A 55,203-nucleotide genomic window follows, 5' to 3' on the forward strand; every position below is an offset into this window, starting at 1 on the left:
TGGTCCGCCGGGAGTCCCTGGTTCATCCGGCGCAGGCTGTGCCGGACCGCCTCACGGCCGAGCCAGTAGCCGCTGCCTTCATCCCCAAGCAGGTAGCCCCAGCCGCCGGCCCGGGCTTCGTCGCCGGCGGCATTCCTTCCCCAGGCTGCAGAGCCGGTTCCCGCGATCACGGCCACGCCGGTACTGGCGCCGCCCGCGGCCAGCAGCAGCCGTGAGTCGTGGACTACCGTGACTTTGGCTCCCGGAACATGGGGTTCGATCAGCGCGGCAAGGGCTGCGGCGTCATCGTCGGTGTCTATGCCACCGGCCCCGGCATACACCTGGGCCACCTGGCCGCCGCCGATCCGGGAGAAGAGATCCGCGAGGTTCATCGCCGCCTGTTCGCGGCTGACGTTCTGGACGTTGGAGCTGCCGGCGGACTCGTCGGCCACGGCAACGCCGTCCTCAAACCTGACGCCGCGGGTCTTTGTACCTCCGATGTCCAGGCCGATGATGACCCCCGCGAGGGGACCCGGGGCGGCCGCGGACGTGGCGCCGCCCAGCGGGTGGTGTCCGGAAGTTGTGGTCTGGGGGTGCTCGCTATCAGTCACGTCCCCCAGCCTACTGAAACGCTGGCGGCGAAGCGCTGCCGGGCGGCGGGAGGCCGTCGTGTCTCAGCACCGCGCCGCCTATCCCCTGCCTGAACGGGCGACGACGAGGCCCGCCAGCAAATGCGGGCCCTCCTGCAGGACCATCTCCCGGAAGAAGCGGACAGGATCGGGCTCGGCGTCGGGGCCGGGTTTCCGCCGGCGCCAGCCCAGCCCGATTTCGCGGTAGGCAAGGCCGGATTCCAAGGTAAGTTCAACCCAGCCCAGGTTGCCCGTTTCCGGACTGAGGTGGCGCCCCGGCGCACTGCCCCCGGGCGGCAGGATGCTGACGCCGAGTCCCGCGGCGACCAAACCACGGGCGGTGTGGGTGTCCTGGCTTTCGAAGGCGATCCGCGGCCGGAAGCCTGCCTCGCGGAACAAGGCATCCGTCAGTGACCGCATGCCGTACCCCGGCTCCAGCGCGACGAAGGGGTCCCTGCGGATGTCCTGCATCCTGACGGCGTCCCGTCCGGCCAGCGGGTGGCCGTGGTGAACCACCAGCCGGAGGGGCTCACGGTAGAGCGACGCCGAAGAGATGGTGCTGCTTGCCGCCGGAACAGGGGCGGTCAGTGCCAGGTCCGCCTGACCCGAGGCCAGCCCCGCCAGGCAGGTGTCCCGCGCCCCCTGGCTGAGGATGAAGCCGGCCTCCGGGTGGCGGCTGCGGAAGGCACTGATGAGCAGGGGCAAGGTGGCCTCCCCGAACGTGTGCTGAAAGGACAGCGACACCTTCCCCCGCACCACGTCCGACTCGTGCCGGACCAGGTCCAGTCCGGCCTGGAACTCGGTCAGGGCCGACTCGATGTACGGCAGCAGCGTCCGGGCGGCCGCTGTCAGGCGGATGCCCCGTCCGTCCCGGATCAGCAGTTCTGTTCCGACGACGGCGCTGGCCCGGGACAGCGCCCGGCTCACCGTTGACTGGGGTACTCCCAGGAGCTCGGCCGTTTCAGTGACGTGCTGGGTCCGGCCCAGTTCAGCCAGGATGGGGAGCAGCGGCAGGAGCTTCACCAGCTGTTTGTGGTCCGAGTGCATCGGCTCCACCTTTCAAACGTTCCACTCTGGATATGAAATGTGCCCAAAAGATGCATTGGAAGCATACATTGCGGAAGCCTACCCTTGAGCTATGCCACTGAATACCGCAGCCCCAGGAACTTTCAGTCCAGCGCAGGATCCCTGGGCGGGACATCCCAAAGGCTCCGCTGCCTACAACAAGATTCTGGCCGGCCTGGCCTTCGCGGGCGTGGCAACGTTCGCCCAGCTCTACTCCACCCAGGCGGTCTTGCCGCTCCTGGCGGCAGACCTGAAGGTGACCGCGGCAGAGGCCGCGCTGACCATTTCGCTGGCCACGGTGGGCCTGGCTATCACCGTCATTCCGTGGTCCTTCCTCGCGGACAGGATCGGCAGGGTCAAGGCCATGGCATGGGGCATCTCCGCCGCCACTATCCTGGGCTTGCTGGTACCGCTCGCCCCCACTTTCGGCGCCCTGCTTGCCTTGCGGCTGCTGGAAGGCATGGCGCTGGGCGGGATCCCGGCCATCGCCATCGCCTACCTGAACGAGGAAGTGAACAGGGCCCATGCGGCCATGGCCGCAGGCAGCTACGTTGCCGGCACAACGCTGGGCGGGCTGGCCGGCCGGCTCGTGGCAGGCCCGGTAGGTGAGCTCTGGGGCTGGCGCACTGCCGCCCTGGCTGTGTCCCTGCTGGCAACAGTGGCCGCGGTGCTCTTCCTGGGTCTGGTACCGCAGGCGAAGGGATTCACCGCCGCCAAGGCCGCCGGGCTGCGCGGTGCCATGGCGACGCTCGGCGGGCATGTGCGCAATCCCCGGCTGCTGGCGCTCTACACGCAGGCCTTCCTGATGATGGGCGGGTTTGTGGCCGTCTACAACTACCTCGGCTTCCGGCTGACCGCTGAGCCTTTCACGCTGCCTGCCACCCTGATCAGCCTGATCTTCCTTGCGTACCTTTCCGGAACGTTCTCTTCCCGCTGGGCCGGCGGGTTGACGGCCAGGTTTGGCCGCAGGAATGTACTGCTGGCTGGCATCGTCCTGATGGTGGCCGGGCTGGCGCTGACGCTTACGCAGCTGCTCGCCCTGATCCTTGCTGGCCTGGTGATCTTCACGGGCGGCTTCTTCGCGGCGCACAGCATCGGCGCAGGCTGGACCGGAAACATCGCCACCACCGGCCGCGCCCAGGCATCGTCGCTCTACAACCTGGCCTATTACCTGGGCTCGAGCGTCATCGGCTGGGCGGGCGGACTGGTGTTCCAGTCCCTGGGCTGGACGGCGCTTGCCGTGGCAATCATGGCCCTGGCATGCATCACAGCGGTGACAGTCGCCGTCGTACATCCCCGGGGGAACGACGAAACCGCACGGGCCGCCACGCAAGGGCAGGCGGACGCCGCGCGGCCGTAGAACTATCCGCCATTAAATGGCACGTGTGTCTGGCGGTTGTTCGGCAGGGATGGTTGCGTTCCGGGGTGATCAACAGGAATCCGGCGTCTAGGATGAACTGACGGACATTCAAGGAGATTCCATGAGCAGCAACCCAAAAAGCATCCGGCCGGCCAGCCACGTTGAGCCGCTGGATGCCATCGATGAACGGCTTCTGGCCGCCTTGGTGGACGATGCCCGGATCTCCAACAAGCAGTTGGCAGAACTGGTGGGCATTGCACCGTCCACCGCGCTCATGCGGACCCGCGCATTGTCCGAACGTGGCATTGTCCAGGGATTTGAGGCGAAGCTCAGACTCTCGGCCATCGGCAGGTCCGTCCAGGCGCTTGTGGCCGTCCGGCTGCGGGCCCACGACAGGGACCAGATCGACCGCTTTACAGCCCGCGTTCCGCACCTGCCCGCGGTCCTCTCCACCTTCCACACGTCAGGCTCCGTGGATTACCTGCTGCACATCGCCGTTGCCAGCACCGAGGACCTACGGGACTGGGTCCTGGACAATCTCGCCACCGACCCCGTGGTGGGCCACACCGAGACCACCCTCGTCTTTGAGCACATCCAGGGGAACCACGGCCCGCTGCCGGACTAGCCTGTCCGCTGCAGCGCCGTCCGAAGCGTGACGGCGGACAGCGCCAGTGCGGCGGCGCTGCACAGCACCACGAAGCCCGCGACCGCCGTCGGCAGCCCGAACACCGCGATTGCCCAGCCCAGCCCGATGACCGGTACGGCGCTGCCCAGGTACGTGATGACATAAACCGTGCTGATGACCTGGGCGTGCTGTGACGATTCCACCTTGGCAGCCACATCATTGAAGACCGTCCGGAAGGCGACCCCCTGGCCCAGCCCCGCGCAGACGCTGGCAACGGCCAGCAGCAGCGGACTGCTCCAGGCGGCCGCTGCAGCCAGGAGCAGCACCGAGGCTCCCAGGACCGCCAGCCCCACGGGCACTACAAAGCGGCCCCGCACGGACAGCACCTGGCTCAGGGCGGAGGCGGCCAGCGTCAACCCGGCCAAGGCGCCGATCAACGGCCGTGAATCGGTCTGAATGATCGGGGCGAAATACGCCGGTGCCAGCGAGAGGCAAAATCCAAAGACGGAGAAGCTGAGGAAGCCGACGGCGGCCGCAAGCCAGAAAGCGCCCCTCGCCTCGGTGAATACCGAAGGCCGGCGGGGAGCCAGGACCAGGACCGGCCGACGGCCGACCGGAGGCTTGATGGCCGGCCGGGCCTGAAGCAGGTACAGCGGCACCAGCATTGCCGCCAGGACGAGCGAGTGAACATAGTACGGGGCCGTGGTGGGCCCGGGCAGCAGCGACAGCAGGCCGCCGATGACCGGACCGGCCGCCACGCCTCCCGCCGTCGCCAGCAGTGTGAAACGGGTGGCCCACTCCGGCCGGGTCGGGAGCAGTTCCCGCAGTGCGGCTGCGCTGGCACCCGTGGCCAGGGCAACGGCCACACCCTGAAGGGCCCGTCCGGCAGAGAGCGCCACCAGGTTTTCGGCCTGCGAGAAGACCCAACTGCCCGCCAGTCCGGCGAGTACAGCCAGGATGAGCGCCGCCCGCCGGCCGATGTGGTCCGACCAGTGCCCGGCCAGCATCAGCGTTGCCACCAGGGCCAGGACATAGCTGGCAAAGGCCGCCGTGACGCCGAGTGCCGAGAGGCCAAGGTTTGCCTGGAGCAGCGGATACAGGGGCGTGGCCAGGTTCGCACCGACCAGCAAGGTGAAGATGACGGCGCAGGCCATCGCCAGCCGTGCGGTGGTGGATGCATCCCAGCCCTGACGCCCGGCGGTAGCCGGACGCATGCGGAGTTCATTAAAGACTGTCATTGGCGCTGCCTTGGCGTCGACCGGGGAGGGAGGTCCTTGTGGGAGGCCGCCCCCGGGGGAAATTGATACCTATAGAATGCTTCAGAGGTGACGGTTTGGGCGCTTGTCCGTGAAACAATTGAGCAAAATACGCAATTCTTTACGGCGCCAATAACTGAAAGTGACAGTTTGCCTACCCTTGATCCCACTGACCTGAAGATCCTCCTGGAACTCATCCACGATCCCCGCATCCAGATCGGCGAGTTAGCCGAGGCGCTGGGGATTGCGCGCAACACAGCGCAGTCGCGGGTCCGGCGCCTGCTCCGGGCCGGAGTGCTGCACGACGGCGGCCGCGAGATCGACCTCGAGGCCGTGGGGTACGACGTCGTCGCCTTCGTTACGATCGAAGTGACGCACCGGGAACTGGACGGAGTCGTGGGCGCCCTCCGGCTGCTCCCCCAGGTCCTGGAGGTCCATGAGATCTCGGGGCGGGGTGACGTGTGGTGCCGTGTGGTGGCCACCGATACGCACAACCTGCAGTCCGCCCTCCGCCAGATCCTCCGCATCAAGGGCGTCATCCGGACCGAAACTGTCCTGGCTCTCCACACCCATATTCCTTACCGGACCGAACCCCTGATCAGGCGCCTCGCACAGGCCGTGCCCGGCACCCCAACACGGCCCAAGCAATTGACCGAGCGCGGCGGCGGGCCCGCCGAAGGCAGTTAGGATTCCAGCATGGATTGGCTTTCGCATATTTCACAGATCAACTGGCTCGCCGTGGCGCTGGCCTTCATCTCGAGCATGGCCATCGGCTTTTTCTGGTACATGCCGGCCGTGCTGGGCAAGCGGTGGATGGCCGCCATCGGAAAGACTGAAGAGGACCTCAAGAACATCAGCGGCGGCGCGGGGATCTGGGTTCCCATGATGGTCACCGCCGCCCTGACCGCCGTCCTGCTGGCTGTCCTGATCAGCAAGCTGGGCCTGGACAACGCTGTGGCGGGCGGCGGGTTCGCCCTGGTGCTCGCGCTGGTGTTCCGCGCCGGCGGGCACGTCATCCATAACGGGTTCGCCGGCCGCCGGACAACGGTCACCCTGATCGATTCCGGACACGACCTGCTCGCCATGACGGTGGCCGGCGCGATCATCGGGGCAATGTCCTGACGTGACCATCATCGACAATGCCGTCTACGTGGACGGCGTCCGCAGCGCGGAACCGGAGAGCCTGGAACAGACCTTCGAAACGCTCGCCGAGCACGGGGGCATGGCCTGGATCGGGCTATACCGGCCCACGGCGGCGGAAATGACGTCCGTTGCCACCGAATTCGGGCTGCACGCCCTGGCTGTGGAGGACGCCATCTCGGCGCACCAGCGGCCCAAGCTTGAGCGCTACGAGGACAACCTCTTTACGGTGCTCCGCCCGGCGCGGTACCTGGACGCCACCGAGACCGTGGAGTTCGGCGAGCTGCACATCTTCACGGGCCGGAATTTCGTGGTCACCATCCGCCACGCCGAAATGGCCGGCGTCGCCCGGGTGAGGCGCCGCTTGGAGGGCCGACCCGACCTGCTCCGACACGGCCCGGAAGCCGTTCTCTACGCGCTGCTGGACCTGGTGGTGGACGACTACGCACCGGTGGTGGCCGGGCTGGAAAACGACATTGACGAGATCGAGGACCAGCTCTTCAGCGGGGACACCACCGTCTCCCGCCGCATCTATGAACTGGCCCGCGAAGTGATCCAGTTCCAGCGCGCCATCCATCCCCTGCCGGACATGATGCAGCAGCTCAAGCGTGGCTTTGAAAAGTACGGCGTGGACTCTGAACTGCAGCACAGCCTGCGGGACGTCGAGGACCATGTGGAGAGAGTCATCTCGCGCGCCGATTCATTCCGTGATCTGTTGCAGAACGCCCTCACGCTGGACGGAACGCTGACCGCCAACCGGCAGAACCAGGCCAGCGCCGAACAGAACGAACAGGTGAAGAAGATCTCCTCCTGGGCGGCGATCTTCTTTGCACCGTCCTTCGTGGCCGGCGTCTACGGAATGAACTTCGACCACATGCCCGAACTCCACTGGGCCATTGGCTACCCGATGGCCATCGCGCTGATGGCCGGCACCGCAGGCCTGATGTACGCCATTTTCAAGAGGAAAGGCTGGCTGTAGGGCTGGCGGCTCCGGGGCCCCCGGGCTCCGCCGAACCTCAGGCGACGTGGAGTTCCACACTCCCGTGGCCTGAGTCTGCAGCGCTGAATACCAGCCGGCGGTTGGCAATCTTGTCGGTGAAGAAGCGGTCGTGGCTGACCACAACCACTGCTCCCGGGAAATGCAGCAGGGCGCGTTCCATAACTTGGGTACTGGAGAGGTCCAGGTGGTTGGTCGGCTCATCCAGCAGCAGCACCGAAGCACCCGAGAGCAGGCATTGGGCCATGGCCACACGGGCGCGCTGGCCGCCTGAGAGGTTGCCGATCTTTTGCTTGAGATCAGCTTCGGAGAACTGGAACATGGCAAGGAACCTGTTCACCGACTTCTTCGTCGCAGTCAGGGCCAGGCTGTCAGGCATCGCGTTGACCGCATGGGTGACCGTGTCGTCGTCGTCCAGTTCTTCCAGGACCTGGTTGTAGGAGACCATTCCGGCGCCCTTGGCCCAGGCCACGCTGCCTGAATCGGCTGGCTCTTCGCCGGTGAGTGCCCGGAGCAGCGTGGTCTTGCCACTGCCGTTGGATCCGATGACGGCGATGCGGTTGCCGCGCCCGATCTCGAAACTGAGGCCGCTGAACAGCGTACGGCCGCCGTAGGCCTTGCTCAGGGATTCCACCCGGCACAGGACATCCTTGACGTACAGGCCGCCGTAAATCTCCGTGATGATCTGGTCCACGGGCCGTGGCGCCCGGGACTTCTTGATCCTGGCCAGCTGGTTTGCCAGTCCCTTGCCGGCCGCCTTGGCCGCTTCCCGCCGGTCGGAGATGCCTTCGGCCTCGAAGGCCAGCAGCTCGGACTCGTGAACGAACTGGCTCTCCAGGCTCTTGAGCTTGAACTGCTTCGCCACCACGTATTCGGCGAAGTTTCCCGGGTATTCGTGGAGGTGGAAGTTCTCCACTTCGATGATCCGGGTGACAACGGAGTCCAGGAACTTCCGGTCGTGCGAGACGATGATCGCAGCGCCTTTGAAGGTCCGGAACCAGCCTTCGAGCCATTCGACGCCGGCCACGTCAAGGTAGTTGGTGGGTTCATCAAGCAGGAGGACGTCCGGGGCTTCCAGCAGGATCTTTGCCAGCGCTGCCCGGTTCCGCCAGCCGCCGGAGAGTTCATCGATGGCGCAGGTGCGGTGGTGGTCGCTGAAGCCGAGGGTGGTGAGCACTTTATCGATGCTGCGCTGATAGTCCCAGCCATCCAAACGGTCCATCGCCTCAAAGAGTTCCGACTGGCGGTGGATCAGCTCATCCAGCCGCGCTGCGTCGGAGGAGTCGGCGGCGATGGCCGCGTCGATGCCGGCAAGTTCGGCTTCGATCTCCTTGACGTGGGCGAACAGGCCGTCCAGGACCTCCGCTATGGTGGATTCGCCGTTCAGCTCCGAGAACTGGGAGAAGTAGGCGGCCTTGGTTCCGAGCTCGACGGCTACGGTCCCGGAATCGGGAGCCACCTGGCCTTGGATCAGCTTCAGGATGGTGGACTTGCCCGAACCGTTCTTGCCGATCAGGCCAACCCTGTCCCCGGCTTCAAGCTTGAAAAATGCTTCGCGGAGAACCTGGGTTTTGTCAAAGCTCACGTTGACGTCGTTCAGCCGGATCAAACTCATTGATGGTGTCCAATCCAGTGCTAGCTAACTGCGGGCCTGGGAAACACGGTTCTGGCCAGACAGATGATGTGTGGAGCTAAGGAGATTCGAACTCCTGACCTCTTCGATGCGAACGAAGCGCTCTACCAACTGAGCTATAGCCCCGGAACAGTCCGTGTCCCCGGGAAGGAACGGCGGTACCGGTGACCTTAGGCTACAAATTTTCGTCCCGCATTGCGAATTGACACTCCGCGCCCGCACTGACGACCGGGGCTCGTGCTGCTTGGGCGAACCTCGCGAGGTATCAGGCGCGGCGGCGCTGCAGGACGTCGTCGAGGTTGCTCAGGGCGCTCTGCGCCTTGGTGAGGGGCTTGGCGGCAGGCGCGGCGGGCGTGGCTGCGGTAACGCCCTGCTTCAGGGACGGCTTACCGACGGCTTTGGGCGCCTCGGGAAGGTCAAGCGGCTGGGGCGCCGGACGTTCGGCCTTGGCGGCCTCAACGTACACCGGCTTTGGCACGTCCACCGGTTCCCAGGTTGTGTCGGCCGGCGCCAGCGAAGCGGCGGCGGCGCTGGCATCTCCGGCGGCAACGGCGACGGCCAGTGCGGCTTCCCGGAGTTCCATCGCTGTCAGCGGCTTTGGCTTCGGCTTGGGCTGGTGGGCCTCTGCGTCAAAGAGCCGGCTTTCCGGCCGGGCTGCCGGACGCGCCGCGGTGTCCGTGGCGATAGATCCCTGACGCCGCACGGGGGCACTCATCGCTGAGCGGAACGCTGCGTTCACTTTGGCTTTGCGGTCACGCACAGCCAGGAAACGCAGCACGAAGACGGCTGCAATGGTGGTGGCAAGGCCGGCGACCGGCAGCAGGGCGCTTCCGATTCCGAACGGCAGAAGAACACCCGAAACAAACGCGGTCAGCAACGCCAGGACACCAATGAGGGCGATCCCCGTCCTGCCATAGCGGATCCGGAACGCGCCGCCCGTCGTAAAACTGCCGGACGTTTCCGTTGCGGTCTCGGGGCTCTTCCTGATCTCCATGGCTTTCTCCTGCTGGGCGGTGATGTTCAGTACCGTCCCGGCTCTCGGGTCCGATGATTCAATGGCTGGTACTTCCGCCAGGAAGTCGCCAGCGGCCTGGGCCTGGTGCCGGCGGTTCCGCAGAACGTAGGGCGCAACCCATACGATCCAGAGCACAACGGCAACCACAAGGATCACTGAGCTGCTTAGGGGGAAGTCCACAATCAAAACCGTATGAGCATTAGGGCAGCCGCCCCCGCATTAGCCACGGTGTGTCGCCGGCAACGTGGCAATTCATTGGATTTATGACCTTGGAAGTACCCATGCCGGGTTCAGGTCCGGCGGGTCAGGACCGGGACGCGAGCCACGGGGCGAGCAGCCCCTCCGGGACCTCGTCAGCGGTCAGCGCGAAGGACCGGTGGTCCGCCCACTCGCCGTTGATGTGAAGGAAGCGTGGACGGTAGCCTTCGTCGCGGAAGCCCAGCTTCTCAACCACGCGCAGGCTGGGGCCATTCTCGGGCCGGATGTTGATCTCCATCCGGTGCAGGCCCATTGCTTGGAAACAATGGTCAGTGGCCATGGCCACCGCCGTGGGTGCGATGCCGTGACCGGCGCGCGCCTGGTCAACCCAGTACCCCAGAGTCGCCATCATGGCCGAACCCCACACAATCGAGGAAACAGTCAGCTGGCCAACGATGACCGGGGCGGCCAACCTGGGTGTGCGCTCAGTGATCAGGAACGGCAAGGCCGTCCCCTGGGCGGCCTGGATTTTCAAGGACCGCACCATCTGCCGGTAGTCAGGCAGGGCACCGCCAGGTGCCGGATTGGATGCTTCCCAGGGCGCCAGCCACTCGCTGTTGCGCCCACGGACCTGGGTCCATTCCTTCTTGTCCCGGTACCGGATGGGGCGCAGGATCAGGTCGCCGCATTCGAGTGTCACGGGCCAGATGGGTCCGGGGCGCACGGCAGTTATTTAGCGAGGCCGGCCGTGAAGCCCGGCAGCCACTCCCGCAGACCGGGGCCAAGGTCGTCGCTGTCAATGGCGAGCTGGACGCAGGCCTTGAGGTAGCTGAGCTTGTCACCGGTGTCGTAGCGGCGGCCGCGGAAGACCACGCCGTAAACTCCGTAGCCGTCACCTTCGCCGGCTGCCAGTTCCTGCAGGGCGTCGGTCAGTTGGATTTCCCCGCCCCGGCCGGGGCCAGTGTGCTCGAGTACGTCAAAAACTGCGGGGTGGAGGACGTAGCGGCCAATGACGGCCAGGTTTGAGGGCGCCTCGTCCACGCTGGGCTTTTCGACGAGCTTGTTGATCCTGACGTAGCCTTCACCGTCGATCTCCTGCACGTCGGCACATCCGTAGGCACTGATCTGGGAGGGCTCCACCTCGATGAGGGCCACCACCGATCCGCCGGTCTTGGACTGGACTTCGATCATGGTGCTGAGGAGTTCGTCCCGCGCATCGATCAGGTCGTCGCCCAGGAGGACTGCAAACGGTTCGTTGCCGACGTGCTGCTTTGCACGCAGTACTGCGTGGCCCAGGCCGTTGGGGTCACCCTGGCGGACGTAGTGGATGTCACCGAGGTTGCTGGCTGCCTGGATGGACTCAAGCTTCGCCAGGTCGCCCTTGGCTTCCAGGGTGTCCTCCAACGAAGGAACCCTGTCGAAGTGGTCCTCCAGGGCACGCTTGTTGCGTCCCGTGATCATCAGGATGTCGTTAAGGCCAACATTGACAGCCTCTTCAACCACGTACTGGATGGCCGGCTTGTCCACCACCGGGAGCATTTCCTTGGGCATGGCTTTTGTGGCCGGCAGGAACCTGGTGCCGAGTCCGGCAGCGGGAATAACGGCCTTGCGTACTGTCTGCTGAGTGGTAGTCACTGGACTAATCTAACGGAGGGGCTGACCATTCAGTAATTATTGGTGGCTCCTGAGCCGGCGCGGCGCAGACGCTGCAACGGCCACCCTAACGGCAGAGAAGGAGCGGCATGTCCCAAGGAAGTAGCGAAGCCAAGGCGGACATCCGCGCACGCCATCGTGCGCGCCGCGCCGCGACGGACGCCACCCAGCGCGACGCGGCCGGTGCCGCCCTGGCCGTCCACGGCGCCGCATGGGCCGAACAACTGACCGGTGGGACGCCGTCGACTTTTTGTGCCTACCTGGGCGTGGCCCCAGAGCCGCCCACGCTGCCCCTGATCAGCGAACTCCACCGCCGCGGCCACACCATCCTGCTCCCTGTCTGTGAACCCGGCCGCAGGCTGAGCTGGACGTACTGGACCCCCGGCGTCGAGTTTGTCCGCAGCCGCTATGCACCGGTGCTGGAACCTGCTGGACCTCGCCTTGACCTCGGCATCATGGCGTCCGTTGCTGCCCTCTTCATCCCCGCCACGGCCGTGGACAGGGACGGCAACCGCATCGGCCAGGGCGGCGGCTACTATGACGTGCTGCTGGCCGCCCTGGCCGGGGACGGCCTCGAGATCCCGTTTGCGGCCGTCGTCTTCGAATCCGAGCTGCTTCCGGCCGGAAGCATTCCCGCCGAAGACTTCGACCGGAGGGTTCCGGCCGCGCTCACGCCCTCAGGTTTGATCCGGCTGCCGGACCCGGCCTGAGGCAGGGCTACTTTCCGGGGTGATAGAATTGGCACTCAGGCCCTGCGACTGCTAATGGACAGTTTCCGCTCAACGCAGTACAGGACCTCTCGTTTGCCCCCGAGGAGGATCACCAGTGCCCACTTATGCTTACGCCTGCAAGGATTGCGGCCACGCCTTCGACGTTTTCCAGTCGTTTACCGACAGCACCCTGACTTCATGCCCGGAGTGCCAGGGCGCCTTGCGCAAGAAGTTCAACAGCGTGGGCGTGGTCTTCAAGGGCTCCGGTTTCTACCGGACCGACTCCCGGGATGCAAAGGGAAGCACCGTTTCGGCTGCCCCCTCCGCCCCCGCGGCCGCACCGGCGCCGGCACCTGCCACCGCCGCTGCGGCCAGCTGACCTCCGGTTAAAAAGACGTACGACGCCGGCGGCACAGTTGTCCACATAGGCACCTTCGCTCCTGTCGGACGTGGTTGCCGGTACGTAGCGTGGTTCGCATGCCCGCTACCCTCTTTCGTTCCAGCCGCGGATCCGCCCCGCCGGGACTCCCGGTCCGCCGCCCGCTCCCGTCAGCACGCTCGCGGGGCGCGGGTGGCCACAGGCTGTTGTCCTTGCTGGGCCGGAACCGGCGCCTCGCAATAGCGCTCCTGCTCTGCCTTGCTGCCGGGATAACGGTCCATCAGCTCACTCCCCCGCCCGCCGATACGGTCTCGGTGTTGGCGGCGGCGCGGGATCTCCCCGCAGGCACGGCCTTGACAGCCACGGACCTGACGGCAACGAAGATCCCGCCGGGGATGCTCACTGCCGGGTCTATGTCCGACACCGGTGACGCCGCGGGAAAGCAACTGGCAGCCCCGTTGCGGAAGGGCCAACTGGTGACGGACTCCCTGCTGCTGGGTCCCGGTCTCCTGACCGGAACGCCACCGGGCTCCGCTGCCGTGCCCTTGAGGATGGCCGATGCTTCCTCCATCCAGCTCGTATCGCCCGGGCAACTGGTCAACGTGGTGCTGACCGGGGCGAACGGCTACGACCAGCAATCCCCCTCAGAGGTGCTGGCTTCCTCCGTTCCCGTCCTGTGGACGTCAGGACAAGGCGGCAAGACGGGTCAGTGGTTGGGCACCGGCGAAACCGACGGGCTGATCGTCGTGGCAGCAGCCCCGGAGCAGGCTGCCCGGCTGGCGGGGGCCTCCACACAGGGTAAGCTGTTTTTCGTCCTGGTGGGACCCGAGGGCGGGGCCGGGTGACGCCGCTGCAGACTGGAGGTCAGCCCCAGTGCGGCGGCTTGTTTTCCTTCAGCCATGCGTCGTGATCGTTGTCGGGGCCATCGCCCCAGCGCTTCGGATCATCCTCCGCAGCCTTGTTGGGCAGGATGCCCGCGGCCCCAGGCAGCTGGCGCTCCGGCACAGCCGCGTTCCCGTTTCGTGCGTCGTCCGCCTGGTCGTTACCGTGTGTATCTGCCTGATCGGCGTTCCGTGGGGTCACAACAACCGCCTCCTCACTGGCCAGGCGTCCGGCCTGGTCGTCGTTCCCTTCGTTTCCTTCGCTCGCAAGCGCGAGCGGGTCCATGTCCTCGTCAAAGAACCCGCCCGAGGCCGTGCCCCGTCCGGGCGGCAGAACATTCTCAAGGCCCAGGTAACCCGCGATCCGGTCCGCGCAGGCGGACGGGTCCGTGAAGACTTCGATGGTCCACAGCGGCATGTACCGCCAGCCCATCCGTTCCAGCAGCTGCGGACGGAGCCGGCTTCGCTCACGGACACTCATGGTGCGGTATTGCTCCGTGCCGTCCGATTCTATGGCCACCGGCCGCGGAATCTCGGCGTCGTCCTGACCCATGGTGCTGAGCGGGTCTGCTGCGGTCACCACGTCAATCACGCCGTCGTACTGGTGCCAGACGCGGGCGCCGCGGGCACGCAGCCGGTCACCAAGATCGGCGACGAGGGGATCGGCCCCAAGCGCCTGCTCACTGGCGGCGGCACGCGAGGCCGGAGTTCCGAGATCAGTCTTTCCCGCAATCTCACGGTTGAGGAGCTCGTAGAAGTCCACCGCGCCGTAGGACAGCCGCGTGTGATCGAGGTCTTCGGGCTGGAAACACGTCAGGACGTGGAGTGAACGCCGTGCACGCGTCATCGCCAAAGCGAATTTTTCCCGCCCGCCCTCAGCGGACAGGGGTCCGAAGTTGTGCAGCGCCCGGCCGTGCGGAGTGCGGCCAAAACCGGGTGAGAAGATCACGTGGTCACGGACCAGGCCCTGCGCCCGCTCAAGGTCAACCACCCGGAACGACTCGGATCCTGCGCTGAAGAAGCTGGCCAGGCCCGGGTGGTTCGGGAGCTGAAGACGAATGGACTCACCGATCCGGGCAGCATGGCGAAGGCTGGCGGTGACCACTGCCAGCGATGTGCGCGGCCGTGTCCGGGCGTGCTCAAAGACCAGCTGCACCACCCGGTTGACCTCGGCCACCACGGATTCGACGCCTTCGTGGTCGGCACTGGGCAGTCCGGTGCCGTCGGGAAGGTACTCCACCAGGAGCGCCCTATCCAAGCCCGTGGCGGACTGTCCCTCGGGGAGCCTGCGGAGGGCGCCGTCGTAAGAGTTCTTGCTCAGCTGCAGGACCAGGTCCTCGTCAACCGCGCGGTAGACAAAATTCAACCGCCAGACAGGCAGGATGGCAGACAGCGCCGAGAACGCGCTTTCGACGCGCTGGTGGGCCGCTTCACCGGCGGCCAGCCGCTCAACACCCACAGTGAACGTCCGGGGGCTGGCAATCTTGTCATCACCGAAAGCAATGACCTGCCTGGCGCGGGCGATGGCGGGCAGGACGGCCTGCAGCGACGTCGCTTCGGCGTCCAGGATGACCACGGCGTCGAAGCGCTGTTCGGCCGGCAGGAGCCCGGTCATGAGGTACGGGCTGACCGACCAGACCGGCACCAGCATGGGGACCAGCTCGGCGGCCTGGGCCGTCAGCGCGGCGAGGGTAACCCGGCCGTCCTTAAGCAGGCTCCTGAGGAGTTGGGCCTGGCGCGGGTGTTCCGCAAGCGCGGCCCGCCACCGGTCGGACAGGTCCCAGCGCAGGCGCGCCGCGCCGCTGGCAATATGGGCGTTGTCCGCGAGCCGGTATTCGGCCTCAAGCTGCCGGAGTGCGTCCCCGTCAGACATGGCCAGGTAATCGTCGCCGCTGATCATCGCTTCCAGCGCGGACTGCCACCAGGCCAGCTCAAGCTCGGCTGCGACGGACTCTGCGGGAACCTCCCGCTCCGCAAGATCGGCGAGGAGCTCCCCCAGGCCGTGCTCGCGCATGTTTTCCACAAGCAGCGTGCGCTCGGGCAGCGTTTTCAGCGTGTGGGTGTCGGCCACGAGCCGCTCCAGCCGCTCCATGAGTTCCTCATAGCGGGCCGTTGCCAGCGACCCGCCGGCCTGGGTGTGCCGGAGGGCTTCACCCAGCTGGGTCAGCTCCCGGTCCAGCGACCGGTACATCACGTTCATTTCGGCAAGGCCCGAGGGGACGGCCGGATGGCGCTGCGAGGTGGCGTAGCCGGACCAGAGGGCACGCTGGTCCTGCACCAGCACCAGCGAGCTGTGGAGATCGGTGATGTGGACGCCCGGACGGACGTACTCCTTCGCGACGCGGCGAAGGCGGGAACGCTGCATGGAGGCCATGTCGACATTCCGCTCCCGGCGCCAGGCGGAGGACGCCGTGGCGGAGATGAGATCGTTGACCGGCCTGTCGAAGATGTCCGGTGTGAACTTGTCGAGGCTTTCGCGGACAGCCACGAGGAGTTCGAGCTGCTCCCCCCACTCCGAGAAGGACGTGCCAAGCCGGATTTCGGCATGTTCGGCCACGCTGTTCATCCGGTCGCGCAGGACAGGCAGGTTCCTGGCCACTGACCGGGCGAGTTCCTGGGCCTCCTCGGTCTCCTTGCGGGTGAGCAGCCGGGCGCCGTGCCACGGGCTGGTAGTGGAGGCGCGGCTGAAGCTGCCAAGCTCGGCAGCGCGGCGAAGCCTGCCGGCGAGCTCGTTGCGGTCGCGGATGCTGTCCAGCACACTGCGCTTGAGCCGCACCGTGGTGGCGGGGGCGGGGTGGATGGAGGTCAGCTCGGCCAGTGACTGCATGGCCTGATACGGCGAGCAGCCCCAGCGCTGGCGCACGTTATGCAGGGACGCCACGTGGTCCATCAGGGCGTGCCGGTGCTCGGTGAGGGTCCGGTGGAGGTTCCCCAGCTGCGGTTCGAGTGACTTTTCGTTCCGTACGATGGCCCGCACCAGCTGGGCCTTGAGCTGCTGTGGTGTGGCTGTGCCGGAGAGCTGGAACAGGATGGATTCAAGTCCCAGCGATTCCAGTTGTGCCGATACTTCATTCAGGCTGGCCCGGCGGTCACCCACCACCAGGACTGACCGCCCAGCGTCCACCAGTGCACCGATGGTGTTGATGGCCGTCTGGGTCTGTCCCGTGCCCGGCGGGCTGCTGACCACCAGCGAGTCTCCTGCGCGGGCGGCATCAATGACGTACTGCTGGTCCGGATCGGCATCGAGAAGGAGGAGTTCGTCGTCCGGGTGGCGCGCGTCCACGCTCGGGAAGCGGGAGGGGTCCGGCGCGGGTACATCAATGACTTCACCGCTGGCCGCCTTGGCCAGGGCGGTGACCAGCGGGTTGCCCTCATTGATCCAGGGGTCGTCCAGGTTGCCGGAGAGGTCCGCAAAAGTGGACACCAGCAGATTGTGCTGGGCCTCGGCGCCATGGATGGGCCGGATGAGGGTTGCAAGCTTATCCAGGACAGGCTGGGGATCGAAGCGTGCGGTGCTGTACGCGAGGCGAGTCACGGCGTTGACGTCAAAAACAATGCCATGGATGGTCTTCAGGTGCCGGACAAGGGCCGGGTTGATGTTGGCCTGCTCGGTGAGCTGCAGTTCGTAGTCGTCCTCACCCGGGCGGACCGTGAGCGAGATTGCGGTGAGCATCACCGGCGCGGAAACCCGCTGGGGTTTGCCACCAACAGCGGAGGTCCACACAACGGTGCCTGCGGAAAGGTAACCGGCATCTATGCCACGGTCATTACCGAGTTCGAAGATTTTCGAGCGGATGTTCCGCGATGCCCGGGCCGCGACGACGTACTGCTGGTGGTCGCGGATGAGTGTGGACAACCGTGTGCGGCGGCCGGCCATGAGCTGGGCCAGACCTGACGGGTGCGCATGGGTCAGGTCAATGGAACCTTCGGGGGTCTTGGTGAAACGCAGCATGGAGTCTGCCCCGGTGACGGGTTTAAGCCCGGACAGCCATTTTCCGAGCTCCTCAGAACCCTCCGCGTGGCCTTGACCAACTGACACTACTGCCTTCTTTTCTGCGTTTGCACGTGACGCCCTGGACCATACCGGCATACTTTCGAGCGTAGCCGCAAAGGAGCCGGGATGAGAGACCGCAACACTGGATCAGGCCAAATTGCGGCGGATTTCAACGGATGACAGCAATGGCCGGCCTCCGCTGACGGAGACCGGCCACTCACACTGTTATTCCCACTCGATGGTTCCCGGCGGCTTGCTGGTCACGTCCAGCACCACGCGGTTGACGCCTTCCACCTCGTTGGTGATCCGGTTCGAAATCCGGGCCAGGAGATCGTACGGCAGGCGGGACCAGTCCGCCGTCATGGCGTCCTCGGACGAAACGGGGCGGAGCACAATCGGGTGGCCGTAGGTGCGGCCGTCACCCATGACGCCCACACTGCGGACGTCGGCCAGCAGGACCACAGGCATCTGCCACACCTCGTTGTCCAGCCCGGCGGCGGTCAGCTCGGCACGCGCGATGGCGTCCGCCTTGCGGAGCAGATCCAGTCGCTCCTGCGTGATGTCGCCGACGATGCGGATTCCCAGGCCGGGGCCGGGGAACGGCTGGCGGCCGACGATTTCCTGCGGCAGGCCCAGCTGGGCGCCGACGGCGCGGACCTCGTCCTTGAACAGTGCCCGGAGCGGTTCCACCAGTTCGAACTGCAGGTCCTCGGGAAGGCCACCGACATTGTGGTGGCTCTTGATGTTCGCAGCACCTTCCCCGCCGCCGGATTCGACGACGTCCGGGTACAGCGTGCCCTGGACCAGGAACTTGATCTTCTCGCCATGGGCCGCGGCCTCGGCGATGATGGCCAGCTCGGCCTCTTCGAACGCGCGGATGAACTCGCGGCCGATGATCTTGCGCTTGGTTTCCGGATCGCTGACGCCGGCCAGGGCGGACAGGAAGCGCTCCTGCTCGTTGGCTACATACAGCTTGACGCCCGTGGCGGCAACGAAGTCGCGTTCCACCTGCTCGGCTTCGCCTTCGCGCAGCAGGCCGTGGTCCACGAACACACAGGTCAGCTGGTCACCGACGGCCCGCTGGACGAGTGCCGCTGCAACGGCGGAGTCAACGCCGCCGGAGAGCCCGCAGATAACCCGGGCGTCGCCGATCTGCTTACGGATCCGGTCCACCTGCTCCTCGAGGATGTTCCCCGTGGTCCAGTTGGGCTCCAGCTTTGCGCCCTTGAACAGGAAGTTTTCCAGCACCTGCTGGCCATAGGCCGAGTGCTTGACCTCGGGGTGCCACTGCACGCCGTAGAGGGCCTTCTCTTCGTTGGCGAAGGCAGCCACTTCAGCGCCGGCCGTCGTCGCCAGCACTTCGAAGCCTTCGGGCGCCTCGTGCACGGAGTCGCCGTGGCTCATCCAGGTGTTCTGGTGCTGCGGCATCCCCTCGAGGACGGAGCGGCCCTCGCCGAGGATGGTGGTCTGGGTGGAGCCGTACTCGCGCAGGCCCGTCTTGTCGACCTTCCCGCCCAGGGCGTTGGCCATGGCCTGGAAGCCATAGCAGATGCCGAAGACCGGGATTCCGGCCTCAAAGAGGTCGGCGCCGACGGAGGGTGCCCCGTCCGCGTAAACGCTGGAGGGGCCACCGGAAAGGATGATGGCGGCGGGGTCCTTGGCCAGGAGCTGCTCGGTGGTGAAGGTATGCGGAACCACTTCCGAATACACATTCGCTTCCCGGACGCGGCGGGCAATCAGCTGCGCGTACTGGGCACCGTAGTCAACAACCAGCACCGGCTTCTGGGAAGTCTGGGATGCAGTGGGAGTAGTCACCGTACTAGCCTACTTTGCGCGGTTGCCCCGCCGCACATTCAGGACCGTGGGTGTGACGCAGTGAACGTCCGACGGCGGGACTCCCCCACCGCTGCAGCGTTCAGTACCGCTGTGCGGCCTGCGGGTTCGCGGCCAGTTCGGCTTCCACCTCGGCGTGCAACTTCTTCTCCACCACGAAGGACAGGAACGGCACCACGCCGCCCAGGGCCAGAAGGACGAGCTTCGTGAACGGCCACCGCATCAGAGTCCAGAGGCGGAAGTTGGAGATCAGGTACACCACGTACATCCAGCCGTGGACGATCAGCACGGCGACGGAGATGTTCGCACCGCCCACCACGCCCTTGGGCTCGGCGTCGGCGAAACCCAAGCCGAACGGTTGGCCCGTGACGGCGTTGGTGCCACCGGCAAACAGGTACTGGCCAAAGGCGTAACGTGCGATGAGTTCGGCGCAGAGCAGCAGCAGCATGGCGCCGGTGAGGTACGCCAGCACCTTGTAGAACTTCAGGGCGGAACGGATCTGCCGCTCGGTACCGCCGAAGCGGCGCTTCTTGCCCTTGCCCTGCGGAGAATCCTGCTGGACGGCCGGTTTCGGTTCGATCATGGCTTTACCTTTTGTTGGAGCTGTTCAGAAGTTGCTGGGGTGGGCGCTGTACCCAGGTGAGGATCGTCGTCGTGTTCCTCTTCGAGGTCCCGCCGATAGTCGTCCTTGACCAGGCGCCACCAGATAAACAGGGCGAAGCCGGCGAACACCACCCATTCGAGCGAGTAGAAGAGATTGAGCCAGTTGACCTGCTGCGCGGGCGGCTGGGGGCCGATTTCCAAGGGCTTCAGGGCACCATCAACCGCCGCGGCGGACAGGTCGGACCCGGACGCCAGTTCGGAAGCTGCGGCCACGAATCCCGGGTACATGCTGACGTCCCAGTAGTTGATGAGTTCGGCAACAGACACGGCGGAGGCGCGGCCGGCTTCCGGTGCGGTGGCCGGCAGCGGTGATTCTGACGGCAGCAGCCGTCCGGTCAGGTTCACAACGCCCGACGGCGGTGCGCCGGCGTCGTCGGGATCCGCCACCCAGCCGCGGGCTACTGGAATCCAGGTCTGGGGTGAAGCAGCGACGCCGGTGAGCGCGGGCGCTCCGGTCACGGCGAAGGCGGAAACCACCCAGTAGCCGTTCGCACCATTCTTCAGGCGGCCTGGCACCAGGACCTGTTTTGCGGGGTCGTAGGTTCCCTCGGCGGAGACCATCTGGTCTGACACTGAACCGGGGAAGAAGACTCCGGGCTCAAGCGTCTCCGTCAGCATCCTGACGTCCTCGGTGGCGGGACTGACCACAACTTCGGGCTGCGTGGACCGACCGAACTGCCACTGGCTGAGCAGGACAAACACCCCTGAGACCGCGATCGCGAAGACCAGGCCTGCGATCCATCGGGGCTTAAGGGCTGTTTTCCACACGTGTTAACCGTACTTCGTTCCTCTGTAGAACAACTAAACGACCAGGTACGTCCCGGCCTTGGAGTGGGGCAGCAGGGTCCCTACGTGGCGACGGAGTCGACACGAAAGGGCCTGCCCCACTCAATGGTCGAAGAACACCAGGCTGGAGTTGATGAGCTCGGCGATGACTTCGGCATCGTAGGCCCGCCGCAGCGACTCCCGGAAGGACTCCTTGGACAGGGAGCGAGCCAGGGTGGCCAGGACTTCCAGATGATCGGAAAACGAGCTTGCAGGGGTGGCGATCAGCAGAATAACCGTGGCCGGACCGTCGGCGGCACCGAAGTCCAGGGAGTGGCCGTACTTGGTGATGCCCACGGCGATGGACGTCCGCGAGACGAACTCGCTGCGGGCGTGCGGGAGCCCGATCCCGCCCGGCAGGCCGGTGGCGAGCTGGTGTTCGCGGGCGTTGACGTGCTCCAGGAACCGCGGCAAGTCCGTGACCCGCCCGGCGGCGAAGAGGCGTTCTGCCAGTTGCGCCGCGGCGTCCGACTTGTCCGTTGCCTCCAACTCCAGAATCACCAAATCGGAGGTGGTGAGATCGGCATCGTACCGGTCAAGTGGTTCCGCCAAGGCGTGTCCCTTCAGTCAGGAGAATTGCTGGTGTGCGGTGCCGCCTCAGCGCAAAGGGACGATGTCCTCCACGCCCAGCCGTGCGGCGTCGGCGGATTCGTCATCCGGCTGCTGCTGGCTCAGCCGTTCAGCTTCAACGCGTGCTATGTAGTGCTTTATTTCGCTTTCGCGCTGCACATCGCTCCAGCCAAGGACTTCGCCCATCAGTTTAGCGACAACCGGCACCGCCGACACGCCACGGTCCCAGGCCTCGATGGAGATGCGGGTCCGCCGGGTCAGGACGTCATGGACGTGCCGGGCGCCCTCGTGGGTTGCGGCGTAGACGGCTTCGGCCTGCAGGTAGTCGTCAGCACCGGGCAACGGCTCCGCCAATTCAGGATTCCGGGCGATGATGTCCAGCACCTCCGGAGTCATGGACCCGTAACGGTTGAGCAGGTGCTCTACCCGGGCCACGTGCACGCCGGACTCTTCAGCGGTCCTGCTCCTGCGGTTCCATGCAGCCTTGAAGCCGCTGGCACCGAGCAGCGGGATGGTTTCGGTACAGCTCGCCGGGACCCGCTCATCCATGGTGCGGGTGGCCTCGTCCACGGCGTCCTTGGCCATAACCCGGTAGGTGGTCCATTTGCCGCCGGCCACCACCACCAGGCCCGGTACGGGGTGGGCCACGATGTGTTCACGGGACAGTTTCGCCGTGGAATCGTTCTCCCCCGCCAGGAGCGGGCGCAGTCCGGCGTAGACGCCTTCAACATCCTCCCTGGTCAGCGGGCGTTTCAGGACCCGGTTGACGTGCTCGAGGATGTAGTCGATGTCCTTGCTGGAGGCCGCCGGGTGGGCCTTGTCGAGGTTCCAGTCGGTGTCCGTGGTGCCGATGATCCAGTGCCGGCCCCACGGAATAACGAACAGCACGGACTTTTCGGTGCGGAGAATCAGCCCCACCGTGGACTGGAACCGGTCGCGGGGCACTACGAGGTGGATGCCCTTGGACGCCCGGACCTTCAGCTGCCCGCGGTCGGTGACCATGGCCTGGGTTTCATCGGTCCACACCCCGGTGGCGTTGATGACCTGCTTGGCTTTGATGTTGAATTTCGAACCGTCTTCGTGGTTGACCACTTTGGCCCCCACCACGCGCTCACCTTCACGCAGGAAGTCCACCACCGCCATCTGGTTCACCGCATGGGCGCCGTAGTGCACCGCCGTCCGGACGAGGTTTGCCACGTACTTGGCGTCATCCACCTGGCCGTCGTAGTAGCGGATGGAGCCCACAAAGGCGTCTTTTTTCAGGCTGGGGGCGGCCCTCAGCGTGCCCCGCCTGCTGAGGTGTTTGTGGAACGGCACGCCGCGGCTGTGCCCGCCCGTAATGGACATGGCGTCATACAGGGCGATCCCGGCCCCCACATAGGGCCGTTCGAAGAACGGTTTGGTCAGCGGATACAGGAACGGCACCGGCCGGGCCAGGTGCGGGGCCAGGACCGAAAGAATCAGGCCACGTTCGTGCAGCGCTTCCTTAACCAGCCCAAAATCCAGCATCTCCAAGTAGCGCAGGCCGCCGTGGATCAGCTTGGATGACCGTGACGACGTGCCGGCGGCCCAGTCGCTGGCCTCCACGATCCCCACGGTGAGGCCGCGGGTCACGGCATCCAGCGCCGCACCGGCGCCCACGATGCCGCCGCCGACGATTAGGATGTCCAGTTCGTTGCCGGGTTCCGAGGTGGCCCTGAGCCTGGCGATCGATGCTTCCCTGGCCGCAGGCCCCAGGACCCCGCCTTCGTTTGGAACAGTGTTCACGGAACGCCTCCCTTGCCGCTGCTGCCGGTGGTAAAACCACAGTACTTCCTTGCCGCACAGTTGGGCAGGGCAGGTTCCACGAGGGAGGCGCTCCGGACGACGTCAGCGGCGTCGGCCGCCCGTCAGTTAGAGGCCGTCAGTTACCCGTGTACGGAGAAACTACGACGTCGACGCGCTGGAATTCCTTCAGGTCCGAATAGCCGGTGGTCGCCATCGAACGGCGGAGTGCGCCGATCAGGTTGGATGTGCCGTTGGTGTGGTGGCCGGGCCCGAAGAGCACCTCTTCGAGAGGTCCGACGGTGCCGACGTTGGCGCGGTCTCCGCGGGGCAGTTCGAGGTGGTGGGCCTCCTGGCCCCAGTGCCAGCCCTTGCCGGGTGCCTCTTCGGCCCGGGCGAGGGCGCTGCCCAGCATCACGGCGTCGGCGCCCATGGCAATTGCCTTGACGATGTCACCCGAGGTGCCCATGCCGCCGTCGGCAATTACGTGGACGTACCGTCCGCCGGATTCATCCATGTAGTCACGGCGGGCGGCCGCGACGTCGGAGATGGCGGAGGCCATGGGCGAGTGGATCCCCAGGGCGCGCCGCGTGGTGGCGGTGGCTCCGCCGCCGAAGCCGACCAGGACGCCGGCGGCTCCGGTGCGCATCAGGTGCAGGGCGGGCGTGTAGCCGGCCGCGCCGCCCACAATCACGGGGACGTCCAATTCGTAGATGAACTGCTTGAGGTTCAGGGGTTCATGGTCTTTCGAGACGTGCTCGGCTGACACGGTGGTCCCGCGGATCACAAAGATGTCGACGCCGGCAGCCACCACGGTCTTGTAGTGTTCCTGCGTGCGTTGCGGGGTCAGCGAGCCGGCCACCGTCACGCCGGCGGCGCGGATCTCCGCCAGGCGGGACGTGATCAGTTCCGGCTGGATGGGAGCGCGGTAGAGCTCCTGCATACGGCCGGTCACGGCGGGGCTGTTGACCTCGTCTTCGAGGGCGCCGATCTCGTCAAGGATGGGCTGCGGGTCCTCGTAGCGGGTCCAGAGGCCCTCAAGGTCCAGCACGCCGAGCCCGCCGAGCCGGCCCAAGGAGATGGCCGTCTCCGGGGACATGGCCGAGTCCATCGGGGCTGCAATCACGGGCATGTCGAACTTGTAGGCATCGATCTGCCAGGAGACCGACACGTCCTTGGGGTCGCGGGTACGACGGTTAGGGACAATCGCAATGTCATCCAGGGAGTAGGCACGACGCCCACGCTTGCCACGGCCAATCTCGATCTCGTAAGTCACGTGACCACTTTACTTGACCACGTGGGATGCGGTGGGGCGCCTCCTCTTAGGTTCATCCTGAAACTGATAGTCCACACTTTATTGACATGTTTTGTCAACCATTTACAAGTTTTGAAAATACCTTTATGTTTACTCTCGGTTACCACCTGATCCACCACGTGACCACCCATCACTCCCCTTCATACGGGCCACACCTGTGCCCGTTCCGAGAAAGAAGCTCCTATGGGACGTTCATCAATCAGGCGCCACCGCATCCTGGCCCTGTCGCTCGCCGCAGCAGTCGGCACCCTGGCCTTCGCCGGTTCGCCGGTCTTCGCCACCCCCGAAGACGGTGACCGCACTGCAGCCGGGCCGGCCGCCGTCCAAGGCACTGCGGTGCACGACGTGGCCGCCGGAGAGGCCTACACGAAGTTCATCGTCGAATTCAAGGAGACCACGGCGAACGCCACCCCGAACGGCCGCGCCAATGCCTGGGGCAAAGCAGCCAAGTCACAGGGCGTGAAGGTGCAGGAACTCCGCACCCTGGCCACCGGCGGAACGCTGATCGAGGCGGACAGGGCCCTGTCCGGGCAGGCTGCCGAAGACTTCATGGCCGAGATTGCGGCGTCCGGATCGGTCGACTACGTCGAACCTGACGCCCGCATGACGGTGGCTCTCACGCCCAACGACCCACGCTATGGCGAGCAATGGGATTTCACTGGCACCAACGGCATGCGGGTCCCCGGGGCTTGGGACGTTGCTACCGGCACCGGCGTGACGGTGGCCGTGATCGACACCGGAATCACGGCCCATCCGGACCTCGACGTGAATGTGCTGCCGGGCTACGACTTCGTCTCCGACGCCACGGCAGCGCGTGACGGCAACGGACGGGACGCGAATGCGCAGGACCAGGGCGACTGGTACGCCGCCGGCGAGTGCGGCCAGTCGACAGCCGGCAACAGCTCTTGGCACGGCACGCACGTCGCCGGCACCGTTGCAGCCGTGACCGGCAATGCCGCCGGCGTGGCGGGCGTCGCACCCAACGCCAAAGTGGTGCCGGTACGCGTCCTGGCCAAGTGCGGCGGGTCACTGTCCGACATTGCCGATGCGATTATCTGGTCAGCCGGCGGCACCGTCCCGGGCATCCCGGCCAACGCCAATCCCGCCACGGTCATCAACATGAGCCTGGGCGGGTCCGGTGCCTGCGGCAGCACGTACCAGGCAGCCATCAACTCCGCAGTTTCGCGGGGAGCCACCGTGGTGGTGGCGGCCGGCAACAGCAACCAGGATGCTTCCGGATTCCGCCCGGCCAACTGCAACAGCGTTGTGAGCGTGGCCGCCAGCAACCCGAGCGGCAGCCTCTCCTACTACTCCAACTACGGCTCCACGGTTGACCTGACCGCACCCGGCGGAGACGTCCGTGTAGCGGGCGGCGGAATCCTCTCCACTATCAACACCGGTACCTCCACACCGGGCTCCGCCGGCTACGCCAGCTACCAGGGAACGTCCATGGCAGCTCCGCACGTGGCCGGGCTGGCCGCACTCATGAAGTCCAAATCGTCCACGCTTACCCCGGCCCAGGTGGAGTCCACGCTCAAGCAGGGAACCCGGGCAATGCCGGGCGGCTGCACCACGGGCTGCGGCACAGGGCTTTCGGACGCCACCAAGACCATGGGCCTGCTGGGCGGGGTCACTCCCCCGCCGTCCGGCAACCTGCTGCTGAACCCGGGCTTCGAATCGGGCGCAGCCTCCTGGACCTCTGACCACGCCGACACGTTCGAGACCGGAACGAATGCCAGGACCGGTTCCGGCTTCGCCGGCCTCAACGGCTGGGGCCAGGCAACGTCCTACATCCTCGACCAGGCGTTTGCAGTCCCGTCCACGGTGGCCACCGCGTCACTGTCCTTCTACCTGAAGGTGCAGTCGGACGAGACCACATCCAGCGCGGCCTATGACACCCTGAGGGTTCAGGCGGTCAGCAACGGTGTGACCACCACGCTGGCCACTTACTCCAATCTCAACGAGTCCGCCGGCTATCTGCAGAAGCAGCTGGACCTCTCCGCCTACAAGGGCAAGAGCGTGACCCTGCGCTTCCTGGGTGTTGAGGACTCGTCGCTGGGGACGTACTTCTACCTCGACGACACAGCGGTGACCACCTCTTAGCCTCGGGGCCACACGAATCCGGGACCGCCGGCCACGCCTTGCAGCGCGGCCGGCGGTTCCTGCGTGGAGTGCGTGACCCTAAGCCCTGCCGTCGTCAGACGCCCTCGGCCTCCTCCACCGTCAGCTGGGATTCGAACATCCTGAAGTAGCGGCCCCGCAGCGCCACCAGTTCCTTGTGGGTGCCCTGTTCCACAATCCGCCCGTCCTCGAGCATGTAGACAATGTCGGCCTTCTCAATGGTGGCAAGCCGGTGGCTGATGGCAATGATGGTGCTGCTGCGGTCCGCGAAAAGCCGGGTGAAGATCCGGTGCTCGGCCAGTGCGTCGATAGCGGACGTCGGCTCGTCCATGACCATGAAGGTGGCGTTGCGGTAGAAATTCCGGGCCATCGCGAGCCGCTGCCACTGGCCGCCGGAGAGCCCGCTCCCCTTCCGGCCGCGCGGATCCTCCATCCAGTTGCTGACATAGTTGTCCAGGCCGTTGGGCAGCTTGTTGATGAACTCCAACGCTTCGGCGTCGCTGGCTGCCTGGCGGATCCGTTCGTCGTCACGGGGCGGGTCCACGTCGCCAAAGCGGATGTTGTCGGCAGCCGTGGCGAATTCGTACTTGAGGAATTCCTGGCTCAGGACGGCCAGGTGGCGGTGCCAGGACTTAACGTCGACGGCGGCGAGGTCGACGCCGTCGAGCATTACCTGCCCGGAATCCGGGCGGTAGAGTCCGGCGAGGATCCGGATCAGTGTGGACTTCCCCGCCCCGTTCTCACCCACGACGGCGATGTGCTGGCCTTCGCGGATGGTCATGCTGATGCCGCGGATCACCTCGGTGTCGCCGCCCGTGTAGGTGAAGCGGATGTCCCGCAGTTCCACAGTTTTGGGCGCCTGGAGCAGCGGCGGTGAATGGTCCGAATGAACCGGCATTGCCATGAACAGCTCGTAGTCCTTGAGGTTGGCGAGATCCTCGTCGATCGAACTGAGGGAGGACACCAGGCTGTTGGCTGTGGACAGTGCGCGGCTGACGATCTGCTGGACATAGAGGAACTGGCCAACGGGCTGGGCACGGGCGATGATCTGGCCCACCACCCAGATCAGGGAGATCACCTCGGCGCCGTACTGCAGGGCATCGGCGGCGAGCTGCTTGGGGATGTAGCGCTTCTGGAAGTCCAGGCGGCGCCGCTCGTCAGCATCGCGCAGCTGGGAACGAAGGTCCATCAGGTAGCCCACGATCCCGTAGAGCCGCATTTCGGCGATGTGCTGGGGGCGGAGCAGGTTGGTTTCGATCATCCGGCGTTGCCGGCGGGAGTCCACCTGGGTGTTCCAGTGGGCGATCTGTTCGCGCGAGAGCTTGAACTGCAGGTAGACGCTGGGCACAATCGCCACCAGGACAATCACGGCGATCCACCAGCTGACCAGCAGCAGGGCGCCCACGGCCAGGATCACGGAGACCAACTGGGTGAAGATAGCCGCGATCCTGTCCAGCACGCGGGCATAGGAATCGGAAAACCGTTTGGCCCGGTCGTAGAGGTCCACGGTTTGCTTATCGTCATAGCGCCAGAACTCCAGCGCCAGGAAGCGCTCGTACATCTGGTCGCCCACGATGGCGCCCACCTTGAAGCTCATAAGCTGCTGGATGTAGCGGTCCACGCTGCTGAAGCCGCCCCACAAGAGCCCCAAGGCAGCCGTGATGATGACGTACACAATGGCCTGTTGGCCTGCTGCGGAATCACCGGCGTAGGCGGCCGCCAGGGCCGTGGTGGTCAGCGCTGCGAAGTACGTGGTCACCAAAGGCAGCGTCGCCGAAATGAGCGAACCGACTACTTTCATTACGACGGCGGCTGGCGAAGCCTGGAAGCTGACCCGCAGCACCTGCGCCACGGCCCGGGCGTAAGGCCGCAGCGCCAACCGCCGCTGAGGGTCCTTTTTTGGGTTCAGTTCGGCGGGATGGCGTGGTCGGGACATGGCTCCAACCGCCGGGGACTAGCGCGAACCGTAGTTCGGGGCCTCCACGGTCATCTGGATGTCGTGCGGGTGCGATTCCTTGAGGCCGGCCGGCGTGATGCGGACGAACTTGCCGCGGACCTTGAGCTCCGGAATGGTGGGGGCGCCGGTGTAGAACATGGTCTGGCGGAGGCCGCCCACCAGCTGGTACGCCACCGAGGCGAGCGGGCCGCGGTAGGCGACGCGGCCTTCGATGCCCTCGGGGATGAGCTTGTCATCACCGGAGACATCTGCCTGGAAGTAACGGTCCTTTGAGTAGGAGGTGTTCTTGCCGCGGGACTGCATGGCGCCCAGCGAGCCCATGCCGCGGTAGCTCTTGAACTGCTTGCCGTTCACGAAGATGAGCTCGCCCGGGGACTCGTCGCAACCGGCCAGGAGGGAACCCAGCATGACGGTGTCGGCGCCGGCAACCAGCGCCTTGCCGATGTCGCCCGAGTACTGCAGGCCGCCGTCGGCGATCAACGGAACGCCGGCCGGGATGGCTGCCTTGGCGGACTCGTAAATGGCGGTGATCTGCGGGACGCCCACGCCGGCCACCACGCGGGTGGTGCAGATGGAGCCGGGGCCCACGCCCACCTTGATGCCGTCGGCACCGGCGTCGATCAGGGCCTGGGCACCTTCGCGGGTGGCAGCCTGGCCGCCGATGATGTCCACGTGCGCTGCTACGGGATCGGACTTCAGGCGGCGGATCATGTCCAGCACACCCTGGGAGTGGCCGTTGGCCGTGTCAACGAACAGTGCATCGACTCCGGCGTCGACCAGTGCCATGGCGCGTTCCCAGCCGTCACCGAAGAAGCCGATGGCGGCACCGACGCGGAGCCGGCCCTCATCGTCCTTGGTGGCCAGCGGGTACTGCTCGGCCTTGGTGAAGTCCTTGGTGGTGATGAGGCCCTTGAGCCGGCCCTGCTCGTCAACGAGCGGAAGCTTTTCGATCTTGTTCGTGGCCAGCTTGTGGGAGGCTTCCTCACGGCTGATGCCTACGTGCCCGGTGATCAGCGGCATCTTGGTCATCACGTCGCTGACCAGCCGCAGCGGGAAGTCGGCTTCGGGCACAAAGCGGGTGTCGCGGTTGGTGACAATACCGAGGAGCCGCATGCCCTCGTCCACCACGGGGAGGCCGGAGACCCGGTACTGCGAGCAGATCTCGTCCAGTTCGGCCAGCGTGGCCTCGGGGCCGATGGTCAGCGGGTTGGTGATCATCCCGGATTCGCTGCGCTTCACGCGGTCCACCTGGTCGGCCTGGTCCTGGATGGACAGGTTGCGGTGGATGACGCCCAGGCCGCCCTGGCGAGCCATGGCAATGGCCATCCGGGATTCGGTAACCGTGTCCATGGCGGCGGACAGCAGCGGTGTGTGAACGGTGATCCGCTTGGAAATCCGCGAAGACGTGTCAGCCTCGGACGGGATGACGTCCGTGTGGCCCGGGAGGAGCAGGACGTCGTCGTAGGTCAGGCCGATGAAGCCGAAAGGATTGTGCTCGGGCTGGGTCATGAGTGCGCCTCTTACCTTGGTTACGGGTTCACGGGTAGGGGTTGCAGCTAATGACCAGCCCGTCATTACGGGACTGGTCCGTGCAGGGCCTTAGTACATTCGAGTGCCTCATGCACGGGAACCATGCAGAAAGCTTTGAGTAAATATTAGAACCTCGACGCGGATCCCCCTATTCCGGGAGCACATTGTGAGCAACGGCACCCAATAACCGAAGGCCGCGTGTCAGTTCCAGCCCGTCGCCGCCAGCAGCCGCTCCTCAAACATGGGAATCATGCTTTCCACATACGTCCGGCTCAGGTGGTTGTCGTCCTTGTACACGTAGACGTTGCCTACCACGGCCGGGCAGATGCCGCCGGCGCAGATGAAATCGCTCAGGTCCATCAGGTGCAGCCCGTCCACCTTCCCGCGGTAGCTCTCCAGCGGTGACGGCTCCACCAGGGATTCGTTCAGCGGCGGGTTGCACGCCGGGGCGTCCGCACTGTGGCGCTGGACGCACTCGGGCATGTTGATGGTGAAGCGCGGGTTGTCCCGGATGCCGACGATCTCGATGCCGGCATCCGCGATAGGCTGGATGCCTTCGAGGTACGCCGGCACCTCGGTCTCGAACGGGGCTTCCTCATGGGTCAGGGTGGCCACGGTAAAGACGGCATCCGGCCGGTGCTCCAGCACGTACGCTGCGCTGGCCCGGTTGTAGGCGTTGCACTCGGCGTTCCGGGTCTCGGATTCGGCCCCGAAACGGCATGCCGGCATCAGCAGGGTGACCAGCTCCCAGCCGCGGGCTTCCGCGATGGGAGCCAGTGCGGCCAGATACTGCTGGGCATGGGAGTCACCCAGGACAACGATCCGTTTGGTGGGTTCGCCTTCGGGGAGCGCCTGCCGGCAGCCTTCAAGAACAGGGTCCCCCGTGGCATTCGCTCCCGTACAGGCCTGGTGGATTCCGGCCCAGTCGTTGTCCAGGGCGGTGGGCCCAGGAATGATCCTGCCCTGCGGTGCCGGTGCTCCGGCGTTACCGGGGGTCAGCAGGGCCGCTCCCGGCGTCAGCTCGCGGGGCTGGGCGGCGGTGGCGGCTTCCTCCGCGGTGAGGCTCGTCTGCCAGACCGCCACGGGTCCGGCCAGCAGGACACAGCAGGAAACCACGACGACGGCGGTGCGCCAGGTGCGCACCTGCGGCCAGCGCCACTCCCGGAGGGGTTTTTCCACAAAGCGGGTGGTGAGGACGGCCAGGACCACCGAGGCGGCGATGATCGCGGCGCCCTGGATGAGGTTGGGGGCCTCAACGCCGGTAGCGGCCAGCGCAAGCACTAGGACGGGCCAGTGCCACAAATAGAGGGCGTAGGAGTTGTCACCCAGGGAAACCAGCGGCTTCCAGCCCAGGAGGCGGTCCACACCAAACCGGCTCCCGCTCTGCCCGGCCACAATGATCGCGGCTGCGGCCAGCGTGGGCCACAGTGCCACGAATCCGGGGAACGCCCGGTCCACGGTCAGCAGCAAACCACAGGAGACCATGGCCACCAGGCCGGCCCAGCCGAGCACGACACGCAGGAGTTTTCCGGGTTTCAGGTACGGCAGGGCAAGGGCCAGCAGCGAGCCCAGCGCAAATTCCCAGAGCCGCGTCCGGGTGTCGAAGTAGGCGTAGGCCTGGTTTGTGGCCGTCTGGTCAATCGAGAACGCGAGCGAGGCAACGAGGACGCCGGCGAACGCGGCTGCCACCACGGCGCGGTAGCTGGCGTTGTACCGGTGCCGGAGGAGCCGCCACACAACAGCGGAAGCGGCGAAGACGAGAGGCCACAGGATAAAGACCTGTCCTTGGATGGACAGGGACCAGAAGTGCTGCAGGGGGCTGGCCGCGGCATGCTGCTGGGCGTAGTAATCCACGGCGGTATCCGCCAGCAGCCAGTTCTGCCGGTACAGCAATGCCGCCCAGGCCTGGTCCAGGATGACGGGCCAGCGGCCTTGCGGGAGGACCAGCCAGGTGCCTGCCAGGACCCCGAGGATCACCACGACGGCGGCCGGCAGCAGCCGCTTGAAGAGGTGCAGCCAGTGCCGGAGGAGATTGAGGGAGGTGCCGGCCTCCACCTTCCGGACGAAGGACAGCGTCAGCAGGAAGGCCGAGATCAGGAGGAAGATATCCACCCCGCCGGACACCCGGCCAAGCCACACATGGTAGGTCACCACCATCAGGACGGCGAGCGCGCGGAGGCCTTGGACTTCGGGACGGAAGGTCGGTTTCCGGGCAGGCTTCCGCTCGCCGGTTTTTGCGTCCAGCGCAGTGCGCGGAGCAGCCTCGGCTGGTGCACTGGACACAGAGGACCTCTCCAAGCGGGTAAGCAAAGCATCAAGCCTACGGAGCCGCGCGGCCGATGGCCAATCAACGGCCGCCTTCGAGCCCCTCGGAGAGCGCCACAAACTATGCTGGCCACAGGCCAGCGAAGGGAGACCAAGTGATTGTGCAGCTGCGGATCTGTGTGCCCAGTGAACTGTCGGCAGTGACGCTGGACGCTTGCAAGGAGCACACGGGAACCGCCGAGGTAGCGCTCTTTCCGGGAGCATCCGTGTCGCCGCAGGGCGATGTCATCGACGTCCAGGTTGCCAGGGAAGCGGTGGAGGAACTGCTTGAAAAACTCCACGTCCTGAAGGCGCAGGAGGTGGGATCCATTGCCATCTCCATGCCGGAACTCGTCCTGTCCCGGCGCGCGGACAAAGCGGAGGCGTCTGCCCCCGGAGACGGCGCAGACGCCTTGATCTGGGACGAGGTCACCCGCCAGACGGGCGAGGACTCCCGGCTCACGTGGAGCTACCTTGCCTTCCTGATACTGGCCACGCAGCTCGCCGCCATCGGCATCGTGACGAATTCCACCATTGCCATCGTGGGGGCGATGGCCGTGGGGCCGGAGTTCGGCCCCCTGGCGGCGCTGGCAGTGGCCTTGGCCCGGCGCCAGTGGGCACTCGGCCGGCGTGCTGCCCTGGCGCTTGGTGTGGGATTCCCGCTGGCCATGCTGCTGGCGGCCTTGACCACGTGGGTCTCCGCGGCACTGGGCCTCTTCGCGGACAACACCCTGGACACAGGGTCTGCGGTGGAGTTCATTTACCACCCGGGACCCTATTCCCTGATCGTGGCCGTTCTGGCCGGCACGGCGGGCATGCTGTCCGTCATCAGCCGGCGGTCAGCGGCACTCATCGGTGTCTTCATCTCCGTGACCACAGTTCCTGCTGCCGGGTTTGTGGCCGTAGCACTCGTGCTGGGCGAGTTTGAGAAAGCAACGGGGTCGGCCCTGCAGCTGGCGCTCAACCTGATGGGCATCGTGGCGGCGGCAGTTCTGGTGCTGTTCTTCTACCGGCTGGTTTCCCGGCGCTTGCCCGAAGCCGCCGCCCGGCGCCTCAGATGGCAGCTGACGCGGACTCGCGGGTGACCGGAACCGGGATCCGGCCCGCCAGATAGCGCGCATCACGGCATGCCCCGGGCAGCGTTGCCGACGCCGCCGCGTACATAAATTCCTGGCCCAGGAAGAACAGCCCAGGGGTATCCAGTGCCACGCCGCGCCGCTGCCTGGGCAGCGCGCCGCCGTCGAGCATTACCGGATCCATCCAGCCGAAGTCATCCCGGAACCCGGTGCACCAGATTACGTTTGAAACCTCCAGCCGGGTCCCGTCCGCGAGCACCGGCAGCCCATTCTCCACCCCGGCAATCCGCGGCACGCGCCTGACGCCAGCGGCGGCCAGGTCTTTGGACTTTGTCCTGATCAGGGGCGCCGCGTGGGCCGTGAAGGCCGGTGCAGCTTTGCGGCCGATCGGGTTGTTGAGGGTGAGGACGTGGAGTCCGACGAACCGCACCACGGGCAGGAAGTACCGTGCCGCCGTCGGGCCGTGCTTGACGGGAATCTCACCGCCGGGCTTGCCGGCCACGATGGTGGGATGCGTCCGGGACACTTCAAGGCCAATCTCCGCTCCCGAGTTCCCCAGCCCTACTACCAGGACGGGGCCCTCCTGCAGCTGCCCCAGGTTGCGGTATTCACTGGAATGAAACTGGACGACGGCGGCGTTCAGTTCCGCAGCGAAGTCCGGTAGCTTCGGCGCTTGGCTGCAGCCGGTGGCCACCACCACGTTGTGCGCCTCCCAGCGCCGGCCGTTGGAAGCGGCGACAAACCGGTTCCCGTCCCGCCACAGGTGTTCGATCGGCACACTGTTGAGGACGGGCAGGCCGAACTTTTCGGCGTAGCCCTCAAGGTATCCGGCAACGTCATCCTTGCTGGGGAAGGACAGCGGGTCCGCCGGGAACGGCATTCCCGGCAGTCCGTCGTATTTTGCGGGCGTAAAAACCCGCAGCGAATCCCACCGCTGGCGCCAGGCGTCGCCGGTTCTTGGATGTGCGTCCAGGATGAGGAACGTGCGGTTTTGCTGTTTCAGGTAGTGGCCAAGGGCTAGGCCTGCTTGCCCGCCACCGATGATCAGGGTGTCCAGCGTGCCGGTCACGCCGTTGTTGTTCATGGCTGCTCTCCTTTGGTATCCGAGGTGATGGTGATGGCTGAACCTTCCGGGGGCTGGTCCGCCCGGCTGTCCTGTCCGTCGTCCCGGTACCGGAGCCACCATGCCAGCATCAGCGCGGATGCCAGGAGGTAGGCCAGGTGCAGGGCCCAGATGGGTCCGGCAGGGAGGTTGAAAACGTACACGGTGTGGACCGCGTTGGCCACGTTGGTTAGCATCAGGTTGCTGAGGCTGTAGGAAGCCAGGTCCTTGGTCCGTGCCGCTTTGACCAGCATCGGCAGCATTCCCACGGCGAACAGCACGGTGGAAAGTGTGCCGGCAAGTACTGGAAGGTTCATGCTTTGAGGCTATGGCCGTGCCCTTGCCGGCCGCGTCCGCCAAAATATGCAACTTTCATGCACGATGGGGCTGGGTATTTCTATGTAGTCAGTCCGTGTTCATAGGCATAGCTGGTGGCGGCTGCCCGGGACGTCAGGCCCAGTTTCAGGAAGATGTTGCTGATATGCCGCGCCACGGTCTTTTCGCTCAGGTACAGCTCGCCGGCGATGGCCCGGTTGCCCTTTCCGGTTGCCACCAGCTGAAGGACTTCAAGCTCGCGGCGGGTGAGGAGACCAGCCGTGCCTGGCGTGGCCCCGCTACCCAACATGCCTTCGTGCAGCAGGGATGCCGCCCACGTTGCCGCCGGCGCCGCGCCCAGGTCCAGGAGCGAAGCCTGGGCCGCCTCCAGGTACATCAGCGCCGAGGCTTCATCGCCAAGTGCGCGGCAGGCGCTGCCGGCCAACGCCTCGCAGCGCGCCGCTTCGTACGGGACACCGAGCTCCTGCCACAGTCTCCACGCCTCCCGGAGCGGTTTCAGGGCAGCGGAGGGATCGCCGTCGGCCAGTCGGACCGCGCCGTCCGCTTGGCCGGCAACGGCCCGGATCATGGGCATAGGGTATTCGTGGGCCAGGGCTTCCAGCTCCTGAAAACCTCGCCGCGCCGCTGCCACGTCGGAGGCGGCCAGCTCGATCTCCACCAGTGCCGGCAACATGTTCCGGCGGGTAGCGAGGTCTGCCGCGCCAGCTGCCCTCCGGATCATCGCTTGTGCCTGCTGCGCATCACCGCGGGCCAGCCAGACCAGAGCGAGGCCAGGCTGTGGCTCATAGCCGGATCGGGCCGCCTGCCGGTAGGAAGCTTCGGCGTCGTCCAGTTTTCCACCCAGCCGTTCCACCTCCCCCTGCTGGTAGTAGCCTCCGTAAAGCGCCTGGGGATCACCCCTTACGGCAAGTCCCTGGGCAGCCGCAGCCGCCATCAGTGCCTCGGCCCAGGCCCCATGGAGCATGAAGAGTTCGGCGCGGTGCGACTGGCACTGGCCGCTGAAGGACACCATGTCAGGGCGTGCACGGCACCAGCGATCCAGGGCAGCCGTCCATTCCAAGGCCCTCTCCAGATCGAAGACCAGGTGGCAGTTGCCGATGACTGCGCAGTAGATAATCCCCGACGGGATCGGGGAGAGTTCACCTGCCGTGACGGCCACCATGACCTCGTCGAACATCTTGAGTCCCTTCTCAGGGTGACCAAGCATCAGCGTGGCCTGGCCTGTGCCGAGGAGGCCCAGCGCGGACAGGTCCTTGTCGTGGAACCGCTGGCCGAATTCGGCAACGCGGGAGAAAACCTGCAAGGCGCCCGCCGGATCACCGCCGTAAAGTTTGCCCAGGCCCATCGGCACAAGCAGCAGGCCCTGGACTGCGCTGGGCTCGGCCAGTTCATCCACGAGCCGCTGGCCGCGGGCAAACCACCCTCCGGCCCGAGCCTGCTCCCCAAGGAACATCAGTTGCATGCCCATCCAGCCCGCGCACCGTGCGGCACTCTCGGCGTCGCCCATCCCAAGGTACTCCTCGTGAGAACGGGTGAGGGTCTCCAGTCCTGTGGTGCTTTCCCCGGTCAGGATCTCGGCCGTAGCCAGCCGTTCGAGGTCGGCAGCCGGCAACCCGCCACGCTTATCGGCTTCACGGAAAGTCTGATATGCCTCGGTCCAGCGATGTTTCTGGAAGGCTGACCTGCCCTGGTCAATGCCTGTTTCAGCTGACATCTGGCCCCTTTCGGACACCAACCGCCCAACCTGTTGGCCCGCGCACGCTGGGTGCGGCGGTACTTAAGCGCCACGGTACGCCCGGTGGAGAAGCGGCACAACTACGAACGCAGCAGCGCGCGCAGCGTCTGAATGGTGTCGGCCTCCGCCGCCGTCTTATCGTCGCGGTAGCGCTTGACGCGTGCGAATCGCAGCGCGATTCCGCCCGGATAGCGCGAGGAACGCTGCACGCCATCGATCGCGACCTCGACCACGGTGACTGGCTCGATCCAGACTGTGCCCGCCGTGCGCCGCACCTCGAGCTCCTGGAAGATCTCGGTCTGCCAGCGCAGCATCGCGTCGGTTAGGCCCTTGAATGTCTTGCCCACCATCACGTAGCCGCCGGGTTCGCCGAACTCGCCGGCCGGGTCGAGGGCTCCGAGGTGCAGGTTCGACAGCAGCCCTGTCCGCCGGCCTGACCCCCACTCGCAGGCGAGCACCACCAGGTCGTACGTGAGCACCGGCTTCACCTTGATCCAGTTGGAGCCACGCCGCCCGGCCGCGTAGGCCGATCCGACCGCCTTCACCACCACGCCCTCGTGGCCCGCGGCGAGCGCATCACGCGACACTCTCTCGGCAACGGCCGCGTCCGCCGTGATCTCCCCCGGGATCCGGTGCTCAGGGGCGATGCGCTCCAGCACGCCGAGGCGCGTCGCCAGCGGTTCGTCGAGCAGGTCGCGCCCGTCGATGTGCAACACGTCGAAGAACCAGGGATGCAGCACCGTGGCGCGCGCCGCATCCGCCCCGAACCGCGACATGGTCTCCTGGAACGGTCGCGGGCCGCCGGCCTCGTCGAGGGCGAGGGTCTCGCCGTCGAGGATCACATCGCGCACCGGCAGCCCTCGCACCACCTCCACCACCTCGGGCAGCCGGTGGGTCACGTCGGCCAGGGTGCGGGTGTAGATGCGAACTTCGTCGCCGACGCGATGCACCTGGATGCGCGCTCCGTCGAGCTTGTATTCCACGGATGCTTCCCCCGTCACCTCCAGCGCCACGCTGGCACTGGCCGCGGTTGCGGCGAGCATGGGCTGCACGGGACGGCCGACGACGAGGCCGACGGCGTCGAGCTCGGCCGCCGTTCCCGTGATCGCAAGCAGGGCGGTCCCGCCGAGATCGCCGGAGAGCATCGCCGCGCGGCGTACGGCGTCGACGGGCCGGTCGGCGGCGCGGGCAACGGCATCCGTCAGCACCCCCTCGAGCGCGCCGGTTCGCAGTTCGCCGAGCAGCACGCCGGCGATGAAGGCCTGCTCGCGCTCGGTGGCTGCCGCTGTGAGCATCCGGAGGGTCGCGGCGCGCTCCGCGGCTGATCCAGCGCCTGCGGTGACAAGCAGCCGGTCCAGCGCAGCGTCGAGGTCGGCGACGGTCAGGCTCGGTTCGGCGGCCGGCTCCCCCATGGCTGCTGTCATACCGCGCCAGCCGATCCCAACACGGCCCTGCCGCGGCTTGGCGATGAGCAAGCCGACGGCGGCCGCGATGTCCACGGGCTCGAGCCGGCGCAGCAGGTCGGCCAGTGCGTCGATCTTCGCGAGTCGGGAGCGGGTCGACGCGACGGCATCCGTGGTTTTCACGAGCTCGTCTAGCAGCATGGCATCAGTCTGCCACGCCCGCCGACGCCGGGCGCGTAGGCGGGAAAAGCGGGCCGCGAGTGGTTTGTGGCACAAAAAACCGGCCCAGCCGAAGCTGGACCGGTTCTTGTGCGGAGACGGTGAGTGGGCCCACGCCGTCAGGGTTCCCTGACCGAGCGAAGCGAGGTGAGGGAGACTGTGGGGATTAGTGGCTGTGGCCTGCGTGCTCGTCTTCGTTAGCGGGCTTCTCCACTACGAGGGTCTCGGTGGTGAGAACCAGCGCAGCGATGGATGCCGCGTTGCGCAGGGCTGCACGGGTGACCTTGACCGGGTCGATGACACCGGCGGCGATCAAGTCCTCGTACTCGCCCGTCTTGGCGTTGAAGCCGTTGTTGGTTTCGAGCTCGGCAACCTTGGCGGTGACAACGTAGCCGTCGAAACCGGCGTTCTGGGCGATCCAGCGAAGCGGCTGGACCAGCGCGCGGCGGACGATGCCCACAGCAGCGGCGGCGTCGCCTTCGAGTGCCTTGACTGCAGGGTCCTCGTCGAGGGCCTTCAGTGCGTGGATCAGCGCGGAACCGCCACCGGCCACGATGCCCTCTTCGAGGGCGGCGCGGGTGGAGGACACTGCATCTTCGATGCGGTGCTTCTTTTCCTTCAGCTCAACTTCGGTGGCTGCGCCGACCTTGATGACACCGATGCCGCCGGCCAGCTTGGCCAGGCGCTCCTGGAGCTTTTCGCGGTCCCAGTCGGAGTCGGTGCGGGTCAGCTCGGCGCGCAGCTGGGAAACCCGGGCTGCGACGTCTTCTGCGGAACCGGCGCCGTCAACGATGGTGGTGTTGTCCTTGGTGACCGTGATGCGGCGGGCAGTACCCAGCACCTCAAGGCCAACCGAATCCAGGCTGAGGCCCAGTTCCGCGGAGATGACCTGCGCACCGGTGAGGGTGGCGATGTCCTGCAGCATGGCCTTGCGGCGGTCGCCGAAGCCCGGAGCCTTGACGGCAACAACGTTCAGCGTGCCGCGGATGCGGTTGACGATCAGCGTGGACAGGGCCTCGCCCTCAACGTCTTCCGCAATGATGAAGAGCGGCTTGGAGCTCTGCAGCGCCTTCTCCAGCAGCGGCAGGAAGTCCTGCACTGAGGAGATCTTGCCCTGGTTGATCAGGATAAGGGCGTCTTCGAGGACGGCTTCCTGGCGTTCGGAGTCGGTCACGAAGTACGGGGACAGGTAGCCCTTGTCGAACTGCATGCCCTCGGTGAGGACCAGCTCGGTCTGCGTGGTGGAGGACTCCTCGATGGTGATCACACCATCCTTGCCGACCTTGCCGAATGCCTCGGCGAGGAGCTCGCCGATTTCGTCGCTCTGGGCCGAGATTGCTGCCACGCTGGCAACCTGCGTGCCTTCAACCGGGCGTGCGTTCTCGAGCAGGCGGGCTGCAATGGCTTCTACGGAAACCTCGATGCCACGCTTAATCTGGCCCGGAGCGGCGCCCGCCGCAACGTTGCGCAGGCCTTCCTTGACCAGGGCCTGGGCGAGCACGGTGGCCGTGGTGGTGCCGTCGCCGGCAACATCGTTGGTCTTCGTGGCTACTTCCTTGGCCAGCTGCGCGCCAAGGTTTTCATACGGGTCATCAAGCTCAATTTCGCGGGCGATGGTGACGCCGTCATTGGTGATGGTGGGTGCCCCCCACTTTTTGTCGAGGACAACGTTGCGGCCGCGGGGGCCGAGCGTCACCTTGACAGTGTTGGCGAGCTTATCGATGCCGGCTTCAAGCGACCGGCGTGCAGCGTCGTTAAACGCAAGCTGCTTTGCCATGGTTTTGTCCTTTCAAAGACAGAACCCCGCACTGTTGTTCGGTCAGGGACGGAACAGCAGTACGGGGATCCAAAGAGTTACTTTACGACGATCGCCAGAACGTCGCGGGCGGAGAGCACGAGGTACTCGGTGCCACCGGTCTTGACTTCAGTTCCGCCGTACTTGGAGTAGATAACAACGTCGCCAACGGCAACATCGATCGGAACGCGGTTGCCGTTGTCGTCAAAGCGGCCGGGGCCTACTGCAACAACTTCGCCTTCCTGCGGCTTCTCCTGTGCGGAGTCCGGGATAACCAGGCCGGAAGCCGTGGTCTGCTCGGCTTCGAGCGGGCGGACAACAATACGATCCTCAAGAGGCTTAATAGAGACCGACACTCGGACCTCTCCTTCTACGTCAGCAAATTCATGGACAGTTGAGCTGCTTCGCCGTGGCTGGCAAACCGTCGTCGCGGTGCCGGCAGCAGCCTGGCTGGCAGCTCTTCATGTGTTAGCACCCTCCTAGGGAGAGTGCTAATGATGACTCTATGTATTGGTTAGCACTCGGTCAAGGCGAGTGCCAGAATTATGTCGCTGGCGAACAGCTGTTACCGGCCGGTGAGGTCTTCGAGATCGACGTCCTCGTCGCCGTCGTCCCCTTCCTCAACGGCGCCCCGCCGCAGGTACATCACCACGGCGCCGCCCACGGCAGCCAGCAGCGAGACCACCAGCAGGATGATGCCGCCTATGCGCGCCCCGGCGTAGAGGCCGCGGATCTCCTGTGCCTCGTCCGTGGCATCCTGGATGTTCTTGCCGCCCACGGAGTAGACGGTGGCGTTGAACGTGTCCAGGAAGAGGATGATTACCAGCAGCGCGACGCAGACCACGGCCACTGCGGATCCTGCAATCAGCGCGGGGCGGGCAAACTTCACCAGGTCCGGCTCTCTTTCTTGGGGTAGTCCGGACGGCTGGGTGCCTGCGCTGTCTTCCATGCCTTTAACCCTAGCGGGAACTGGCCGCCGGGCTACCTCCACTAGGCTTGAACCCATGGCTCAAGCACCGCAGGACCAGATCGCCCCACTGCTCACGAGCGAAGGCTGGGAGCTCCTGGCGTCCCTGGGCCCGTACCGCGAGGACAAGTCCTTGGAACTCAACGCGGCCCTCCGCAAGGCCGGGCACTCCCCTGCACTGGTCTCCGCCGTCCTCACCCAGTCCCGGCTGCGCACCAAGGCGGAGCTGAAGTTCGGCGAGTTCGCCCGGAGCATGCTCTTCACGCAGGCCGGGCTGGAACAGGCCACGCGTCTCACGGTGGCCGCCAGGCATGCCGAGCGGTTTGCGCAGGCCGGTGTCCGCCACGTGGCCGATCTCGGCTGCGGCCTTGCCGCAGACTCTCTGGCCCTGGCTTCGATGGACATCACGGTCACGGCCGTGGAAATGGACGAAACCACGGCCGCCTGCGCCACGGTCAACCTGATCCCCTTCCCCAACGCCACCGTGGTGCACTCCGACGCCACCACCGTCCCGCTGGACGGGGTCGACGGCGTCTGGCTGGATCCCGCACGCCGGGTCACCTCCACCTCGGGTACCAAGAGGATCTGGGATCCTGAGGCGTTTTCACCGCCGCTGTCCTTTGTGGAATCGCTCGCCGCAACCGGGCGCGCCGTTGGCGTAAAAATGGGCCCCGGCATGCCGCACGAGTCAGTTCCCGCCGGCTGCGAAGCGCAGTGGGTATCGGTGGGCGGCGACGTCACCGAAGTGGCCCTGTGGTTCAACTCCGTGCGCCGGCCCGGAATCCGCCGTGCGGCGCTGCTGCTCGGCCCGCAGGGTGCCGCCGAGCTGACCAGCGCCGAAGACTTCGACGGCGGTCCCGCCGCGCCGGTGGGTCCGGCAGCGGGCTACCTGTATGAGCCCGATGGCGCGGTGATCCGCGCCGGCCTGGTGGCCGACGTCGCGCTTCAACTGGGCGGGCACCTGCTGGACGAGCACATCGCCTACATCTGCGCTCCGGAGCTGGTGGACACGCCGTTCGCCCGCGCCTACAAGGTCCTGGAAGTGATGCCGTACAACGTCAAGGCGCTCAAGGCCTGGGTGAAGGAGAACGGCATCACGGTGCTGGACATCAAAAAGCGCGGCACCTCGGTAACCCCGGAGGAACTGCGCAAGCAGCTGTTCGCCGGAAGCAAGGTGGCCGGGAAAAAGGCCGGACAAAAAACAGCCACCCTGGTCCTGACCCGCATTGGGGAGGACCGGGTGGCCATCTCGGTGGAACCTGTCCAAACGTTGTCCTAGTGGGCGCGTCCTACTGGGCGCGCATGAAATCCTCTGCCGCCCGGACCTGCTCATCGGTGGGCCGGACACCGGTGTAGAGCACAAACTGCTCGAGCGCCTGGATGGTGGCCACTTCGGCGCCGGTGATGACCTGTTTCCCGGCGCCGCGGGCCGCCTTGATCAGCGGCGTCTCCGCGGGCAGCGCCACGACGTCGAACACCACTTTGGCTGCGGCGATCGCATCTTCCGGGTAGGACAGCGAGTCCAGTTCCGGGCCCCCTGCCATACCGATGGGGGTGACGTTGATGATCAGGTCTGCCGTGCCGCCGTCGAGCGTTGCCCGCCACTGGAACCCGTACTGCTCTGCGAGCGCCCTGCCGGTGTCTTTGTTCCGGGCGATGACGGTGACGTCCGTGAAGCCGGCGTCCCGCAGGGCAGCGACGGTGGCCTTGGCCATGCCGCCGGCGCCCTGGACCAGCACCGAGTAGTCCGTGGGCACGGCGTTGCTTGCGAGGAGCTGCTCGATGGCGGTGTAGTCGGTGTTGTAGGCCTTCAGATGCCCATCAGTGTTCACGATTGTGTTGACCGAATCGATGGCTTTAGCGGAAGGATCCAGCTCATCCACGAGGGCCATCACGTCCTCCTTGTACGGCATGGACACCGCGCAGCCGCGGATTCCCAGGCCCCTGACGCCGGCGATCGCCTGGGCCAGGTCGGTGGGGGCGAAGGCCTTGTAGATCCAGTTCAGGTGCAGCTGGTCGTAGAGGTGGTTGTGGAACCGCGTCCCGTTGTTGCTGGGCCGGGCCGACAGCGAAATACACAGGGTCATGTCTTTATTCAGAATGGGCACCTGTCCATTAAACCCGTCTCGCCCAACTAGGTAGCGCTATCTGTCGTTTTGAGGTCTCAAAACGACAGATAGCGCTACCTAGTTGGGGTGGGTACTTTTCGTTACGGGCAGCCTGTCCCGGCCGGATAGCTTCCGACGGCGGCGGGCAGCTTTCCCGGGGCAGTCGCCTTGCCTGCCAACACGGCAACAAGGGCGTCAAAGGCGCCAGGCGTGCGGCCGTACAGCGCAATCTTCACCGGGGCAGTGGAATCCTGCAGCGGCCACGGCGCATCCAGTGCCACAGCGATATCGCCCCCAACCGGCCGACCGGCGTAACCGATGAGGCTGACCAGGGGGCCCGCCCCGGTGCCGAGCCCGGCCTTCGCTGCGGCAGCCTCAAACCGCGCCCGGTCCTGCGCTGATCCTCCGGCAATCCGGATGCTTCCCTCGACGATTGGCACGCCGCAGTGTCCGGACAGCACCGTGACGGCGGCCGCGGAGACCCGGGCCGAGGTGTCGGCGCCGCTGCCGGGGGCTGCGCTGGCGGGGGCCGACCGCGCAGGCGGCGACGTGACGCGGCCGCGCCAGGTCATCATGGTGGCCACGCGGACAGCTGCTCCGTCCAGGCGGGCCGCCGGCAGTGTTCCGGCCGCGACAGCGCTAACGACGGCTGCGTGGGCCTGCCCCACGTCCGTGGGCATCAGGAGCAGGTCCGCGCCCGCGGCGAGCGCCGCCGTTGCTGCGGAGCCTCCCGGGTATTGCTGCTGGACTGCGCCCATGTTGAGGGCATCGGTCACCGCCACACCCTTGAAGCCCATGCCGCGCAGCGCAGCATAGGTGGGGCCGGACAACGACGCCGGGACGCCGGGTTCCAGGGCCGGTACGGCGATGTGCCCGGTCATGACCATGGGCATACCGGCGGCGATGGCCGCCCGGAACGGCTTCCAGTCCCGGGCTTCGAGTTCCGCGATGCTCGCGGGCTGCACCGGGAGGTCTTGGTGCGAGTCAACGGTGACGGAGCCGTGGCCGGGGAAATGCTTGACGGCGGGCAGGACGCCGGCCTCCTGCATGCCCTGGGAAAACGCCACCGCCAGTGCTCCCGCCGCGTCCGGGTTGCCGGACATTGACCGGGCACCGATGGTGGGATCTGCTGGGCCGATGGTCACGTCCGCATCGGGGGCGAAGTCCACCGTGAAGCCCAGCGACGCGATCTCCGCGGCCAGAGCGCGGCCGGCGTCCTTGGCGAGTGGCGCATTGCCGGCAGCCCCGTAGCTCAGGGCCGTTGGCCATTCGGTCAGGGGCGCACCCAGCCGCGCCACAATCCCGCCCTCCTGGTCCACGCCGATGAGCCCGGGCCAGGGCCTGCCGTCGGCCTTGGCGGCCTGGGCCAGCCGGGCGTTGACAACACTCATGGCAGCCGGATCCGCCTGACCGCGCGCGTCGAGCGGAATGTTGTCGCCCATAATGATGGACCCGGCCAGATGGAGGCGTTCAATGGTGCCGGCCTGGGCTTCGGCGTCGGTACCGGCGTATACCGGCATCAGCACCTGGCCGGCCTTCTCCTCGACCGACATCGCCGCCACGGCGGTCGCGGCGACATCCTGGTCCCGCTGCTCCGGGCCCCAGCCCAGCGGCAGCAGCCCGGGGTCAGGTGAGGGAGAAGCGGACGGAGGTGCCGTCGTCGGCCGCTCTGATTCCGGGGTTGAGGCCGGTGCAGGGCCAGAGGCCGCCGGGGCGGTGGCGGGAACCGCCGTGCAGGCAGTCAGGGCGGCCACGGCAGCGGACGCAATAAGGAGAGTGGTTTTGTGAATACTGTCACGGGTCCAAAGGAACAAGGCCATCAAGACGATGCTACCCCTGCATTAGACTTGAAGGCGGCGCGTGCCCAGGGATATCTGAACAGTTAGGGGAACGCATGAAGATTGATTTCGCTTCATCGAAGCAATCAACTCTTGGTGTGGAATGGGAGCTTGCCCTGGTGGACGGCCAGACCGGCGAACTGGCATCAGTGGCCAACGAAGTACTCAGCGGCGTCGTCGCCAAGCACCCCGAACTCAACGAAGACGACGAACACCCGCACATCAAGCAGGAACTCCTGCTCAACACCGTGGAACTGGTCACCGGCATCTGCGAGACCGCCGCCGAAGCCAAAGAAGACCTCAGCCGGTCCCTGGCCGCGGTGCGCGAAATCACCGACCCCATGGGCGTGGAGGTTTTCTGCGCCGGCAGCCACCCGTTCAGCCCGCCGCAGTTGCAGCCCGTGACGGACAAGGCCCGGTATGCCAAGCTGATCGACCGCACCCAGTGGTGGGGCCGGCAGATGGTCATCTACGGCGTGCACGTCCACGTAGGCCTCGACCGGCGCGAAAAGGCACTCCCCGTGCTGGACGGCCTGGTCAATTACTTCCCGCATTTCCAGGCGCTCTCGGCGTCGAGCCCGTTCTGGGGCGGCGAGGACACCGGCTACGCGTCGCACCGGGCCCTGATGTTCCAGCAGCTGCCGACGGCGGGCCTGCCCTTCCAGTTCCCGTCCTGGGACGAATACGAGTCCTACGTCCAGGACATGTTCACCACCGGCGTGATCGACGCCCTGTCCGAGATCCGCTGGGACATCCGGCCCGTTCCGAACCTCGGCACCATCGAAATGCGCATCTGCGACGGCCTGGCCACCCTGGAGGAGGTGGGCGCGATTGCGGCGCTCACCCAGTGCCTGGTGGATGAATTTTCCACGACCCTGGACAACGGCGGCACCATCCCCACCATGCCGCCGTGGCACATCCAGGAGAACAAGTGGCGTGCCGCCCGCTACGGCATGGAGGCCATCATCATCCTCGACGCCGCCGGCAACGAACAGCTGGTCACCGACCACCTCCTGGAGACCCTGAACCGGCTTGAGCCGGTGGCAGCGAAGCTCGGCTGCCCCGACGAACTGGCCGACGTCGAGAAGATCATCCGCCGCGGCGCCGGGTACCAGCGGCAGCGACGCGTCGCTGCAGAGCACGGCGGCGACCTGCAGGCCGTGGTGCTGGACCTGGTCAAGCAGATGCGGAACGGCCCGACGGGGTAACGCAGTCCCTGCGGGGTTTCGACAGGCTCAACCGGCGGAAGCTTCGCGGCAGTCGGGTCAGGCCAGGAGTGAGACCGCGGTGACGGGCATCGAGGAATCCGGGGCGAAGCGGATGCCGCTGGGCCCGATCCCGGCCATCACCAGCTGCGCACCGAGGGCCGCCACCATGGCGCCGTTGTCCGTGCACAGGTCAAGCGGTGGCACGTGGAGTCTGATTCCGGCGGACGCACAACGCTGGCCGGTGAGTTCGCGCAGCCTGGAGTTGGCCGCCACGCCCCCGCCCAGCAGCACGTCCTTGATGCCATGCTCCCGGCAGGCCAGGACGGCCTTGGACGTGATCACATCCACCACTGCTTCCTGGAAAGCTGCGGCGATGTCGGCCACCGGCACGTCTTCGCCGCGGGCCTCGAATTGCTCGACACACCGCGCCACCGCCGTCTTCAAGCCGCTGAAGGACCAGTCGTAGCGGTGTTTTCCAGGCTCCTCGGCGGTGCCCATGTACTTGGGCTGGCTGAGGCCGCGCGGGAAGCGGATGGCTTTGGCGTTGCCGGTGCGGGCCAGCCTGTCGATGACCGGGCCGCCCGGGTAGCCGAGGCCCAGGATGCGGGCCACCTTGTCGTATGCCTCGCCGGCGGCGTCGTCGATGGTGGAGCCGAGGAGCTGGACGTCGCTGGTGATGCTGTGGATCTTCAGGATTTCGGTATGCCCACCGGAGACCAGCAGGGCGCCCAGGTTTTCCGGGAGACGGCCTTCGTGGCCGAGCCCAACCGCAAGGCTGGCGGGACGGCCGGCGGTGCCGCTGGCCCCACGGCCGGCGGCAGCTCCGCCGTCGGACTTCCCATCCAGCAGCCCGACGCCGACGTGCGCCACCAGGTGGTTGATGGCATACAGCGGTTTTCCGGTGGCCACGGCGAGGGCCTTCGCGGCGCAGACCCCCACCATCAGTGCTCCTGCGAGCCCCGGCCCGGAGGTGACGGCAAGGGCGTCCACGTCCTCCAGCGACACGTCGGCGTCGGCCAGGGCCTGGCGCAGGGTAGGCACAAAGGCGTCAAGGTGCGCGCGCGAGGCGATCTCGGGGATCACGCCGCCGAAGCGTACGTGCTCGTCCATCGAGGAGGACACCGTGTTGGTGAGCAGCGTGGTGCCTCGGACGATGCCGACGCCGGTTTCGTCGCAGGAGGATTCGATGCCCAGCACCAGGGGCTGCGAGCGGTTCATGGCTGGCCTGCTTCTGTTGTGTGATCCTGGGCTGGTGCGGGGTCAGCTGACGCTGGGTCGGCAGTGGCTTCGGGGACCAGCTGCAGCCGCATGATGAGGGCGTCAACGCCGTCGCGGTAGTACCCGCGGCGGACGTGGATCTGTTCGAAGCCGAACCGCACGTACAGCTGCTGCGCCCGGGGGTTGTCCGCGCGGACCTCCAGGAGGACGTCCGCCGCCCCGCGGAGACCGGCTTCCGTGATCAGCCTGTTCAGGAGCGTAGAGCCTATGCCCCGGCCTTCGCATTCAGGCACGACGGCGATGGTCTGGACATCCGCGATGGGCTCGATGCACATCAGGCCGGCGTAGCCCACTATCTCGCCGCCGCTTTCCGCCACCAGGTAACGGCGCGTTTCCGGCTGGGACAGTTCGGACAGGAACATGTGCAGCGGCCACGCGTCCGCAGGGAACAGCCGCTGTTCGAGGGCGTCCACGGCGGGCACGTCCTTCAGGGTCATGTCCCGGAAAACCACTCCGTCAGCGCTGGTCGGCATGCTCACAGGGCCCGCTTCCGTGGGCCGGGGACCTGGGCGTCCGATTCCCGGAGGTACAGGGGTGTGGAGTCGAGCAGCTGCCCGCCGGCTGCCAGCCGGGCCAAGGCGAACTGTCCGAGGTAGAGGGCGTCCGGTTGTTCGTTGCTGAATCCCGGGTCTGCGCGCAGCACGTCACTGTAGAGTCCGGCGCCGGCGCCGTAGGCCGGGAGGTCCGGCAGGTCGGCCGCGAAGCTGACGTGCGGGCCGTCCTCGAGCTGCGGCAACTGGCCGTCGGCGAGGCTGTACCGCGCCCAGTAGACCTCTTTGCGCCGGGCATCCGTGACCACCAGGAATTCGGCCGCGGCATCGGTGGACTCAGCCACTTCCAGTGCCACGGCGTCCAGGCTCATCAGCCCGTACAGCGGTTTGTCCCAGACGAAGGCGAGCGTCCGGGCGGTTGCGATCCCCGAGCGCAGGCCGGTAAACGGGCCGGGGCCCACGCCTGTCACGATCGCGTCAATGTCCCCGCCGGTGACGCCCGCAGAGGCCAGCAGGTCCTCGATGCCGGGTGCAAGCACTTCGGCGTGGCTGCGCGTGTCCTCGGTGGAGAAGCTGGCCACCACGCCTTCGAGGGCGTCGTCCGAGACGAGTGCGGCACTGGCCACGGCGGACGTGTCGATGGCGAGAATGAGCATCAGGGTGTCCCTTCGATGGCGCCGCCCAGAGCAGGCTTGGTGCTCCAGCGGGGACCAAACCCGCGCAGCACGATAGTGCGGGGTTCGTCGAAGTCCTCGGTGTCAAAGTCGAGGATTTCGGTGTGGCCGGGCATTGGTTCCGCGGCGCCTATGGCGTCCAGCCCGATCGCCCGGTGCAGGTCCACTTCCAGCCGGCTCTCGCTCAGGTGCTCCACCCGGCCGCGCCCCCATTCCACCACGGTCACGGACGAGTCCAGCGTGTTTTCCAGGTCAATATCGTCAATTTCCGACGCCGATCCCAGCCGGTACGCGTCCACGTGCACCAGGTCCGGGCCACCGGGCCGCGGGCCGTCGGGCAGGTTGGGATGGATGCGGACCAGGACAAACGTGGGCGAGATGATTCCCGCGCGCACGCCCAGGCCTTCGCCGAGCCCCTGCGTGAAGGTGGTTTTGCCGGCCCCCAGCTCGCCGGTCAGCACCAACAGATCCCCGGCCTGCAGCTCCGCCCCTAAAGCGGCACCGAGCGCGTGCGTCTCATGCGCCGTCGTGACTCTCCGCGTCTGTTCCCAGGTGGGCATCTCTGCCGGGAGCACGCTCACGGTGTTGCCTGCCCGGCGTCGGGATTGCCGATGGCAGAACGCCCGGCGCCAGGAACGTCGCCGGCTGGGCGGCTGCCGGAAGGCTCGACGGCGGGACTTTCGTTGATGACCCGGCGCGGCACCCGCGGGCTGATCCGGGTCACGATCTCGTAGTTGTTGGTGCCGGCGGCGACCGCCCAGTCGTCCGCCGTGGGCCCGCCGTCGTCCCCGTTGCCGAACAGCACCGCCTCGGCGCCGAAGAGGTCTGCGCCGGCGGGGCCGATGTTGCCGAGGTCGATGACCATCTGATCCATGGCGATGCGCCCCACCACGGGGTAGGTCCGGCCAGCCACCCGGACGGGACCGCCGGTGGCAATGCGGGGCACACCGTCGGCGTAGCCCAGCGGGATCAGCGCCAGGGTGCTGGGGCCGCTGGTGCGGTAGCGCAGGCCGTAGGAGACGCCCTGCCCGTCGGGGACCTGCTTGCATTGCGACACCAGGGTGCGCAGCGTCATCGCGGGCCGGAGGCCCAGTTCGGCGGACGTCTGGCCTTCGAAGGGCGAGAGGCCGTAGATGCCCAGGCCCACGCGGACCAGGTCAAAGTGAGTATCGGGGCGGGACAGCGTGGCGGGGGTGTTGGCCAGGTGACGGACTTCAGCGTCCACGCCGGCGTCCTCGGCCACAGCCAGCACCTCGCGGAAGGCCGCCAATTGTTCATCGGTTTCCGGCCGTTCGGGTTCATCTGCCACGGACAGGTGGGAGAAGATGCCCACCACGCGCAGGAGGCCCTGGTCCTGGTACTCCATGGCTTCGCCCAGCAGCTGGTCCCAGGCATCGAGCGCTACGCCGTTCCGGCCCAGGCCCGTGTCCACTTTCAGGTGGATCCGCGCGGGACGTTCCTGGTCACGCGCGGCGGCCACAATCCGGTCCAGTTCCCAGCCCGAGCAGCCGATGTCGACGCCGGCAGCCACCGCTGCGGCGAAGTTGCTTTCCGCCGTGTGCAGCCAGGCCAGCAGGGGGGCGTCGATGCCCGCGGCCCGCAGCGCCAGCGCCTCGGAGATGTGCGCGACCCCCAGCCAGGACGCGCCGGCTTCGAGGGCGGCCCGGGCCACCGGAACCGCGCCGTGTCCGTAGGCGTCGGCCTTCACCACGGCCATGACCCTCGCGGGTGAGGCCGCGTCTGCCAGCCGCCGCACGTTGTGGCGGATGGCGTCCAGGTCAATGACGGCGGACCGCTCGTACTGAGGATCAGGTCCTGAGGCCGCGCGGAAGTCACCGGTCGTTACGGGATAAGTCACCCTAGTGATTCTAGTGCGGGGGCCCGGGCCGGGATAATCGCGCCGCGTTCCCGGCGCACGGTTCAGGGCGCCACGGCGTCAGGCGTCGGACAGGTGCGCGATGGTGGCGGTGGCGCGGCGCTGCGCTGCCAGCGGGACGTCGCTGATAATGTCCGCCAGGAAACCGAAGCGGCGGAGCCACTGGCTGCTCTGGCGTTCGGGCCGGGAGTTGGCCCGCTTCCACCAGTCCGCGATGTCTCCCCAGCCGGGCGCTGCCAGCGAACCGCCCACCTCCTGCACGGCCAGGGAGGCGCAGAGGTTGGCGAAACGGAGCCGGTTGCCCAGCGGCCATCCGGCCAGGCTGCCCACGATGAAGGCTGCATCAAAGCAGTCGCCGGCTCCGGTGGGATCAAAGGCAGTCACCGGCAACGACGGCACCCACTCCTCCTCACCGGTTTCCGAGTCAACCGCCATGGCACCCTGCGCCCCGAGCGTCACCACTGCAACGGGCACACGGTCCGCCAAGGCATAGAGTGCGGACCACGGGTTGTCCTTCCCCGTGAAGGCCATGGCCTCCCGCTGGTTGGGCAGGAAAGCGTGGAAGTACTGCAGGTTTTCCAGCCGGACCGGTGACCACTCGCCGCTGGGGTCCCAGCCCACATCCCCGAACAGTTTGACGCCGGCCTGGTGGGCGGCGACAGCCCAGGGTTCAATCTCGACGTCGAGCTCGGCAATGCCCGCGAGCGCCGGCGGGGGCGGACCGATCAGTTCCGACGACGTCACGGGCGCCGGGTGGCCATGCGTCACCAGGGAACGGTCGTTGTGGACGCTGAGCGAGACGGTCACCGGGGAATGCCACCCCGGGATGCGGCGCGACAGGCTCAGGTCCACGTGTTCCTGCCCGGCCAGGATTTTCCAGTTGTAGTCTCCGTAGCCGTCGTCGCCGAAGGCGGCTGCCAGTCCCGTGCGCAGTCCCAGCCTCGCCGCGGCAATTGCCTGGTTCGCGACGCCGCCGGGGCAGCTGCCCATGCCCTCGCTCCAGATTTCCGTGCCCGGCTCGGGCGCGTGGGGCAGTCCCGTGAAGATGATGTCCTGGAAGACAGTGCCGGCCAGGAGGAGGTCGAACCCGCCGTCGGACGGTTTCCGGAGGGCAGAGAGCGGGTCGAAGCGGCGGTCCGGGATGGCGTCCATGTCCGGCACACTACGCCCTGCCGCGGCCCCACGGTAGGGGCGCGCCCGGCGCCCGCCTAGACTGCTGACTATGCGGCTTATGATTGCCGGCGGCGGCGGATTCCGCGTGCCGTTTGTGTACCGGGCGCTGGCGTCCGGCGCGTTTGCGGGGCTGGTCAGCGAACTGGTGCTGTTCGACGTCGATCCCGACCGCCTCCGCGCCATCACCGCGGTGCTGCGCGCCATGCCCGAGTCCGACTGCGGCGCTGCCGGAGGCCCCACCTCCGGCCCGAACGCAGGTGCCAAGGCCCCCGCCGTCCACACCACGACGTCCCTGCCGGAGGCCCTGGCGGGTACAGACCTGGTGTTCGCCGCCATCCGCCCCGGCGGCACGGCCGGCCGGATCAGGGACGAACGCGTGGCCCAGGACCTTGGCCTGCTCGGCCAGGAAACCACCGGCGCGGGCGGCATTTCCTACGCCCTGCGCACCATCCCGGAAATGCTGCACCTGGCGCGGCAGATGCGGGAGTTCTGCCCGGACGCCTGGCTGATCAACTTCACCAACCCGGCCGGCATGGTCACCGAAGCCCTGCTGCCGGTCCTTGGCCGGCAGGTCATCGGGATCTGCGATTCCGCGGGTGGGCTGGTGCACCGGGCGGCCCGCGCCGCCGGCCTGACGCTGCCCGACGGAACGCTCGACGGCGTGGACTACTACGGGTTGAACCACCTGGGCTGGCTCCACCGGCTGGAGTCCGGCGGCCAGGATCTGCTGCCCGCACTGCTGTCAGATGCCGCTGCCCTCAGCACCTTCGAGGAAGGCCGGCTCTTCCCGCAGCCGTTCCTCCAGGACCTGGGCGCCCTGCCCAACGAATACCTCTATTACTACTACCAGCGGGACAGCGCCGCGGCGGCCATGCGCGCCATGGCCCAGACCCGCGGCGAGTCCATCCACCACCAGCAGGCCGAACTCTATCCGCGGCTCGCCTCAGCCGGGGCGGAGGCGTACACGCTGTGGGACGCCGCCCGCCGCTCGCGGGAGGAAGGCTACCTCGCGGAGGCGCGGACCCACGGCGAGCAGCGCGACGAGGACGACCTCGCCGGCGGCGGCTACGAACGCGTCGCCCTGGCGGTGATGCGCGCGTTGGCGGGAGCCGGGGACGCCCAGCTCATCCTCAACACGCCCAACACGCTTCCGTCCGGTCCTGGCGGGGCGACCGCCCCCGGCGGCACCACCCCGGAACCGGCCATTCCGGGACTGCCGGCGGACGCCGTCGTCGAGGTCCCCTGCACGGTAACGCCCGACGGCGCGGTGCCGCTTACGCAGTCAGCCCCGGGACCGGAGCAACTCACCCTCCTCCAGCGCGTCAAGGAGGTGGAGCGGCTCACCGTCCGGGCAGCGACGCACGGAGACCGGGCGGCCGCCGTCGACGCTTTCGGCCGGCATCCCCTGGTGGATTCCCCCGCCCTGGGGGCACAGCTCATGGCCGGCTACGAGCACGCGTTCCCTGCGCTGCGCGGGCTTTGGCGCGGCTAGAGCTTCCGGTACATCACGTGCAGGCCCACGTATCCGAGCGTGGGGTGGTTGAACGCCTCGGGGATGGTGGCGAGGATTTCGAAGCCCATCCCCTGCCAGGCGGCCACCGCGCGGACATTGCTTTCCACCACGGCGTTGAACTGCATGGCCCGGAAGCCCGCGTCCCGTGCCGCGTCCAGGGAGTATGCGCACAGGGCCCGTGCCACGCCTTTGCCGCCGTGGCCGCTGTGGACCATGTAGCCGGCGTTGGCCACGTGGCTGCCCGCGCCGCCCTGGTTGGGGTGCAGTTCGCCGGTGCCGATCACGCCGCCGTCGGGCGTCACGGCCACAAACGCCTGGACGGGGGCATCCTTGAACCAGCGGGCCCGGGCGTCGGCCTCAGTTGTGTCCCGGTCCCAGGTGAACGTCTCGCCGGACCGGATGACGGGCTCCAGCACGGCCCACATGCCGGGCCAGTCGGCGTCCGTGGCGGGGCGGATCGAGTATTCCGCGGAACTGTGCGGTGTTGTGGCTGCATTCACACGCGCCACGTTAGCAGCCGGCCACGTGCCGGGAGGCCGCCCGGGAGCGGCTGGAGTAGTGTTTTACCGAGTGGGCAACAGCGGGGCCCACGCCGCGCCAGCGGTGGGAAGGAGAAGTCATGACATTGATCCGCAGGGTCGCGTTACTCTCCCTCCACACCTCCCCGATGGAGCAGCCAGGCTCCGGCGACGCCGGCGGCATGAACGTCTACATCCGGGAACTGGCGTCCGCGCTCGCCGAGACCGGCGTAGAGGTGGAGATCTTCACGCGCTCCACGTCAGCCAACCAGGCCGCCGTCGAACATCCGGACCCCGGCGTGTGCGTCCACAACGTGCTGGCCGGGCCGCCGCGGAAGATCCCCAAGGAAGAACTGCCGGGGCTGCTGCACCACATGGTGGCCGAGATCGAGCAGATCCGCCAGCGCCAGCCGCACGGCCGCTACGACGTTATCCATTCGCACTATTGGGTGTCCGGAATCGCCGGCCTGGAGCTCTCGGAGCTCTGGGGTGTGCCGCTGGTCCACACCATGCACACCATGGCCAAAGTAAAAAACCTCCTGCTGGAGTCCGGCGAACAGCCCGAGCCACGGTGGCGCGAAGAGGGCGAGCACCGGATCGTCGACGGCGCCGCCCGCCTGATCGCCAACACCACCGCCGAAGCCGGAGAGCTGGTGTCCCACTACGGTGCCGATTACGACCGGATCGACGTCGCACCGCCGGGCGTGGACCTCAGCACCTTCACTCCCGCCTTCCGGGCGCGGTCCCGGGCCGAACGGGGTGTTTCGCCGGAGACATTCCACCTGGTCTTCGCTGGCCGGATCCAGCGGCTGAAGGGCCCGCAGATACTGCTCAAGGCCGCCGCATTGCTGCGGGCCCGGCGGCCGGAGATCGATCTCCGGCTCACCATCCTTGGTGCCCTCAGCGGCAACAAGGACTTCAACCTCCGGCACCTGATCGCTGAGTCTGGCATGGACGACGTCGTCACGCACCTTCCCCCGGTCAGCGCGTCTGACCTGGCGTCCTGGTTCCGGGCGGCGGATGTTGTGGTGATGCCTTCCTACAGTGAATCGTTCGGGCTGGTGGCCATCGAAGCGCAGGCCTGCGGGACGCCCGTGGTGGGCACCCGGGTGGGCGGGCTGTCCCGCGCCATCTGCCATGGCCGGACCGGGCTGCTGGTGGACGGGCACCATGCCAAGGACTGGGCGGACGCGCTCGAAGCGATGTACGACGATCCGGACACCCGTGCAGATATGGGGCGGGCTGCGGCCATCCGGGCGGAGAACCTGGGGTGGAACCGCACTGCCGCCATCACGCTGGAAACGTACCACGCCGCCGTCGAACAGCAGCTGGCCAGCCGGCTGACCCCAACTTCCCCAACCCTCTCTCACCTTTGAGCCGTTTCCCCCCAACCCTCCCTCTCCGTCAAGCTGGTTGTGAGTCATTCATTAACTTTTTGATTGAAGGAGCCGGCGATGCCCGTTGATAACAAGGGTTTTACGCGTGAAGAGATCCGTG

47 protein-coding genes and 1 tRNA gene (1 of these 48 only partly in view) are annotated in these 55,203 nt (G+C 66.7%); 14 read left to right on the forward strand and 34 right to left on the reverse strand.

Annotated features, from left to right (window positions below):
* On the reverse strand, nucleotides 1–542 hold the 5' portion of the coding sequence (locus ACX80X_RS02400; protein WP_252598652.1) for an N-acetylglucosamine kinase. Its footprint begins 388 nt before the window's first position; only the first 542 of its 930 coding nucleotides appear in the window; the start codon lies at nucleotides 540–542; its stop codon lies off the left edge, out of view.
* 126 nt (nucleotides 543–668) lie between these two features.
* On the reverse strand, nucleotides 669–1,655 hold the full coding sequence (locus tag ACX80X_RS02405) for a LysR substrate-binding domain-containing protein (protein WP_252598326.1): 987 nt from the start codon (nucleotides 1,653–1,655) through the stop codon (nucleotides 669–671).
* A gap of 91 nt (nucleotides 1,656–1,746) precedes the next feature.
* Here ACX80X_RS02405 and ACX80X_RS02410 point away from each other — a divergent pair, with 91 nt between their 5' ends.
* Nucleotides 1,747–3,033: an MFS transporter gene (locus tag ACX80X_RS02410; RefSeq protein WP_252598327.1), complete on the forward strand. Its 1,287-nt coding sequence runs from the start codon at nucleotides 1,747–1,749 to the stop codon at nucleotides 3,031–3,033.
* Nucleotides 3,034–3,154: 121 nt separating this feature from the next.
* Nucleotides 3,155–3,658 carry an Lrp/AsnC family transcriptional regulator gene (locus ACX80X_RS02415; RefSeq protein ID WP_252598328.1) on the forward strand — a complete coding sequence of 168 codons (504 nt, stop codon included), beginning with the start codon at nucleotides 3,155–3,157 and terminating at the stop codon, nucleotides 3,656–3,658.
* Here the strand turns inward: ACX80X_RS02415 and ACX80X_RS02420 are convergent.
* A complete protein-coding gene (locus ACX80X_RS02420) occupies nucleotides 3,655–4,896 on the reverse strand; it encodes an MFS transporter (protein WP_459311113.1) in 1,242 nt (413 codons plus the stop codon). The two genes, ACX80X_RS02415 and ACX80X_RS02420, sit on opposite strands and share 4 nt — an antisense overlap.
* A 168-nt stretch (nucleotides 4,897–5,064) precedes the next feature.
* On the opposite strand from ACX80X_RS02420, the gene ACX80X_RS02425 reads away from it, so the two are divergent.
* The 3 genes from ACX80X_RS02425 to corA are packed head-to-tail and all read left to right on the forward strand — an operon-like array spanning nucleotide 5,065 to nucleotide 7,033.
* Complete coding sequence (locus ACX80X_RS02425; protein WP_252598330.1) at nucleotides 5,065–5,601, forward strand: Lrp/AsnC family transcriptional regulator; 537 nt, start codon at nucleotides 5,065–5,067, stop codon at nucleotides 5,599–5,601.
* 9 nt (nucleotides 5,602–5,610) lie between these two features.
* Complete coding sequence (locus ACX80X_RS02430; RefSeq protein WP_459308521.1) at nucleotides 5,611–6,036, forward strand: DUF1761 domain-containing protein; 426 nt, start codon at nucleotides 5,611–5,613, stop codon at nucleotides 6,034–6,036.
* Nucleotide 6,037: 1 nt separating this feature from the next.
* A complete protein-coding gene (gene corA, locus ACX80X_RS02435) occupies nucleotides 6,038–7,033 on the forward strand; it encodes a magnesium/cobalt transporter CorA (protein ID WP_252608967.1) in 996 nt (331 codons plus the stop codon).
* 37 nt (nucleotides 7,034–7,070) lie between these two features.
* Here the strand turns inward: corA and ACX80X_RS02440 are convergent, their stop codons facing one another.
* From ACX80X_RS02440 to galU, 5 genes are all read right to left on the reverse strand, one after another.
* Nucleotides 7,071–8,666 carry an ABC-F family ATP-binding cassette domain-containing protein gene (locus tag ACX80X_RS02440; RefSeq protein WP_252598333.1) on the reverse strand — a complete coding sequence of 532 codons (1,596 nt, stop codon included), beginning with the start codon at nucleotides 8,664–8,666 and terminating at the stop codon, nucleotides 7,071–7,073.
* A gap of 71 nt (nucleotides 8,667–8,737) precedes the next feature.
* Nucleotides 8,738–8,810, reverse strand: a tRNA-Ala gene (locus ACX80X_RS02445).
* A gap of 139 nt (nucleotides 8,811–8,949) precedes the next feature.
* Nucleotides 8,950–9,855, reverse strand: coding sequence for a hypothetical protein (locus tag ACX80X_RS02450; RefSeq protein ID WP_252598653.1), 906 nt, complete (start codon nucleotides 9,853–9,855; stop codon nucleotides 8,950–8,952).
* A gap of 148 nt (nucleotides 9,856–10,003) precedes the next feature.
* Complete coding sequence (locus ACX80X_RS02455) at nucleotides 10,004–10,621, reverse strand: GNAT family N-acetyltransferase (protein ID WP_252567513.1); 618 nt, start codon at nucleotides 10,619–10,621, stop codon at nucleotides 10,004–10,006.
* A 5-nt stretch (nucleotides 10,622–10,626) separates the two neighbouring features.
* Nucleotides 10,627–11,532 (reverse strand): UTP--glucose-1-phosphate uridylyltransferase GalU, encoded by a 906-nt coding sequence (gene galU, locus ACX80X_RS02460; RefSeq protein ID WP_058931809.1) that lies wholly within the window; start codon nucleotides 11,530–11,532, stop codon nucleotides 10,627–10,629.
* A gap of 107 nt (nucleotides 11,533–11,639) precedes the next feature.
* On the opposite strand from galU, the gene ACX80X_RS02465 reads away from it, so the two are divergent.
* The 3 genes from ACX80X_RS02465 to cpaB all read left to right on the forward strand — a co-directional run bounded on the left by ACX80X_RS02465 (nucleotide 11,640) and on the right by cpaB (nucleotide 13,484).
* Nucleotides 11,640–12,260: a 5-formyltetrahydrofolate cyclo-ligase gene (locus ACX80X_RS02465; RefSeq protein WP_252598334.1), complete on the forward strand. Its 621-nt coding sequence runs from the start codon at nucleotides 11,640–11,642 to the stop codon at nucleotides 12,258–12,260.
* A gap of 115 nt (nucleotides 12,261–12,375) precedes the next feature.
* Nucleotides 12,376–12,639 carry an FmdB family zinc ribbon protein gene (locus tag ACX80X_RS02470; protein ID WP_111908424.1) on the forward strand — a complete coding sequence of 88 codons (264 nt, stop codon included), beginning with the start codon at nucleotides 12,376–12,378 and terminating at the stop codon, nucleotides 12,637–12,639.
* Between the two features lie 98 nt (nucleotides 12,640–12,737).
* Complete coding sequence (cpaB, locus tag ACX80X_RS02475; RefSeq protein WP_252598335.1) at nucleotides 12,738–13,484, forward strand: Flp pilus assembly protein CpaB; 747 nt, start codon at nucleotides 12,738–12,740, stop codon at nucleotides 13,482–13,484.
* 19 nt (nucleotides 13,485–13,503) lie between these two features.
* Here the strand turns inward: cpaB and ACX80X_RS02480 are convergent, their stop codons facing one another.
* The 7 genes from ACX80X_RS02480 to ACX80X_RS02510 form a co-directional block, all read right to left on the reverse strand.
* Nucleotides 13,504–17,610 (reverse strand): AAA family ATPase, encoded by a 4,107-nt coding sequence (locus ACX80X_RS02480; protein WP_252614203.1) that lies wholly within the window; start codon nucleotides 17,608–17,610, stop codon nucleotides 13,504–13,506.
* A 129-nt stretch (nucleotides 17,611–17,739) separates the two neighbouring features.
* Nucleotides 17,740–19,329: a glutamine-hydrolyzing GMP synthase gene (gene guaA / locus ACX80X_RS02485; RefSeq protein WP_252598337.1), complete on the reverse strand. Its 1,590-nt coding sequence runs from the start codon at nucleotides 19,327–19,329 to the stop codon at nucleotides 17,740–17,742.
* 100 nt (nucleotides 19,330–19,429) lie between these two features.
* Nucleotides 19,430–19,930: a DUF3817 domain-containing protein gene (locus ACX80X_RS02490; RefSeq protein WP_252598338.1), complete on the reverse strand. Its 501-nt coding sequence runs from the start codon at nucleotides 19,928–19,930 to the stop codon at nucleotides 19,430–19,432.
* Nucleotides 19,927–20,778, reverse strand: coding sequence for an SURF1 family protein (locus tag ACX80X_RS02495; RefSeq protein WP_252598339.1), 852 nt, complete (start codon nucleotides 20,776–20,778; stop codon nucleotides 19,927–19,929). Before ACX80X_RS02495 ends, ACX80X_RS02490 begins: the two co-directional genes overlap by 4 nt.
* 120 nt (nucleotides 20,779–20,898) lie before the next feature.
* The gene (locus ACX80X_RS02500; RefSeq protein WP_141141159.1) at nucleotides 20,899–21,387 is read right to left on the reverse strand and encodes a PTS sugar transporter subunit IIA; all 489 of its coding nucleotides are present in this window, start codon (nucleotides 21,385–21,387) and stop codon (nucleotides 20,899–20,901) included.
* Between the two features lie 45 nt (nucleotides 21,388–21,432).
* A complete protein-coding gene (locus ACX80X_RS02505; protein ID WP_252598340.1) occupies nucleotides 21,433–23,172 on the reverse strand; it encodes a glycerol-3-phosphate dehydrogenase/oxidase in 1,740 nt (579 codons plus the stop codon).
* Between the two features lie 136 nt (nucleotides 23,173–23,308).
* Entirely contained in the window at nucleotides 23,309–24,445 is a 1,137-nt protein-coding gene (locus tag ACX80X_RS02510; protein ID WP_252598341.1) for a GuaB3 family IMP dehydrogenase-related protein, read from the reverse strand.
* Nucleotides 24,446–24,667: 222 nt separating this feature from the next.
* Between ACX80X_RS02510 and ACX80X_RS02515 the strand changes: the two genes are divergently transcribed.
* A complete protein-coding gene (locus ACX80X_RS02515; RefSeq protein WP_459311116.1) occupies nucleotides 24,668–26,587 on the forward strand; it encodes a S8 family peptidase in 1,920 nt (639 codons plus the stop codon).
* Between the two features lie 94 nt (nucleotides 26,588–26,681).
* On the opposite strand, the gene ACX80X_RS02520 is transcribed toward ACX80X_RS02515, so the two are convergent.
* From ACX80X_RS02520 to ACX80X_RS02530, 3 genes are all read right to left on the reverse strand, one after another.
* Nucleotides 26,682–28,541, reverse strand: a complete 1,860-nt coding sequence (locus ACX80X_RS02520) for an ABC transporter ATP-binding protein (protein WP_459311118.1) — start codon at nucleotides 28,539–28,541, stop codon at nucleotides 26,682–26,684.
* 18 nt (nucleotides 28,542–28,559) lie between these two features.
* Nucleotides 28,560–30,071 (reverse strand): IMP dehydrogenase, encoded by a 1,512-nt coding sequence (guaB, locus tag ACX80X_RS02525; RefSeq protein ID WP_104062565.1) that lies wholly within the window; start codon nucleotides 30,069–30,071, stop codon nucleotides 28,560–28,562.
* 222 nt (nucleotides 30,072–30,293) lie between these two features.
* Nucleotides 30,294–32,336, reverse strand: a complete 2,043-nt coding sequence (locus ACX80X_RS02530) for an acyltransferase family protein (protein ID WP_252598654.1) — start codon at nucleotides 32,334–32,336, stop codon at nucleotides 30,294–30,296.
* A gap of 176 nt (nucleotides 32,337–32,512) precedes the next feature.
* Between ACX80X_RS02530 and ACX80X_RS02535 the strand changes: the two genes are divergently transcribed.
* A complete protein-coding gene (locus ACX80X_RS02535) occupies nucleotides 32,513–33,481 on the forward strand; it encodes a DUF389 domain-containing protein (protein WP_459308507.1) in 969 nt (322 codons plus the stop codon).
* Here the strand turns inward: ACX80X_RS02535 and ACX80X_RS02540 are convergent.
* The 7 genes from ACX80X_RS02540 to ACX80X_RS02570 form a co-directional block, all read right to left on the reverse strand.
* Entirely contained in the window at nucleotides 33,450–34,556 is a 1,107-nt protein-coding gene (locus ACX80X_RS02540; RefSeq protein ID WP_459308505.1) for a flavin-containing monooxygenase, read from the reverse strand. The two genes, ACX80X_RS02535 and ACX80X_RS02540, sit on opposite strands and share 32 nt — an antisense overlap.
* A complete protein-coding gene (locus tag ACX80X_RS02545) occupies nucleotides 34,553–34,891 on the reverse strand; it encodes a hypothetical protein (protein ID WP_252608945.1) in 339 nt (112 codons plus the stop codon). Before ACX80X_RS02545 ends, ACX80X_RS02540 begins: the two co-directional genes overlap by 4 nt.
* Nucleotides 34,892–34,971: 80 nt before the next feature.
* A complete protein-coding gene (locus ACX80X_RS02550) occupies nucleotides 34,972–36,624 on the reverse strand; it encodes a LuxR C-terminal-related transcriptional regulator (protein WP_459311120.1) in 1,653 nt (550 codons plus the stop codon).
* Nucleotides 36,625–36,725: 101 nt separating this feature from the next.
* The gene (locus tag ACX80X_RS02555) at nucleotides 36,726–38,249 is read right to left on the reverse strand and encodes an ATP-dependent DNA ligase (protein WP_252614188.1); all 1,524 of its coding nucleotides are present in this window, start codon (nucleotides 38,247–38,249) and stop codon (nucleotides 36,726–36,728) included.
* Between the two features lie 184 nt (nucleotides 38,250–38,433).
* Complete coding sequence (gene groL / locus ACX80X_RS02560) at nucleotides 38,434–40,044, reverse strand: chaperonin GroEL (RefSeq protein WP_058931792.1); 1,611 nt, start codon at nucleotides 40,042–40,044, stop codon at nucleotides 38,434–38,436.
* Nucleotides 40,045–40,121: 77 nt separating this feature from the next.
* Nucleotides 40,122–40,418 carry a co-chaperone GroES gene (gene groES / locus ACX80X_RS02565; protein WP_018773735.1) on the reverse strand — a complete coding sequence of 99 codons (297 nt, stop codon included), beginning with the start codon at nucleotides 40,416–40,418 and terminating at the stop codon, nucleotides 40,122–40,124.
* 209 nt (nucleotides 40,419–40,627) lie between these two features.
* Nucleotides 40,628–41,011, reverse strand: a complete 384-nt coding sequence (locus ACX80X_RS02570) for a hypothetical protein (protein WP_252598349.1) — start codon at nucleotides 41,009–41,011, stop codon at nucleotides 40,628–40,630.
* Between the two features lie 55 nt (nucleotides 41,012–41,066).
* Between ACX80X_RS02570 and ACX80X_RS02575 the strand changes: the two genes are divergently transcribed.
* The gene (locus ACX80X_RS02575; RefSeq protein WP_252614184.1) at nucleotides 41,067–42,308 is read left to right on the forward strand and encodes a class I SAM-dependent methyltransferase; all 1,242 of its coding nucleotides are present in this window, start codon (nucleotides 41,067–41,069) and stop codon (nucleotides 42,306–42,308) included.
* Between the two features lie 10 nt (nucleotides 42,309–42,318).
* On the opposite strand, the gene ACX80X_RS02580 is transcribed toward ACX80X_RS02575, so the two are convergent.
* Nucleotides 42,319–43,137: a shikimate 5-dehydrogenase gene (locus tag ACX80X_RS02580; RefSeq protein ID WP_308293086.1), complete on the reverse strand. Its 819-nt coding sequence runs from the start codon at nucleotides 43,135–43,137 to the stop codon at nucleotides 42,319–42,321.
* 101 nt (nucleotides 43,138–43,238) lie between these two features.
* Entirely contained in the window at nucleotides 43,239–44,690 is a 1,452-nt protein-coding gene (locus tag ACX80X_RS02585; RefSeq protein WP_459311135.1) for a glycoside hydrolase family 3 N-terminal domain-containing protein, read from the reverse strand.
* 341 nt (nucleotides 44,691–45,031) lie between these two features.
* On the opposite strand from ACX80X_RS02585, the gene ACX80X_RS02590 reads away from it, so the two are divergent.
* Complete coding sequence (locus tag ACX80X_RS02590; protein WP_252614182.1) at nucleotides 45,032–46,183, forward strand: glutamate--cysteine ligase; 1,152 nt, start codon at nucleotides 45,032–45,034, stop codon at nucleotides 46,181–46,183.
* A gap of 57 nt (nucleotides 46,184–46,240) precedes the next feature.
* Here ACX80X_RS02590 and ACX80X_RS02595 read toward each other — a convergent pair whose 3' ends face one another.
* From ACX80X_RS02595 to ACX80X_RS02620, 6 genes are all read right to left on the reverse strand, one after another.
* A complete protein-coding gene (locus ACX80X_RS02595) occupies nucleotides 46,241–47,401 on the reverse strand; it encodes a tRNA (adenosine(37)-N6)-threonylcarbamoyltransferase complex transferase subunit TsaD (protein WP_252614181.1) in 1,161 nt (386 codons plus the stop codon).
* Entirely contained in the window at nucleotides 47,398–47,934 is a 537-nt protein-coding gene (rimI, locus tag ACX80X_RS02600; protein ID WP_252598657.1) for a ribosomal protein S18-alanine N-acetyltransferase, read from the reverse strand. Before rimI ends, ACX80X_RS02595 begins: the two co-directional genes overlap by 4 nt.
* A gap of 2 nt (nucleotides 47,935–47,936) precedes the next feature.
* A complete protein-coding gene (gene tsaB / locus ACX80X_RS02605) occupies nucleotides 47,937–48,608 on the reverse strand; it encodes a tRNA (adenosine(37)-N6)-threonylcarbamoyltransferase complex dimerization subunit type 1 TsaB (protein ID WP_056344197.1) in 672 nt (223 codons plus the stop codon).
* Nucleotides 48,608–49,186, reverse strand: coding sequence for a tRNA (adenosine(37)-N6)-threonylcarbamoyltransferase complex ATPase subunit type 1 TsaE (tsaE, locus tag ACX80X_RS02610; RefSeq protein ID WP_252609080.1), 579 nt, complete (start codon nucleotides 49,184–49,186; stop codon nucleotides 48,608–48,610). The genes tsaB and tsaE overlap by 1 nt, the downstream gene beginning before the upstream one ends.
* 17 nt (nucleotides 49,187–49,203) lie before the next feature.
* Nucleotides 49,204–50,484, reverse strand: coding sequence for an alanine racemase (gene alr, locus ACX80X_RS02615; protein WP_252598353.1), 1,281 nt, complete (start codon nucleotides 50,482–50,484; stop codon nucleotides 49,204–49,206).
* A gap of 78 nt (nucleotides 50,485–50,562) precedes the next feature.
* Entirely contained in the window at nucleotides 50,563–51,654 is a 1,092-nt protein-coding gene (locus ACX80X_RS02620; protein ID WP_252608936.1) for a carbohydrate kinase family protein, read from the reverse strand.
* Nucleotides 51,655–51,724: 70 nt separating this feature from the next.
* Between ACX80X_RS02620 and ACX80X_RS02625 the strand changes: the two genes are divergently transcribed.
* Nucleotides 51,725–53,167 (forward strand): family 4 glycosyl hydrolase, encoded by a 1,443-nt coding sequence (locus ACX80X_RS02625; RefSeq protein WP_459311123.1) that lies wholly within the window; start codon nucleotides 51,725–51,727, stop codon nucleotides 53,165–53,167.
* On the opposite strand, the gene ACX80X_RS02630 is transcribed toward ACX80X_RS02625, so the two are convergent.
* Complete coding sequence (locus ACX80X_RS02630; RefSeq protein ID WP_459308490.1) at nucleotides 53,164–53,688, reverse strand: GNAT family N-acetyltransferase; 525 nt, start codon at nucleotides 53,686–53,688, stop codon at nucleotides 53,164–53,166. The two genes, ACX80X_RS02625 and ACX80X_RS02630, sit on opposite strands and share 4 nt — an antisense overlap.
* 119 nt (nucleotides 53,689–53,807) lie before the next feature.
* Between ACX80X_RS02630 and mshA the strand changes: the two genes are divergently transcribed.
* Nucleotides 53,808–55,082: a D-inositol-3-phosphate glycosyltransferase gene (gene mshA / locus ACX80X_RS02635; RefSeq protein ID WP_459308488.1), complete on the forward strand. Its 1,275-nt coding sequence runs from the start codon at nucleotides 53,808–53,810 to the stop codon at nucleotides 55,080–55,082.
* Nucleotides 55,083–55,203: the final 121 nt, after the last annotated feature.

This window comes from Pseudarthrobacter sp. MDT3-1, assembly GCF_054510755.1.

Bases quoted from the DNA above. Each gene is read 5' to 3' on its own strand.
- ACX80X_RS02405 (WP_252598326.1), bottom strand. From the start codon at position 1,655: ATGCACTCGGACCACAAACAGCTGGTGAAGCTCCTGCCGCTGCTCCCC.
- ACX80X_RS02410 (WP_252598327.1), top strand. From the start codon at position 1,747: ATGCCACTGAATACCGCAGCCCCAGGAACTTTCAGTCCAGCGCAGGAT.
- ACX80X_RS02415 (WP_252598328.1), top strand. From the start codon at position 3,155: ATGAGCAGCAACCCAAAAAGCATCCGGCCGGCCAGCCACGTTGAGCCG.
- ACX80X_RS02420 (WP_459311113.1), bottom strand. From the start codon at position 4,896: ATGACAGTCTTTAATGAACTCCGCATGCGTCCGGCTACCGCCGGGCGT.
- ACX80X_RS02430 (WP_459308521.1), top strand. From the start codon at position 5,611: ATGGATTGGCTTTCGCATATTTCACAGATCAACTGGCTCGCCGTGGCG.
- ACX80X_RS02440 (WP_252598333.1), bottom strand. From the start codon at position 8,666: ATGAGTTTGATCCGGCTGAACGACGTCAACGTGAGCTTTGACAAAACC.
- ACX80X_RS02465 (WP_252598334.1), top strand. From the start codon at position 11,640: ATGTCCCAAGGAAGTAGCGAAGCCAAGGCGGACATCCGCGCACGCCAT.
- cpaB (WP_252598335.1), top strand. From the start codon at position 12,738: ATGCCCGCTACCCTCTTTCGTTCCAGCCGCGGATCCGCCCCGCCGGGA.
- ACX80X_RS02480 (WP_252614203.1), bottom strand. From the start codon at position 17,610: ATGCCGGTATGGTCCAGGGCGTCACGTGCAAACGCAGAAAAGAAGGCA.
- ACX80X_RS02490 (WP_252598338.1), bottom strand. From the start codon at position 19,930: ATGATCGAACCGAAACCGGCCGTCCAGCAGGATTCTCCGCAGGGCAAG.
- ACX80X_RS02515 (WP_459311116.1), top strand. From the start codon at position 24,668: ATGGGACGTTCATCAATCAGGCGCCACCGCATCCTGGCCCTGTCGCTC.
- ACX80X_RS02520 (WP_459311118.1), bottom strand. From the start codon at position 28,541: ATGTCCCGACCACGCCATCCCGCCGAACTGAACCCAAAAAAGGACCCT.
- guaB (WP_104062565.1), bottom strand. From the start codon at position 30,071: ATGACCCAGCCCGAGCACAATCCTTTCGGCTTCATCGGCCTGACCTAC.
- ACX80X_RS02540 (WP_459308505.1), bottom strand. From the start codon at position 34,556: ATGAACAACAACGGCGTGACCGGCACGCTGGACACCCTGATCATCGGT.
- ACX80X_RS02545 (WP_252608945.1), bottom strand. From the start codon at position 34,891: ATGAACCTTCCAGTACTTGCCGGCACACTTTCCACCGTGCTGTTCGCC.
- ACX80X_RS02550 (WP_459311120.1), bottom strand. From the start codon at position 36,624: ATGTCAGCTGAAACAGGCATTGACCAGGGCAGGTCAGCCTTCCAGAAA.
- ACX80X_RS02555 (WP_252614188.1), bottom strand. From the start codon at position 38,249: ATGCTGCTAGACGAGCTCGTGAAAACCACGGATGCCGTCGCGTCGACC.
- groL (WP_058931792.1), bottom strand. From the start codon at position 40,044: ATGGCAAAGCAGCTTGCGTTTAACGACGCTGCACGCCGGTCGCTTGAA.
- ACX80X_RS02570 (WP_252598349.1), bottom strand. From the start codon at position 41,011: ATGGAAGACAGCGCAGGCACCCAGCCGTCCGGACTACCCCAAGAAAGA.
- ACX80X_RS02575 (WP_252614184.1), top strand. From the start codon at position 41,067: ATGGCTCAAGCACCGCAGGACCAGATCGCCCCACTGCTCACGAGCGAA.
- ACX80X_RS02585 (WP_459311135.1), bottom strand. From the start codon at position 44,690: ATGTCGGTCGAGGAGAAGGCCGGCCAGGTGCTGATGCCGGTATACGCC.
- ACX80X_RS02590 (WP_252614182.1), top strand. From the start codon at position 45,032: ATGAAGATTGATTTCGCTTCATCGAAGCAATCAACTCTTGGTGTGGAA.
- ACX80X_RS02595 (WP_252614181.1), bottom strand. From the start codon at position 47,401: ATGAACCGCTCGCAGCCCCTGGTGCTGGGCATCGAATCCTCCTGCGAC.
- rimI (WP_252598657.1), bottom strand. From the start codon at position 47,934: ATGCCGACCAGCGCTGACGGAGTGGTTTTCCGGGACATGACCCTGAAG.
- tsaB (WP_056344197.1), bottom strand. From the start codon at position 48,608: ATGCTCATTCTCGCCATCGACACGTCCGCCGTGGCCAGTGCCGCACTC.
- tsaE (WP_252609080.1), bottom strand. From the start codon at position 49,186: ATGCCCACCTGGGAACAGACGCGGAGAGTCACGACGGCGCATGAGACG.
- ACX80X_RS02620 (WP_252608936.1), bottom strand. From the start codon at position 51,654: ATGGACGCCATCCCGGACCGCCGCTTCGACCCGCTCTCTGCCCTCCGG.
- ACX80X_RS02625 (WP_459311123.1), top strand. From the start codon at position 51,725: ATGCGGCTTATGATTGCCGGCGGCGGCGGATTCCGCGTGCCGTTTGTG.
- mshA (WP_459308488.1), top strand. From the start codon at position 53,808: ATGACATTGATCCGCAGGGTCGCGTTACTCTCCCTCCACACCTCCCCG.